The sequence below is a fragment of the Streptomyces sp. NBC_00154 genome, from assembly GCF_026342835.1.
In the GTDB taxonomy this organism is placed as follows: Bacteria; Actinomycetota; Actinomycetes; order Streptomycetales; family Streptomycetaceae; genus Streptomyces.
Map to the genome: position 1 here is coordinate 4,791,087 of NZ_JAPEMI010000001.1, position 57,435 is coordinate 4,848,521.

Below are 57,435 nucleotides of genomic sequence, written 5' to 3' on the forward strand. Positions count from 1 at the left end.
TGCGGTTCGGCGCGACCGAGGCGGTCGCACCGGACGGACTCGCCGACGCCAAGCAGCGGATCACCGCCGGTGAGGGCTTCGACTACGTCTTCGAGGTCGTCGGCAAGTCGGTCACGGCCCGCACTGCGTACGAGAACACCCGGCGCGGCGGCACGCTCTGCATCGTCGGCGCGGGCGCGATGGACGACAACTTCCAGGTCAACATGTTCGAGCTGTTCTTCGACGAGAAGCGGATCCTGCCCTCCATGTACGGCGGAGGGGACGTGCTCCGGTCGTACGAACGGGCCATCGCCCTCTGGCGGGCGGGCCGGATCGACCTCGAGTCGATGATCACCCACCGGGTGCAGCTCGCCGAGATCAATGACGCGCTCGACCAGATGAGGACCGGCGAGGCCCTCCGCACCTGCATCGAACTCTGACTGACTGTCAGCCGCCGTGCTCCGAGAGGACTCCGAGGTTCCGATGTCACAATCCCTGCCCCTGGACGGGCTGTCCGCCATCGTCACCGGCGCGGGCCGCGGCCTCGGGCGCGCCGAAGCGCTGGAACTGGCCCGGCTCGGCGCGGCCGTCGTCGTCAACGACTACGGGCAGCCGGGCCGCGACGGCTCCGGCGAAGCGTCCGCGGCACCCGCCGAGGAGGTCGCCGAGGAGATCCGCGCGGCCGGCGGCCGCGCGGTCGCCCACCTCGGCGACGTCTCCGACCACGATCAGGCCCGCGCTCTGGTCGAACGGGCCGTCAGTGCGTACGGCAAGCTCGACATCCTGGTCAACAACGCGGGGATCCTGCGCGACCGGATGGTCTTCTCGATGACCGAGGACGAGTGGGACTCCGTCATCCGGGTCCACCTCAAGGGCCACTTCAACACCACCCACTTCGCCGCGTCCCACTGGCGCGCCCGGTCCAAGGAGTCCGGCTCCCCCGTCTACGGCCGGATCGTCAACACCTCGTCCGAGGCGTTCCTCGCGGGCTCGGCGGGCCAGCCGAACTACGCGGCGGCCAAGGGCGGCATCGTCGGCCTCACCACCTCCACCGCCCTGGCCCTCGCCAAATACGGCGTCACGGCCAACGCGATCTGTCCACGGGCCCGCACCCGCATGACGGAGGATGTCTTCGCGGGCTTCGAGGAGCCGACGGACGGCCGGCTCGACGCGCTGGCCCCCGAGCACGTCTCCCCTCTGGTCGGCTATCTGGCCTCGCCGGCCGCTGCCAAGGTCAACGGGCAACTGCTCGTGGTGCACGGCGGGATGGTCGCGATCGTGGAACGCCCCAGGGTGGCGGCGAAGTTCGACTCGTCCAAGGAGGCCTTCTCGTTCGACGAGCTGGACGAGCTGATCTCCCCGTACTACGAGGACCGCCCGGCGAACGAGACGTTCGCGGCGGCGGAGGTGCTGGGCCTCAAGCGGGACTGATGCTCCGGGGCACCGCACAAGGAAGGGCCTCCGCAGCACGTGATGGTACTGCGGAGGCCCTTCCTTCCCTCGTTGATTTCGATGCGGTCAGGCCGCCCTGCGGCCCCCCTCGGAGGGGCGCCGGTGGCGACCGTGCGGCTGCGCGTCCGTGCTGTCCATCGACACACCCCCTCGGTGCTTTCCGGAGCCGCCGGCTTCGGCCCGTTCGGCGTCCGCCCCCGGCGGGCGCGTCTGGGTCGTGTCGGTTCGGGCTTCAGACATGTGGGAAGTCACCCCGTTGTGATCGCTTACGTGTGTGTCACCGGGACCAGCGCGCCACCACCACCCGACGCGGTCACCGTCGGCAACCGCGCCGATTGGCTGCGTAGCCCCCAGGCCCGGAATCTTAACCAGGAGCCGTACGCCCCACGAGAGGCGCCTGCCCCAGTGGAACCGGCTTGCACACTGCAGGAGGCGTGCCGGCCGCGGATGGTTGCATACCGCTTTCCGTGGCCGTCGCCCATGCCTGCCCGACGCCGCGTTCCTCGTCCGCCGGCGCCTCCACCAGGGCCACCCCGCACGGCACGTCCCTGTTCGCGTACGGAAGCTTGAGCACACCGTCCCTGGTCCACACCCCGGAGCCGGCCAGCCACCCTTCGGGGGCGGGGAGTTGATGCAGCCGGTGCCCTGTCGGCCGCCACACCCCGACCCAGCTGCCGGCCGCCCCGTCGATGCGCAGCGCCACCGCACAGCTCTCCGGCATCAGCGTCTGCCCCGGCTGCACGGCGAACGGCGTCACCGCCACATCCGCCGGACGCAGGCACTCCGGGAAACGCACCGGCAGACAGCTGCCGAGCACCCCCCACCCGAGCCGGTCGTGGCCCGGCGCGTCGGAGCGGATCAGCAGCAGCCCGCTGTCCGTGTCGGCGAGCAGCAGCCGGTCGTTGCTCTCCGGCGCGATCTGCAGCAGCGGCGTCACCTCGCCGCCCCGTCCCAGGTCCACGGCGACCGCCTTCACCGGACCGCCGCCCACGGGCTCCCGGTCCAGAGCCAGCAGCCGCCCCGCCCGGTCCAGCCAGACACCGCCGGAGCACCGCCCCGGCACATCCGCGACATGAACCGGTCCGAACGCCCCGCCCGCCACCAGCCAGACGGCGGTGGAATGTTCCCCGACCGAAAGGGCGTACGCACTCGCACCGTCCGGCGAGGGGGGCAGCAGAGTCAGGTGCACGCCGTCCGCGCGCCCGAGGGCGCCGAGCGGCAGTTCGCCGGTGCCTGGTCCGGTCGGATAGAGCAGCGAGAAGGTGTGACGGTCCGCCACCTGGCGCCGGATCAGTACGCGGCCGTCGGCGAGCGGCAGCACATCGGAGTCGGGATCCTCCGGCTGGTCGAGCGGAAGCGGCACGGCGTACGGCTCATGCCCGTCGAGCGTCCAGCGCTCGGGGAACCAGGCTGCGGCGTCGGCCGCTCCGGAAAGCGTGAGCCGTGCGGCGTACGAACCGTCGGCGGTAATGGTGAACGCGGCCGCACGTGGGGCGGCCCCGACGTCACCACCCGGCTGACCGGACTCATCAGGCACGGGCGGCTCAACGACCCTGTGGGACTCCGCCGGTTCGTACGGCACCCAGGCTCCCTCCGGCCCCCGTGCTGCCTCCGGCCTCTCGGGTTCCTCCGGCTCCTCCCGGCCCCCGGGTCCTTCCGCTTCTCCCGCTTTTCCCGACACGGGGCTCACCGTCGCGGCGGCCCCGGTGGTCTCACCCTCGATGGCACAGGCAGTCATGGACTCGTCACCTCCGGCAACCGACGCTAGTTTTCGCACTTCCTACCGAACAACACGAGACACGCCACTTCACACATATGGGTGGTGATGCCCGGATTCACCTGAGGGGGAGGGGGCGGTTGTGCTCCCCGCAAAGCCCGTAGCTAAGGTTAGGCATCCCTAAGCGTTTCCTGTGAGTCTGATTCCTCAACTGGAGCAAGTGAGTACGTGATGTCCATACGACGCCGCAGCACCGCCGCCGTCGGCCTGGCAGTGGCCGCCGCCCTCTCCCTCTCCGCCTGCGGCAGCGGGGCATCGGACGACTCGGCCAAGTCCGGGGCCGGCACCGACAAGAAGGCAGCCGTCGCGACCGGCGGCAAGGACTTCGCCGACGCGGCCAAGAAGACGGCCGCGTACGGGACGGACGCCAAGGCGGGCCAGTTCCCCCGGACCCTCACGCACGCCATGGGCACGACCGAGCTCAAGTCCGCGCCGAAGCGCGTCGTAGTACTGGACGTCGGCGAGTTCGACAACGTCGTCTCGCTGGGTGTGAAGCCGGTCGGCTACGCCCCTTCCGAGGGGGACGCGGCCATCCCCTCGTACCTGAAGAAGGACGCGGGCAACCCGAAGAACGTCGGCACGATCAACAACCTCAACCTCGAGGCGATCGCGGGTCTGAAGCCGGACCTGATCCTCGGCAGCCAGTTGCGCGCCGCCGACAAGTACGACCAGCTCTCCAAGATCGCGCCGACCGTGTTCTCCATCCGTCCGGGCTTCACCTGGAAGGAGAACTATCTCCTCAACGCCGCGGCGCTGGACAAGACCGCCAAGGCGAAGAGTGAGCTCGACGCGTACGAGAAGAAGGCCACGAAGCTCGGCGAGGACATCGGCCCCGACAAGCCGACCATCTCCATGGTCCGCTACCTGCCGGACCGCATCCGCCTCTACGCGAAGGCGTCGTTCATCGGCACGATCCTTGAGGACGCAGGTCTGCCGCGGCCCAAGAACCAGCAGATCAACGACCTCGCCGCCGAGATCAGCCCGGAGAAGATCGACGAGGCGGACGCCGACTGGATCTTCACCGGCGTCTACGGCGACCCGAAGGCGACCAAGCGCGACACCGCCCGGTCCAACCCGCTCTGGAAGAACCTCAAGGCGGTCAAGGAGGGCCGGGCGAAGGACGTCCCGGACGAGACCTGGTACCTCGGCCTCGGTGTCACGGCGGCGAACCTGGTCCTCGACGACCTGCGCGCGGACCTCGTCAAGTAGCGGACCGGATCAGCAGGAGCCCGGGTCGGGCAACGGCCCGGGCCGAACTGCGTGTGAGGATCCGTGACCGGCTGTCGCCGGTTGGTCGTGGAGTTCTCACAGGTCACCCCAGTCATGGGCGGCGGGGCACGGACGGAAGGTAGCCTTTCCTCCGTGCCCCGTCTGTCTGAAGTCCTCGCCGCGCTCGACGCCCTCTGGCCTCCCGAGCGGGCCGAAGGTTGGGACGCGGTCGGCACGGTCTGCGGAGACGTCGACGACCCGGCCGCCGAGGTCGACCGTGTGCTCTTCGCCGTCGACCCCGTCCAGGAGGTCGTCGACGAGGCGATCAAGCTCGGCGCCCAGCTGATCGTCACCCATCACCCGCTCTATCTGCGGGGTACGACGACGGTCGCCGCCACCACCTTCAAGGGCCGGGTCGTGCACACCCTCATCAAGCACGACATCGCCCTGCACGTCGCGCACACCAACGCCGACACCGCCGACCCCGGCGTCTCCGACGCCCTCGCCGGCGCCCTGGACCTGCGCGTCACCGGACCCCTCGTACCGGACCCGACCGACCCCAAGGGCCATCGCGGCCTCGGCCGGATCTGCGAGCTGGACCACCCCGAGACCCTCCGCGACCTCGCCGCCCGTGCCGCCGCCCGGCTGCCCGCCACCGCGCAGGGCATCCGCATGGCCGGTGACCCGGACGCCGTCGTCCGTACCGTCGCGGTGAGCGGCGGCTCCGGCGACAGCCTCTTCGACGCGGTGCGCGCCGCAGGCGTCGACGCCTTCCTCACCGCGGATCTGCGCCATCACCCGGCCTCCGAGGCCGTTCAGCAGTCCGCGATCGGCCTGATCGACGCCGCGCACTGGGCCACCGAATGGCCCTGGTGCGAGCAGGCCGCCGCGCAGCTCGACGCGATTTCCGACCGCCACGGATGGGGCCTGCGGGTCCATGTCTCGAAGCAGGTCACCGACCCCTGGACCACCCACCACTCTTCTGGAGCCCCCAACTGAACGCCGCGCCCGCCGACCAGATCCGACTTCTCGACGTCCAGGCCCTCGACGTACGGCTGTCGCAGCTTGCGCACAAGCGCAAGTCGCTCCCCGAGCACGCCGAGATCGAGTCGCTCACGGCCGACCTCGCACAACTGCGTGACCTGCTGGTCGCGTCGCAGACCGAGGAGAGCGACACCGCCCGCGAGCAGACCAAGGCGGAGCAGGACGTGGACCTGGTGCGCCAGCGCGCCGTCCGCGACCAGCAGCGGCTGGACTCCGGCGCGGTCACCTCGCCGAAGGACCTGGAGAGCCTCCAGCGCGAGATCACCTCGCTGGCCAAGCGCCAGGGTGACCTCGAGGACGTCGTCCTCGAAGTCATGGAGCGCCGCGAGTCCGCGCAGGAGCGCGTCACCGAGTTCACCGCACGGGTCTCGGCCGTCCAGGCCAAGGTCGACGACGCGACGGCCCGCCGGGACGCCGCGACGCAGGCTCTCGACGACGAGACCGCGACCGTCACGAAGGAACGCGAGCTCGTCGCCGGCTCCGTACCGGCGGACCTGCTCAAGCTGTACGACCGGCTCCGCGCCCAGTCGGGCGGGGTCGGCGCCGCCCGCCTCTACCAGCGCCGCTGCGAGGGCTGCCGGCTGGAGCTGAACATCACCGAGGTCAACGACGTGAAGGCGGCGTCCCCGGACACGGTGCTGCGCTGCGAGAACTGCCACCGCATTCTGGTCCGTACGGCGGAGTCGGGCCTGTAATGACGCAGCCCCGCCAGTTCGTCATCGAGGCCGACGGAGGGTCCCGGGGCAACCCGGGGCCCGCCGGTTACGGCGCGGTCGTGATCGACCCGGTGACGGGGGAGACGCTCGCCGAAGCCGCCGAGTACATCGGTGTCGCGACGAACAACGTGGCCGAGTACAAGGGCCTCATCGCGGGCCTGAAGGCCGCGAAGGCACTGGTGCCGGACGCGTCGGCGGAGGGTGCGCTGCAGGTGCGGGTCCGGATGGACTCCAAGCTGGTCGTGGAACAGATGTCGGGCCGCTGGAAGATCAAGCATCCCGACATGAAGCCGCTCGCGGCAGCGGCGGCGCGGATCCTTCCGGCGTCCGCGGTCACGTACGAGTGGATCCCGCGCGAGAAGAACAAGCATGCGGACCGGCTCGCCAACGAGGCGATGGACGCCGGTAAGAGGGGCAAGCAGTGGGAGCCGTCGGCATCGACGGCAGCCCTCGACCTGCCCCCGGTCTCCGGTCCGCCCGGGGACGCGGCGGCGGGCGCCGCGAAGGCACGGGCGGCGATGTCCACCAGCCGTGAAACCGCGGCCACCCCGCAGGTCGGCTGGGGCGCCGCCGACCTCGGGGCGCCGGCCACATTCGTCCTGCTCCGGCACGGCGAGACGGCCCTCACGCCCGAGAAGCGGTTCTCGGGCAGCGGCGGCAGCGACCCCGAACTCTCGGCGGCCGGCCGCCACCAGGCCGAACGGGTGGCGGAGTCCCTTGCCGCCCGTGGCACGATCCAGGAGATCATCAGCTCCCCGCTGCGTCGCTGCCGCGAAACAGCGGCGACGGTGGGTGCCCGCCTGGGCCTGCCCGTCCAGATCGAGGACGGCCTGCGCGAGACGGACTTCGGGGCCTGGGAGGGCCTGACGTTCGCCGAGGTCCGTGAACGGTACGGCCCCGATCTGGACGCCTGGCTCGCCTCCACGCGAACGCCCCCCACCGGCGGCGGTGAGAGCTTCGCCGAGGTGGCCCGGCGGGTCTCGGCCACCCGGGACCGCCTGACCACCCGCCACGCGGGCCGCACGGTGCTCCTGGTCACTCACGTGACCCCGATCAAGACCCTGGCCCGACTGGCCCTGGGTGCACCACCGGAGTCCCTGTTCCGCATGGAACTCTCGGCGGCGTCACTGTCGGCAGTGGCGTACTACGCGGACGGCAACGCGTCACTGAGACTGCTGAACGACACGTCGCACCTGCGGTAGGGAGCGAAGGCTCCTGTGGGGGCGTGGGGCGCTGCGGGGGCAGTGGAGCGACTCCCCGGCGACGCGAAGCTGCCGCTTCCCCGGGGTGCGGGGGTGCCCCCGCATCCCGGTCAGCACCCGGCGGGGACCGGGGAGGGGGAAATCAGCCGCGCAGCGCCGCAGCCTCGCCCGCCAACCTCTCCACTCGCGCCCAGTCCTTCGCCGCCACCGCATCTCCCGGCACCATCCAACTGCCGCCCACGCAGCCGACGTTCGGCAGCGCCAGGTACGACGGCGCCGACGCGAGCGAGATGCCGCCCGTCGGGCAGAACCGGGCCTGGGGGAGTGGTGCGGACAGCGCCTTGAGGTACGCCGTGCCGCCCGCCGCCTCCGCCGGGAAGAACTTCATCTCGCTGACCCCGCGCTCCAGCAGCGCCACGACCTCGGACGTCGTCGAGACCCCCGGCAGGAACGGCACCTCCGACGCCTTCATCGCGTCCAGCAACGGATCCGTCCAGCCCGGGCTGACCAGGAACCGCGCCCCGGCCGCCACCGTGTCGGAGACGTTCCGCGCGGAGATCACCGTGCCCGCCCCCACCACCGCACCCGGCACCTCCGCCGCTATCGCCTCGATCGCATCCAGTGCCGCGGCCGTCCGCAGCGTCACCTCGATGGCCGGGAGCCCGCCCGCGACGAGGGCCCGGGCGAGCGGTACCGCGTCAGCGGCGTCCTCCAGGACGACAACGGGGACGACGGGGGCAAGGTCCAGCACAGAGGAGGAGGTCATGGCCTCATCTTGCCGCGCGCACCGCACCGTACGCAACGAGCGTTGCGCATGTTGCAATGCCTTGTGTCAGTGGATCTCCGTCACGACCACATCGAGCGCCCACGGCCGTCCCGCCCGCCCCGGAGCCTCCGCCTCCACCTCGTACCCCAGCCCCCGCAACGCGTCCACCAGCTCCGCGGGCCCGTTCGGCCGGGCCCCCGACTGCAGCAGGTCGCGGACCATCCGCCCCTTCGTCGCCTTGTTGAAGTGGCTGACCACCGACCGCTTCTCCACCCCGTCCACCATCTGGGAGTGCAGCACCCGCACACTCGCCGTGCGCTCCGCCACCGCACCCTTCGGCCTCCACGCCGCCGCGTACGCGGACGACCGCAGATCCAGCACCAGCCCGTCCCCGGCCGCCTCCGGCATGACCTCGGCCATCGGCGCACGCCAGTACGCGCCCAGCGCACCGAGACCCGGCAGCTTCACCCCCATCGAGCAGCGGTACGACGGAATCCGGTCTCCCACCCGCACCGCGCCCCACAACCCGGAGAAGACCAGCAGGGATTTCCCGGCCCGCCGCCGGGCCGCCGTGTCCAGGGACGCCAGGTCCAGCGCGTCGTACAGCACCCCGGTGTAGATCTCCCCGGCGGGACGCGTCCCCGCCGTCCGCAGCTCGACGTTCTTCGCGATCTCGCCGCGCAGCCCCTCGCTCAGACCGAGCGCCTCCCGGGCCTTCTCCTCGTCCGCCACGCACAGCTCGACCAGCTCGTCGAGGACCGCGGCCCGGGCCTCGGCAAGCCCCGGCAGCGACAGCGACTCCGGCTTCAGGGGTGCTCCGCGCCCCGAGGCGGCCTTTCCTTCGGAGGGCGGCAACAGCACGAGCACGGCGGTTCTCCTTCGTACGAACAGGGAAGCGGCCCCCACAACTGCCCAAGGCCCCGCCTGCCAGCGTACGGGGACGCCCGGACCGCCCAGCCCGGCACCCGTTCCGCAAGGTCACCCGTCTCCGGTCCGCGGGGCCGCCCGCACCCGGGATGCCGGTCGCCCCGCCCCGCCATACGCTCGGTCCATGCCCCGCCGCCATCTCCACATGACCGGCGCAGCCGACACCCCGCTGCGGGCGGCCCTGTGCGATCTGCGCACCTCGCTCGGACTGCCCGCCGACTTCCCGCCCGAGGTCCTCGCGGAGGCGGCACAGGTGGCGAAGTCCCTCGTCCTGACCGGACACCAGGACGCCACGGACCTTCCTTTTTTCACCATCGACCCGCCCACGTCCACCGACCTCGACCAGGCGATGCACCTCGAACGCCGCCCGCACGGCTTCCGCGTGCACTACGCCATCGCCGACGTCGCCGCTTTCGTCCGCCCCGGCGGCGCACTCGACACCGAGGCCCACCGCCGGGTGACGACCCTCTACTTCCCCGACGGCAAGGTGCCGCTGCACCCCACCGTGCTCTCCGAAGGCGCAGCCAGCCTCCTCCCCGGGCAGACCCGACCCGCTCTGCTCTGGCGGATCGACCTCGACACGGATGGCCGCGCGGTCGCCGGCGACGTACGCCGGGCCCTGGTCCGCAGCCGGGCCAAGCTGGACTACGCGGGCGTTCAGCGGCAGATCGACGCGGGTACCGCCGAGGAACCCATCGCCCTGCTGAGGGACATCGGCCGGCTCCGTGAGGAGCAGGAGGTCGCCCGCGGCGGGATCTCGCTCGACGTGCCCGAGCAGGAGATCGTCCAGCGTGACGGCGCATACGGCCTGGAGTACCGCGCCCCGCTGCCCGCCGACGGCTGGAACGCCCAGATCTCCCTCCTCACCGGCATGGCCGCGGCCCATCTGATGACCGAGGCGGGCACCGGCATCCTGCGTACGCTCCCGGTCGCCCCCGACGGCGCCGTCGCCCGTCTGCGCCGCTCGGCCGAGGCCCTGCACATCGACTGGCCGCACCACGTCCCGTACGCCCAGGTCGTCCGGTCGCTCGACCCGAAGAGGACGAGCGACGCCGCGTTCCTCCAGGAGTGCACCACCCTGCTGCGCGGCGCCGGCTACACGGTCTTCGACCACGGTGAACTTCCCACCCCCGCCGTCCACGCCGCCGTCGCCGACCTCTACACGCACTGCACCGCGCCGCTGCGCCGCCTCGTCGACCGGTACGCGGCCGAACTGTGTCTCGCGGCGGTCGCGGACCGGGAACCGCCCGAGTGGGTGATGGCCGCACTCCCCGGTCTCCCGAAGGAAATGGCCGAAGGGACCCGACGCGCCAACACGGTGGAGCGCGAGTGCGTCGACCTGGTCGAGGCGGCACTCCTCAGCGACCGGGTGGGCCAGGTCTTCGACGCGTACGTGGTCGACGTACAGGACCAGGAACCCACCATCGGCACGGTCCACATCGAGCACCCGGCCGTCGTCGCCCGCATCGACGGCGGCACGACCAAGCTTCCGCTGGGCGAACGGCTCCGGGTCCGCCTCACCCAGGCGGACCCGGGTGCGGCGAAGGTACTGTTCGCCCCCGCGTGAGCGCGACGACGACGGCGGTGCGCGGGTCGCCGACCGCGGCGCACAGTCGCCGCAGGACGACGGCCTCCAGAGCGGACGCGGCCGGAACCAGGGTTTCGGCCGTTCCCCGGAACGGCGCCCGGCAGCGTGGAAAACGCTGACGCGGCGGCAAGGCGAACACGCCCGGACCGGTTGCCGCGCCGGACCTCCCCATCTCGTAGGATCACGCCTTCGGCTACGGGTCCGACGGGCCCACGGACTTCCGGTGCGCCCCGGCGGACTCCGTACGAAGGAAGGCTTTCCAGCGTGACTGAACATGTCACCGCCCCCACGACGGACCGCGTCGCGGGCCGTGTGACGGACCGGGCCCGGCAGATCATCGCCGCCGCCCGCACCCTCCTGGAGACGGAGGGCCCGGAAGCCCTCACCATGCGCCGGCTCGCCGACAGCATCGGGATCACGGCACCGTCCCTCTACAAGCATTTTCCGGACAAGTCCTCCGTGCTGACGGCCCTGGCCGGCGAGGTGCTGCGGGAGACGGCCGAGACGCTGGAAGCGGCGGAGTCCGTGGCCCCCGGGTCGTTCCCGGCCCTCGCCACCGCGTACCGCGCCTACGCCCTGGCCCACCCCCATCTGTACCGCCTCACCACCGAGCACCCCGTGGACCGGACATCCCTCCCGCCGGGCCTGGAGCAACGCGCCGCGGCCCCGCTCTTCCGGGCCGTCGCCGGGGACCAGGAGCGGGCCCGGGCCGCCTGGGCCTTTGCGCACGGGATGGTGGTCCTGGAACTCAACGGCCGCTTCCCCTCGGGCGCCGACCTGTCGGCAGCCTGGTCGGCCGGCATCGCCGCCTTCGGCACAGCCCGTCTCTGATCTGCCCGCCGGTCGGGCCTCGTCCGACCGGCCCCGCCCCGCCGGGTAGCATGGTCGATACGGCAGACGAGCCGGCCGGACGGCCGCGTGAGGATTTTCGGATCCTCCCGAGGAACGTCCGGGCTCCACAGGGCAGGGTGGTGGCTAACGGCCACCCGGGGTGACCCGCGGGACAGTGCCACAGAAAGCAGACCGCCGGGGACTTCGGTACTCGGTAAGGGTGAAACGGTGGTGTAAGAGACCACCAGCGCCTGAGGTGACTCAGGCGGCTAGGTAAACCCCACCCGGAGCAAGGTCAAGAGGGGCCGTCGCAAGATGGTCCTGCGCGAACGTTCGAGGGCTGCCCGCCCGAGTTCGCGGGTAGACCGCATGAGGCCGACAGCAATGCCGGTCCTAGATGGATGGCCGTCTCCCCGGCCGCCGCGAGGCGACCGGGTGACAGAACCCGGCGTACAGGCCGACTCGTCTGCCGTCTCTGACTGCCGCAAGTCAGGACGTGTTTCTTCCGGGCATTGAGGGGGCGTCAGGCCAGGCCGAGCCGCGCGGCCTTCGGGCCGGCCTCCAAGCGGCCCTCTGTGATGAGTCGTTCCATGAGCGGGGACATCCGGCGTCGGACGTCGCGCAGCGACACTCCCGTCGGCGCTGTCGAGACCCAGGACGGTGTCAGCCCCACGGCCAGGTACGGACGGCGCGCGTCCTGCCCCCGCGCTGCTTGCCTTCGACCGTCGCCGGCCACTGACGATCCCTCACGCACAGGTGAAGGGCGCCGATCGTTGCCGACCCTGTCCTGACGGAGGGTCAGGCCAGTTCTTTCGAGGGTCGTTGCTTCCTCGTCGAGCGGGCGCGAGCAGTCCCTGGCAAGGGTCTCCGGATGGGATGACCGGTGCCGAGCCCGAGCAACTGATGTGTCGTTGTCGTGCCCCTGGCGCCGGGCGCCATTCCGCACGCGCGGCGATCGCGCCGCCGGCGGCCGGATTCGCGACCGGCAGGTCCTCCTGACGGCGGACCAGGTCCTTCTCTCTCGTCGGCGCATCATCACCTCGATGCGCCTTCCTCACACCTTCGGCGTCGACTTCACGGGTGACGGTGGGGATCACCTCGGCGGTGTCGAGGCGTCGATCGGGACGCTTTACCTGTACAAGGGTCATGGCGGCGGCGCCATCGACGGCGGTTCCCCCCGTGGGGAGATCGGTTCCGGTGGCTGGAACGGGATCTCGGACTGCGCCGGCGGTGTGACTTCACCGGTGACGGTACGGGTGACTGGCAGCTGTCGAGTCCCAGCCGGGCGCCACCGGAAAACCCCTACCTCTACAAGGTCGACGGCACAGGCGGCTTCAACGTCCGCATCGAAATCGGCACCGGCGGCTGGTGGCGCCCCACCAGGCGGGTCCGGGTTCACTGCGGCCCTGCCCTGCCTCTGTGCGCTGCCGCGCCCCGACCGCGCCGGCCGTGCCACATCGGCCCAACTCCGGGAAGAGAGAATGAAGATCCGACATCTGCGCCGTTCAGCCTCTGCCTTCATTGCCGCCATCGGACTGACCGCCACGTTCCAGCCCTCCGCCCCCGCGTCGGCGGCGGAATCGCTCGCCCACGTCGAGTACGGGGGACTCTCCATCGACGTTCCGGCCGGGTGGAGGCTGGTGGATCTGGAGAAGGACCCGAAGACCTGCGTACGACTCGATCAGCACACCGTGTACCTGGGGCATCCGGGAGCCCAGCAGTCCTGCCCCACCCACCTGATCGCGGCAAAGACCGAAGCGATTGTGCTGGAGCCGTTCACCGGAGCTACGCCCCGAGAGGATGTGCCCACCGTGAACGTCCCGGCGGGCTCCCCCGCTCCCAGGGCCCTCCCGGCCGGCGACTCCCGTGAAGTGCGGCTGGCCTTCGAAGGCGCCGGCGTCTATGCAACCGTCAGTTACGGCTCGTCGTCGGCCGCGATCGAGAAGATCCTGGGCTCCGCCACCACCGGCAGCACGGCCGAGCCGCAGACCGTTCCGACGCCCCGGGCGCCGGCTCTCCCGGCCGCCGCCTCCGCGATCCCGAGTACCGGCTACACCGGCAAAGCCTTCGACGCCTGCTCGGCACCCTCCTCCGGCGCCATGGCGAACTGGGCGTCCTCGCCCTACAGAGGGGTGGGCATCTACATGGGCGGGCCGAGCCGGGCCTGCTCCCAGCCGAACCTCACCGCTTCATGGGTGGCCGAGCAGAGCAACCGTGGCTGGCATCTGCTCCCCATCTACGCGGGCCTCCAAGCGGGGAGCATCTCCTCCTCGAGCGCGACCAGCCAGGGCCGGTCGGCCGCCGATGCGGCTGTCGATCTGGCACAAGCGCTCGGATTCGTCCCCGGCACGGTGCTCTACATCGACATGGAGGCGTACTCCTCGGGCTACCGCACCAACGTCCTCAACTACCTCTCCGGCTGGTCCGCCCGTCTGCACGAACTGCGCTACCGGTCAGGCGTGTACAGCTCCTCCTCCAGTGGCATCAAGGACCTCGCCTCCGTCTACTCGTCCTCGACGCTGGTACGTCCGGACGTGGTCTGGGTCGGCAACTGGAACGGTGTGGCCAACACCGCCGACGTGAACATCCCCGCCGGGTACTGGTCCGACCATCAGCGTGTTCACCAGTACTCGGGCAATGTCACCGAGTCGTACAGCGGGACGACGATCAACATCGACCGGAACTACGTCGACGTCGGCGCGGCTGCGACCACGGGCGACCCGGGTATGACAAATCTGACGGCCGGTGACTTCAACGGGGACGGCAAGAAGGACCTGGTGGCCGTTCAGGTGACGACGGGCAACCTGTGGCTATACCCCGGTACGGGCACGGGAACCCTGACTGCGCCGCTGCTGCTCGGCAAGGGTGGCTGGAACGGCATGGCGAAGCTGGCCGTCGGTGACTTCAACTCGGACGGCAGGGACGATCTCGTCGGCACCGCGGTCGCGAGCGGAAAGCTTTACCTCTACCCCGGTACGGGCAGCGGGCTGGCCAGTCGTAAGGAGATCGGTTCCGGCGGCTGGAACGGGATCAGCAACATCTTCGTCGGTGACTTCACCGGTGACGGCAGGGATGACCTCGGCGGTGTCGAGAAGTCGACCGGGAAGCTCTACCTCTACCGGGGGCACGGCAACGGCACCATCGACGCCGGTCCCTCCCGGACGGAGATCGGCTCCTACGGCTGGAACGGCATGGACAAGATCGTCAGTCCCGGTGACATGAACAGGGACGGCAGGGACGACATCGTCGCCACCGAGAAGTCCACCGGGAAGCTCTACCTCTACAAGGGCCACGGCAACGGCACCATCGACGCCGGTCCCTCCCGCACGGAGATCGGCTCCCGTGGCTGGAACGGCATCTCGGACTACGCCGGCGCCGACTTCACCGGTGACGGTACGGGTGACCTGATGGCCGTCAAGTCCGAACCGGGTGCCACCGGAAAGCTCTACTTCTACAAGGGCACCGGCAAGGGCGGCCTCAACGCCCGCGTCGAGATCAGCTCCGGCGGCTGGTGAGGAACTAGCTTCTCGACGACAGCAACCAGGGGGGGCGAGCCCCCGGGCAGCGCCGGACCCGGCTTTCGGTCCGGCGCTGCCGCTGCGCTGTGTTCCGGAGGTCTGCGCGGGCGGCGATTCATCCGTGGCGTCAGCCCGCCATCGGCAGGATCCTTCGCGACGGCGCCGCGCGCAGTTCGTCCACGGCCACCGCCTCCCCGCTGTCCGCGTCGACATAACTGACACGGACGATCGGGTCTTCACCGGTGTCGCGGCCGGCCGTGGCGTCGAGTGCGAACACCACCGCGACCGGGCGCGCGTTCTCCCGGTCCCCGTACACACCCGAGTACTGGAGAATGCGCCAGCCGTCGTCCTCCCAGTGGTCCAGCAGGGCGGACCGGACCACGGGTGCGGCGGCCTGCCAGGCAAGGGAGTTCTCCAGGAGTTCGACGCTCGCCGCGACCGGCACCTGGTCGGTGGCGGTGCCGAGGAGCGGGTGCCCGAAGACACGCAGCCTCGTCCGGCGCAGTGGCAGCAGCCACCACCGGTCGAGGTCCGCCGAGAGGGCGACCAGAACCGCCACCGCCCCGGCCAGGAGGACAAGGGCACCGGCAGGCCGCTCGGAGACCGCCGGCCACCAGGTGTCCCGTGCCACCGCCACCGTGGCCCCGCCGATGAGCACGACCGCCGCCCGCGCGAACGCCCGCCAGGTGATGGGGGTGTCCTCACTTGCCGAGCAGCCGCAGGAGGACTCCGGTGCCACGGCCCGGCCGTAGCCGAGGTAGCCGAGGAAGCCCGCCCCGAGGACCGCGGCTGCGGCCCCCGGCACCGGGTTCGCCGGGACCACCAGCAGACCTGCGGCGATCAGGAGTTCACCTGCGCCGGTCGCGCGCAGCACCGTGGTGGCCCGCTCACTGCTGCGCAGCATGCGGGCCAGCGCCGTCTTCGGCGCCTGTCGTGCGGTGCCCCGGCTGAACACCTTGACCGCTCCGGTCCAGCCGAGCAGGCCCGCGAGGACCAGCGGGGCGAGGCCCGTTGTCAGTGACAGCATCTCTTCCTCTCTCTGTGTCCTTGGGCCTGTATCAGTGCCCGACGGAGATGCGGACGACGTCCACGGAGTTGTCGGAGGGCCGCCAGGCACCGAGCACCTGGGCGCTCTGCCCGATGCGCAGCCGGGACAGGTCGGACGTCAGTGCGCGGCCCGCGTAGGAGGCGCTGGCGTCCGGGGCGACGTGGCCGACCAGCTCGTGCTGCCCGTGGGCGAGGTGCAGCCGGTTCTTCGCGATGCCGCGGATCTGCGTGTCCAGATTCACGATGTTCACCCACACCGCGTCGGCGGCCACGGTGCCGTCGGGCATCCTGACGCCGCGTGCGTAGAGGCCGTCGCCGACCTCGATCACTTCGGCTGTGGTGGCGCGCACCTTCCAGACGCTGGTGACGTTGGTCATCTGCACCCGGGAGTGGCCCCCATTGGATCCGGCCACCTCCAGGATGCTGCCGGTGATGCCCGTGATGCGGCCCTCCACGAAGGTGGACTTGGCTATCGCGGGGTCGAGCGAGGGTTCCGCGGCGAAGGCGGCCTCGGCGTCGAGGCCGCCGAGCGCGGTCGCGCCGATGATGGTCGCGCCGCCGAGGGCGGCATTGGTGAGGAAGCGCCGGCGACGCATCGCGTCGGCCCGGTCGTGTCGTACGGTCATCTCGGTCCTCCTCACTCGTAGATGTAGACCGGCAGCTTGCCCGAGCTCAGGTTGCCGATCGCCGAGAAGGCGGCCGGCGTCAGGTCGAGGACGCGGTTGGTGCGACAGGTGCCGTTGCAGCAAGTCGCCTCTCCGCACCAGTCCTTGGTGCGCGGGCCGCAGTCGGTGATCGTGATGCACACCGTCGCACCCGAGCACTGGTGCTTGACGTTCATCACCGCACCACAGCCGCGTCTGGGGATGTTCTCGCCGCAGAGGTCGGGCCGGGTGATGTTCCAGCACGCCTGTGAGGCGTTGGGCCACGCGCCGTGGTGTGCGCTGGACTGGCAGTTGCCGCAGGCGCCGCCGCCGGCACTGGAGCATGGCCCCCAGGCGTTGCCGCAGCAGAACCAGCTGGTTTCACCGGCCCACAGGCTGGTTGATCCGCAAGCCATCGTGTTGCCCCTCCTAGGAAGTGACAAGTGCATGACAAGAACTGGACCGGCCGTCGACAGGCACATGTGAAGCGGGGATGCCCGTGGTGCGACCGGGGATGGTTGTGCGAGCGAAGCAACCCAATGATGCGCGTAGACAAGCGGGTTGCATAGATGGCCTCGTTCCGCATCGACGAGGGCCTCGTCGGCCGGGTGGCGAGCCGGTGGTCAGCCTTCCGGTCCTGCTCGATGACCCAGGTGCCCGGCGAACCACTCTCTGGCCAGCTCCGCCACCTTCCCGAGAGCACCGGGCTCCTCGAACAGGTGAGTGGCGCCGGGGACCACGGCGAGCCGGTTCTCACAGCGCAGCAGTGCCTGGGCCTGGCGGTTGAGGTCCAGCACCACCTCGTCATCGCCTCCGACGATGAGCAGCGTGGGCGCGGTCACCGCCGGCAGGCGGGGCCCGGCCAGATCGGGCCTGCCGCCGCGCGAGACGACCGCAACGGCCGGGGAGTCCGGCTCCGCCGCCGCCCACAGCGCGGCGGCCGCACCGGTGCTGGCCCCGAAGTAGCCGACCGCGAGGCCCTGGGTCTCGGGCCGCTCGAGCAGCCAGCGGGTGGCGTCGGTCAGGCGGCCGGCCAGCAGGGCCGTGTTGAAGGTGTTGGCCCGGTCCAGTTCCTCCTCCGCCGTGAGGAGGTCGAACAGCAGGGTGGCCAGCCCGGCCTTGTTCAGTGAGGTCGAGACGGAGCGGTTGCGCGGGCTGTGCCGGCTGCTGCCGCTGCCGTGGGCGAACACCACGATGCCCGTGGCCCCTTCGGGGACCGTCAGTTCCCCGCCGAGCCGGACCGGTCCGGCGTGCACGACGACATCCGCGGCCGCCATCCCCGCTCCTCCCGCAGCTCCCACGGTTGCTGCGTTTTCGTGCCGCTGCTCGACTCCCTCGAGAGGGTGAGCTCCTCCGCCCGAGGTTGTCCGCAGGCCAGGACGTCCATCTGTCGTCACTGCTCCCGACTCACGACCGGACTCCTGGCGAGATTGCACCTACACTCCACGCTACTCGCGTTCCGCCGAGGTGCGAGCGCCGGACGACTTCACCGCCGGAGCCCACCGCGGCCGCCGTCCCGGCCTCCGGAGAAGCTGCGTCCCCGCTCTCCCGCTGCGTACCGGATCATCCCTTGACGACGCCCAGCGGCACCAGGCGGGCGACCAGCCGGGCGAGTCCGGCGCCCTCGGTGACCGCGGCGACCGCGTCGACGTCCTTGTACGCCTCCGGCGCCTCCTCGGCGAGACCACGCCACGAGGAGGGGCGTACCGCGATGCCCCGGGCCTCCAGCTCGCCGCGAAGCTGCTCCCCGCGGACCATGCGCAGCGCGTGATGACGGCTCCAGACCCGGCCGGCGCCGTGACAGGCGGAGTGGAAGGCTTCGTTGCCGGGCAGGCCGACCATCACGTACGAGGCGGTGCCCATCGTCCCGGGGACCAGTACCGGCTGGCCCGCCCGGACGAGGTCCTCGGGCAGGCTCGGGTCGCCGGGCGGCAGCGCCCGCGTCGCGCCTTTGCGGTGGACGCACAGTGGACGTGCCTCGCCGTCCACTTCATGGGTCTCGAGTTTCGCCGTGTTGTGCGAGATGTCGTAGACGAGATCCAGACCGACTCCCGCGGCCGTCGCGAAGGCGTGACGGGTGGCTTCGGACAGCAGCTGGCGGTTGGCCCGGCCGTAGTTGGCGGCTGCCGCCATCGCCCCCAGGTAGGCGTGGCCCCGCGGCGACTCGACCGGCGTGCAGGCCAGCTGCCGGTCCGGGACCTGGATGTGGTGCCGGTGCAGTTCCTGGTCCATCACGCGGACGTGGTCGGTGCACACCTGGTGCCCCAGGCCGCGCGAGCCGCAGTGGATCATGACGCACACCTGGCCCACCCGCAGCCCGAAGGCCACCGCGGTGGCGGTGTCGAAGATCTGGTCGACCGCCTGGACCTCCAGGAAGTGGTTTCCCGAGCCGAGGCTTCCCACCTGGTGGAGGCCGCGTTCGACGGCGCGCCTGCTCACCTGCCCCGGGGCCGCGCCGTCCAGGACGCCGTAGTCCTCGCAGCGCGCGAGGTCGCGCGGCACACCGTGCCCGTGCTCGACCGCGTACCGAGCGCCGCCGACCAGCAGCTCGTCGATCTCCCCGGCGCCCGACAGCTTCCACAGCCCGCCGCGCCCCATGCCGCGCGGGATGGTGCCGTCGAGGATGTCCATCAGCCGCCGCAGCCGGTCGTGGCCGAGCGCCTCATGGTCGATGTCTGCGGCCAGCAGTCGTACGCCGCAGGAGATGTCGAACCCGACGCCGCCGGGCGAGATCACCCCGCCGCGGGAGATGTCGGTGGCGGCCACCCCGCCGATCGGGAAGCCGTAGCCCCAGTGGACGTCGGGCATGGCGAAGGAGGCGCGGACGATGCCGGGCAGCGTCGCCACGTTCGCCACCTGCTCCAGCGCCTTGTCCCCGGCCGCCTGTGGCAGCAGCGCCCGCGAGGCGAACACCATCCCGGGTACGCGCATCGGTTCCCGCTGCTCGATACGGAAGCGGTACGGGCCCTTCTCCACCAGTGCGATGTCCACGTCCCTCACCTCCAGTCGACCGTCAGCCGACCGGTCCGATCGGCGACGGCGGTGCCGAACTCGGCGCAGGCGGTGGTGAGCCGCTCGCGGATCCACTCCCGGTCCTCGCCGCGCGCCAGGCGGGTGTGGCAGTAGTCCAGGGCCAGTGGCATCGCCTCCACCCGGGCGGGAACCAGGTGCGCGGCATCCGGGCCGTCCAGGGTCACCAGGAAGAGAAGCCCCAGGTCGTTGCGGAGGACCGGGTCGACGGCGTAGTCGTCGACGAAGTCACCCAGGTCGTACAGGATCCGGTCGGCGATCCCGTGGAACACATGGGCGGAGTGCCCGGCGACCAGCGTCGCTCCCGCCGCCAGCAGCTCCGGGGCCGCGGCCGAGACATGACGCGGCGGCCGCGAGGTCATGTTGGGGCCCCAGTGCGGAGTGACCAGCACGACATCCGCCGCCGCGGCGGCCCGGCCCACCGACTCCGTCAGCCAGTCGGGCACCCCCGCGTGGAGATCGGCCCAGGCCACACCGGGACTGTCCGCCCCGGCCGCGTACTCCTGCGGGTGGTCCGTGGCGCCCACCACCGCAAGCCGCACATCGCCCGCCTCCAGCACCGCGAACTCCCGGGCCGCGCGTACGGTCGCGCCGGCGCCGACCGCGTGCACGCCCGCCCCGGCCAGCAGGGTGCGGGTGTCGGCCATGGCGTCGAACCCGTAGTCGAGAGCGTGGTTGTTGGCGAGCGTCACACAGTTCACGCCCAGTTCGGCCAGCACCTTCGCGGCGGCGGAGGGAGCGCGGAAGAAGAAGGCCTTTTGCGGGTCGGGCCAGCGGTGCCCGCGGTCGGAGACACAGCACTCCAGGTTGAGCACGAACAGGTCCGCCTCCGCGATCGCCTCCCTGACCCCTGCGGAGACCAGAGTCCCCGGCGTCGGCGAGCGGCGCAGCTCCTCGGCGACGCTGCGCCCGAGCATGGTGTCGCCGGCCAGTGCCACCGTGAGCGCCATGATCCCGTCCCTTCCCCGTCCTGCACTCAGACGTCGATGGTCACCCGGCAGGTCCAGCCGCCGGGGCCGCCACGCATGTGCAGGTCGTGCAGCGAAACGGCCTTCGGTACCGCACCGACCGGCACGGCGGTGCCCGCGTCGGTCATCCGGAAGCGGACCGACAGGCCCAAGCCGGCCCCCGCCGGCCGGATGGACCCCACCTCCACATCGAGCGGGATCTCACCGTCTACATCCATCCGGTAGACGACCTCCTCCAGGACGGACACCAGCAGATCCTCGTCGGACTCCGCCGTGACCGCGTATGCGCGGTCACCGACAACCGCGGCCCCGGACGTGTCGGCGAAGCCCTCCACCATGGCGCGCACCGCCTCTCCGATGCACCCCTCGGCCGTCGGCGACCACGCCTCCACCTGCATGTCCGCGGTGTGTGGCACAGCCCCGTGTCCACTCGCGCCGGGCTGCTTCCCCACGGGTTCCCGACCGTCCACGGTCGGCGCCTCTCCGTCGTCTCCGGATGCACAGCCTGGTGCCGGGTTTCCCGACCCGCAGGCGATGCCTCCTCCAGAGTCGTCCCGCACACCGCTCCGGGGCAACCTGCACGGGGCGGCGCACACATTCACCCGCCGATGCCCGCCTCGTTGACCGCAGGCAAGCAAGGGGTGACATACGGTAGTTGTCCTGTCGTCCTCGTGAACCTGTCGTCCTCGTGAAGGAGTGCAAGCATGCCGGTCTCGCTCGGTCTCGGTCTTCCGCAGATGAAGCAGTACGACATCGGCCGCGACGTGGCCACGGTGGCACGCGCGGCGGAGGACGCCGGGTACGAGAGCCTGTGGGTCTTCGAGCGCGTGCTCTTTCCCGAGCCGGCCACCCAGGGGCTGTACGGCGTACCGGGGCTGCCGTGGCCCGATGGGTACCGCAGCGTCACCGACCCGCTGGTCACCCTCACACTGGCCGCCGCGGCCACCGGCCGGGCCCGGCTCGGCACCAGCGTCCTGATCGCCCCGCTCCACGTACCGTTCCAGCTGGCCCGTTCGCTCGCCTCGCTCGACGTCGCGAGCGGCGGCCGGGTGATCGCGGGCCTCGGAACCGGCTGGTCACTCGACGAATACGCAGCCGCCTCGGTCGCTCCCTTCGAGAAGCGTGGCGCGGTCCTGGACGAACTGCTCGACGTCTGCGCGGCCGTCTGGGGCCCGGACCCGGTCTCGTACCGGGGCGAGCTGACCACCATCGCACCGGCCGAGGTCGGCCCCAAGCCCGTTCGCCCCATCCCGGTCTATCTGCCGGCCAACAGCCCGCGCGCCACCCGCCGGCTGGTGGACCGGGCGGACGGCTGGATGCCCGTCGCCATGGGCGCCACGACACTGGCCGAACAGTGGCGGAAGGTGCAGGACCTGGCTGCCGAGCGCGGCAGGGACCGGCCGATCGGCGTGTGCGCCCGTGCCAACGCGATGTACAGCACCAAGCCGTTCGAGGGCGCGGACCGGCAGCCCTTCAGGGGCAGCGTGGCTCAGATCGTCGAGGACCTGGCGGCACATGCCGAAACGGGCGTACCCGAGATCCTGCTGGACCTCCAGGCAACGACGCGTGACGCCGCCGAACTCGTCGACGTGGCGGCCGAGGTGTATCAGGCGGCCCGAGCAGCGGGCGTCTGACGGTCGTACCGGGGGAGTGCCGGTCCACCGTCCGGCGGGACGGATCGCGGCGGCCGACAGCACGCCACTGCATCCCCTCATCGGGTATTGGTCACCTCCGCCCGGTCCGTCCATGTCCGCCGCGGACCGTGGGGGCACCCGCGGACCGATGGTCCCGCGCCGGGTGATCCCGGCGCATGTCCGGGGCGCCGCCTCAATCCCCGGGGAGCAGTCGGGCCTCGGCGCTCGGCAGCTTGCTCCACCAGTGGTCGTAACGGCGATAGACCTCCGGTTCGCGGTCGGCGAGGAAGGCCGTCAGTGACCGCGCCTCGGCGGCGAGTTGCTCCCAGACGTCGTCCGGCAGGTGGTGGAAGGCGGTCGCCTCGATCCCTCCCTCGGCCGGACGCCATATGCCGGCGACGTACCCGTCGACCAGCAGGGTCGGCAGCACGTCGCCGTTCCTGCGGGTGACGAGCGTGCGGTAGTCCGGTGGGATGACACGGCTGCGGTCGGAGTAGGCCAGCAGGATGCTGTCCCACATGGCCATCAGCCGGGGCGGTGCCGGTGTGTCCTCGTCCGGACGCGACCCGCCCGGGGTGTCGAACAGCTCCACGCCGTTCGGCCCTTCCAGCCGCTCGATGTCACCGTCACCGGCGAGCGCCTGCAGTGCCGTCCTGGCTCTGGCTCGCTGGACCAGCGCGAACTGGGCCAGGTCCGCCACCGATGCCGGCCCGAACCCCTCGAGATAGCGCAGGACCAGCGTCTGCAGGGACGCGGCGGACACCTCCGGGTCTGCCCGGGCAGGCCGGGTCGGGGGCGCGACGTACGACGGACGGGGGCCGAACGACCATGGTGGCGTGGTGGGTGCGTGCAGCAGTGGCGTGTACTGCCGCAGCCCCCACCACGCTCCGGGCTGCGGCTGCGCGCCCAGCCGCTGCGTGAGCCAAGCCATGCAGTCCGCAGCCGTGCGAGGCCGGTCGGCGAACGCCAGCAGCTCCGGAACCAGTGCGTCGGCGTCCTCGGCGGTCAGCCCGGACACCGTGAAGCGGTCACCCAGCCTGGCGGCACGCAGCGACGGCTGCACGGCCTCATGAAAGGCCCGGAAATCGTCGATGTGGACCGCGTGCAACGTGATCCGCATGAGAGTCGCCTTGACGACCTCATGGCCGGCGAAGGCAGTGTCGAGGTCGGCCGCGTCGAAGCCGGTGAGCCGGTTCCACAGCGCGAGGTAGGGCGACGCCGCCTGCTGCGCCTGCAGTGCGACCACGCGCCGTACCGCATCCCCGACGCCGAGCGTCTCCCGCTCCAACAGCAATTGCCGGGCAAGCGTGGAGCGGTTGAGCCCTCGCGCCGTGATTCTCATGCCGTGACCGTCTCATTCCCCATGTCGTGGACCCGGCACCGAGGATGCCCGCGAAGTACCCGGCTGTGCACCCCGACCTGTACGCCGGCGCCCGATCGAGAGCTGCCCGCCGTCGGGATTCTTCCACGCGAACTTCCGTGCATGGGGCACCGTTGCGGGCCCGTGCGCAGTGGTCTTCGGCGGGCGATTTTCGGCCAGCGGGTTGCCACGGTCCCGGGCCGGGTGGCGACCTCCGGAGGGAGATGTTCCGGCAGTGGCGTACCGGGGCAGGGTGCATGGGGCCGGGCGGGTGGTCACCGGAGAGGAGGATCGTCCGGTCGGAATGCGGTGCAGGCGGCGGTCGCCGGGCGCGCGGTGGGTCCGCAAGTGATTCCGGATCGCGACCCCGGCCCGGACCTGCTGTTGTGTGCCGCGAAGCGACCGGCGGTGTGCGTTCAAGTTAACGAGTACGTAAGGCAGTTGTGATTCAACACTTGACAGGTGCCTATCACCACGCCACTTTGGGAGCGCTCCCACCATCAAGACTTGCACGCTTCCTTACCCTCCGCACCCCCCATCTTCGAGACGTGAACCGGAGGCATGGGCGCTGCCGCGCACCCACGTCCCCGGCTGTTCTCGGCCGAGGAAAGCGAATGTCATGAGTCTGGTAAAGCGCTCCACGCACGGCTGCCCCGGCGGGCTGCCGGTCCTGTTGTTCACCGCATGTGCAGTCGCCGCATCCCTGGCGGGAGCGCCGGCCGCGGCGGCCGAGCAGAGCACCCTCCACGACCTGGCCGCCGCCCACGGGAAATACTTCGGCTCCGCCACCGACAACCCCGAACTGCCCGACGCCGCCTACGCCGCCACCCTGGGTTCCGAATTCGGTCAGATCACTCCCGGCAACTCCATGAAGTGGGACACCACGGAGCCGCAGCAGGGGCAGTTCGGCTTCGCCAAGGGCGATGTGATCACCGACTTCGCGCGGGATCACGGGCAGACCGTGCGTGGCCACACGCTCGTCTGGCACAGCCAGCTGCCCGGCTGGGTCGCCGCCCTGCCGTCGGCGCAGGTGGAAGCAGCCATGACGAACCACATCGCCGAGGTCGCCGGCCACTACCGCGGTGAGGTCGCCGCCTGGGACGTCGTGAACGAGCCGTTCAACGACGACGGGACCTTCCGCACGAGCCCCTTCTACAACGCCATGGGCAGCGACTACATCGCCACCGCCCTGCGCGCCGCCCACGCCGCGGACCCGGACGCCAAGCTCTACATCAACGACTACAACACCGAGGGCCTGGGCGCGAAGAGCAATGCCATGTACGACCTGGTGAGCGAACTGGTCGCCGAGGGCGTGCCGATCGACGGAGTCGGGTTCCAGGGGCATCTCGCCGTCCAGTACGGATTCCCGGGCGGCATGCAGCAGAACCTGCAGCGCTTCGCCGACCTCGGGCTCGATGTCGCCGTCACCGAACTCGACGTACGTATGCAGCTGCCCGCCGACGCGGCCAAGCTCGCCACGCAGGCCGCCTATTACCGGAACGTCGTCGAGGCCTGCCTCGCGGTGGTGCGGTGCGTCGGCATCACGGTCTGGGACTACACGGACAAGTACTCCTGGGTCCCCGACGCGTTCCCCGGGCAGGGTGCGGCCAGCCTCTACGACGAGAACCTCCGGCCGAAGGCCTCGTACGCTGCCGTGCGCACCGCACTGGGCGGCGACGACGAAGGCGGCGGCGGTGAACCCGGCGCGCTCAAGGCCCAGTACCGCAACAGTGACCCGGCCGCCGGAGACAACCAGATCAAGCCCGCCCTCCAACTGGTGAACACCGGCGGCGCTGCCGTCGATCTGTCCACGGTGAAGGTGCGCTACTGGTTCACCGGCGACAACGGGGCATCCTCGTACGGCACGTGGTGCGACTGGTCCCCACTCGGCTGCTCCACCATCACCCACCGGGTGGCCGCCGTGAGTTCCCCGAAGGCCGGCGCCGACCACTACCTGGAGGTCGGCTTCGGCAGCGGCAGCCTGGCGGCGGGAGCCTCCACCGGTGAGATCCAGCTGCGGCTGAGCAAGACCGACTGGTCGAACTTCGACGAGACCGACGACTACAGCCGCACCACCGGGACCTCCTACGCGGACGCCCCGAAGGTCGCGGTCTACATCGGCGGCGAACTCGCCTGGGGCATCGAGCCCTGACAGTCCGCACCACCTGCACGGCCCTCCCTCCCCTCCTTCCCCCTACGACACTCGCCAACGGAGGATTTGTGTCGATATCACGTAGAACATTCAGTGCTGCCTTGAGCGGCAGCCTGATCGCGATGGGCCTGACCCAGGGCACCGCCGTGGCCGAGCCCGCCACTCCGACGGGCGAAGGCGCCCGTGCCGCGGCGGCCGACGACCCGTACACCCAGGCGTTCCTCACCCAGTACGGCAAGATCAAGGCGGCCGGCAACGGCTACTTCAGCCCGGACGGTCTTCCGTACCACTCGGCCGAGACGCTGATGGTCGAAGCGCCGGACCACGGCCACGAGACGACCTCCGAGGCCGTCAGTTTCTGGATGTGGCTGGAGGCTGCGTACGGCCGGGTGACAGGGGACTGGACCCCCTTCAACGAAGCCTGGGCGATCGCGGAGCGCACCATCATCCCGCAGCACGCCGATCAGCCCACCGCCGACGCGTACAACCCGAGCTCCCCGGCGACCTACGCGCCCGAATGGCCGCTGCCCGACAACTATCCGTCCGCCCTGAACAGTTCGGTCCCGGTCGGCTCGGACCCCATCGCCACGGAACTGGCCGCGTCCTACGGCACGATGGACGTCTACGGCATGCACTGGCTGATGGACCTGGACAACACCTACGGCTACGGCAACAAGCCGGGCACCGGCGGCGAGTCGGGACCGGGACCCGGACCGTCGTTCATCAACACCTATCAGCGCGGGGCGCAGGAGTCGGTGTGGGAGACCATCCCGCAGCCGACCACCGATCTCTTCAACTACGGCGGTCCGAACGGCTTTCTCGATCTGTTCGTCGACGACGCGAGCTATGCCGAGCAGTGGAAGTACACCAATGCCCCGGACGCCGACGCCCGTGCGGTACAGGCCGCCTACTGGGCGTACCGTTGGGCCGCCGCCCAGGGCAAGGAGGGCGAGATCGCCGCGTCGGTGGCCAAGGCCGCCAAGATGGGTGACTACCTCCGCTATGCCATGTTCGACAAGTACTTCAAGCGGATCGGCAGTTGCACGGATCCCAACTCCTGCCCGGCCGCGTCCGGCCGTGACTCCCAGCACTATCTCCTGTCGTGGTACTACGCCTGGGGCGGCGCGGCCGCGGGGAGCGGCGGCGGGTGGGCCTGGCGCATCGGCGACGGCGCCTCCCACCAGGGCTACCAGAACCCGCTCGCCGCATGGGCTCTGTCCAATGTCCCGGCGCTGACCCCCAAGTCGGCGACGGCGCGCACCGACTGGGCGAAGAGTCTGACCAGGCAGCTGGAGTTCCTGCAGTGGCTGCAGTCCGCCGAAGGCGCCTTCGCCGGGGGCTGCACCAACAGCTGGGACGGGAAGTACGGAACCCCGTCGGCCGGCACACCGACGTTCTACGGCATGGCGTACGACTGGCAGCCGGTCTACCACGACCCGCCGAGCAACAACTGGTTCGGCTTCCAGGTGTGGGGCATGGAGCGCGTCGCCGCGTACTACTACGTCACCGGCAACGCGACCGCCAAGGCCGTCCTGTCCAAATGGGTCGCCTGGGCCTCCGGGAAGACCACCGTCGGCGCGGACGGCAGCTACCGCTTCCCCTCCACCCTCAACTGGACGGGCAAGCCGGACACCTGGAACCCGACGTCCCCCGGGAACAACGCGGGGCTGCACGTCTCGGTCGTGGACTACTCCAACGACGTCGGGGTGGGCGCCGCCTACGTCAAGACACTGACCTACTACGCCGCCAAATCGGGCGACGCGGCCGCCGGGGCCCTGGCCAAGGCCCTGCTCGACGCGATGGCACTGAACGCCGACGACAAGGGCATCGCGGTACCGGAGACCAGGGCCGACTACAACCGGTTCGACGACGAGGTGTTCGTACCCGACGGGTGGTCCGGCGAGATGCCGGGCGGCGACACGGTCGAGCCGGGCGTCACCTTCATCGGCATGCGGTCCTGGTACCGGGACGACCCGGACTGGCCCAAGGTTCAGGCCTACCTGGACGGCGGTCCGGCACCCACCTTCACGTACCACCGGTTCTGGGCCCAGGCCGCGCTCGCGCTCGCCTTCTCGATCTACGCCGAACTGCTGGTGGAGGGGGACGGCGGCGGTGACACCGAACCACCGACGGCACCGGCCGGGCTGACGGTCACCGCGACGACGAACAACAGCGTGTCGCTGTCGTGGTCCGCGTCCACCGACAACGTCGCCGTCACCGGCTACGACGTGTACCGCAACGGGGTACTCGCCGGCAGCGCGACGACGCGAACGTTCACGGACCAGGGCCTCGCCGCCGCGACCGCGTACAGCTACGCGGTGGCGGCGCGGGACGCGGGCGGCAACACCTCGGCGCTCTCCACGACCGTTTCCGCCACCACGAAATCGGGCGGTGGCGGAACGGGCTCGCTGAAGGTCCAGTACAAGAACACCGACTCGTCGGCCACCGACAACCAGATCCGGCTCGGACTGCAGATCGTCAACACGGGCAGCGCCCCGGTCGATCTGTCCACGGTCAAGGTCCGGTACTGGTTCAGCTCCGAGGCCGGTGCGAGCACCTTCTCCACGTACTGCGACTACGCCGCACTCGGATCGTCGAACATCAACCACACGGTGGTGACGGTCAGCAGCCCGAAGACCGGGGCCGACCACTACCTGGAGGTCGGCTTCACCGGCGGCGCGGGCAGCCTGGCCGCCGGCGCCTCGACCGGCGAGGTCCAGTTGCGACTGAACAAGTCCGACTGGTCGAACTTCAACGAGGCCGACGACTACAGCCGCGCCACCAGCACCTCCTACGCCGACGCCCCCCGCCTCGCCGCCTATGTGGGCTCGGCTCTCGCCTGGGGAGTGGAGCCGTGAGCGGACTCCTCACGAACACGGCGGCCCGCCACCGCAGTCGCTGGTTCCCGCCCCTCGCCGCCACCGCCGCGGCGCTGCTGCTCGCCGCCGCATCCATGCTCACCGGCGCCGCTCCGGCCGCGGCCGTGCCGGTGACCGACTGCACCGCCTGGGGGACCACCGAGCTCCAGGGCGGCGAGTACATCTACCAGCAGAACGAGTGGAACTCCACGGCCCGGCAGTGTGTGAGCGTCGACCCGGAGACCGGGGCCTGGAGCGTCACGGAGTCGTCCTTCGCGCTCCCGACCAACGGCGCCCCCGCCACGTACCCCTCCAGCTACAAGGGCTGCCACTGGGGTGCGTGCACGACGGACAGCGGACTGCCGCTGCGCGTCGACGAACTCGCCAGCACCCGCACCTCCTGGTCCACGACCCAGGTCGACTCGGGTGCGTACAACGTCTCGATGGACCTCTGGTTCAACTCGACTCCTGTCACCGACGACCAGCCGGACGGGACCGAGGTGATGATCTGGATGAACCACCGCGGCGGAGCCCAGCCGATCGGTTCCCGCACCGGCACGGTGCAGCTCGACGGCAAGGCGTGGGACGTCTGGACGGGGCCCGGCGCCTCCGGCTGGAAGGTCATCTCGTACGTACTGCAGCAGGGCGCCACCGAGTTCGCCGATCTCGATGTGAAGAGCCTGATCGACGACGCCGTCACACGCGGCCAGATCAATCCCGCGCACTATCTGATCGACGCCGAGGCCGGGTTCGAGATCTGGCAGGGCGGCCAGGGACTCGGCACCAAGAGCTTCTCCTTCACGGCGAGCGCGGACAGCGGCGGCGAGGGCGACACAGTCACCCCGGCGGTGCCGGCGAACCTCCGGGTCACCGGGACGACCAGCAGTACGGCCGCCCTGTCCTGGACACCGTCGACGGATGACACCGGCGTCACGGCGTACGACGTCTACCGGGACGGCGTGAAGGCCGGGACCACGGCCACCACGTCGTTCACCGACACCGGGCTCACCGCCTCGACGGCGTACAGCTACGCGGTCAGGGCCCGGGACGCCGCCGGGAACACTTCGGCGGCCTCCGCCGCGGTCACGGCGACGACCGCTCAGGGCGGCGGCACCGGGAGCGGCACGCTGAAGGCGCAGTACAAGAACAACGACTCGTCCCCGGGCGACAACCAGATCAGGCCCGGCCTGCGGCTGGTGAACACCGGCACGCAACCCGTGGACCTGTCGGATGCCACCGTCCGCTACTGGTTCAGCGGCGAGTCCGGCGCCACCACGTACAGCACCAACTGTGACTGGGCCGCGATCGGCTGCGGCAGTGTCACGCATCGCGTGGTGTCCTCCGCCGGCGCCGGACAGGGGGCCGACCACTACCTGGAGGTCGGCTTCACCGGCGGCGCGGGCAGCCTGGCCGCGGGTGCCTCGACCGGTGAGATCCAGCTGCGACTCAACAAGACCGACTGGTCGAACTTCAACGAGGCCGACGACTACAGCAGGGCGACCGACACCGCCTATGCAGATGCCTCGAAGGTGGCCGTGTACGTCGACGGAACGCTCGTCTGGGGCGCCGCCCCCTGAGTTCCCACCGGTCACGCACAGCACAACTACGCACTCCCGATGGCGGGATGCCCACCCCGCTCCTCCCGCCATCGGGGCACTGCCCCGACCACGTACCCGCCCAGGAACGTCCTCCCAAGCCCCCGGACGAGAAAGGGGCACCGAGCCGCAAGCACCGCGGGGCCCAGAACAACCCCTGAACCCGCCCTCGGGGAGTGCCCGGAGGCGTACGTACGAAAGGAATACGGAGCCGCAATGAGATCACGAAGTTCCACGCTGCACGGGATACGCAGGAAGTTCGCCGCGCTCTCCGCGCTGGCGATCGGAGCGGCCCTGGCCGTGGCCGTTCCCACCCCGGCCTCCGCCGCGGCCCGCGTCGACAACCCGTACGCCGGTGCCAAGGCGTACGTGAACCCGCAGTGGTCCGCCAAGGCCGCCGCGGAGCCGGGCGGCAGCGTCATCGCCGACGAACCCTCGTTCGTCTGGATGGACCGCATCGCGGCCATCGAGGGCGCCGGCGACGCGATGAGCCTGCGCGAGCACCTCGACGAGGCGCTCGACCAGGGCGCGAACCTCTTCCAGGTCGTCATCTACGACCTTCCGGGACGCGACTGCGCCGCACTGGCCTCCAACGGTGAACTCGGTCCCACCGAACTCGACCGGTACAAGACCGAGTACATCAACCCCATTGCCGACGTCCTCGACGACCCCGCGTACGCGAACCTGCGCATCGTCACGATCATCGAGCCGGACTCGCTGCCCAACCTCGTCACCAACGCGGGCGGCACCGCCGGATCCACCACCCAGTGCGCGACCATGAAGGCGAACGGCAACTACGAGAAGGGCGTCGGCTACGCGCTCCACACCCTGGGTGCCATTCCCAATGTCTACAACTACGTCGACGCCGGTCACCACGGCTGGCTGGGCTGGGACACCAACTTCGTCCCGGCGGCCCAGGAGTTCAAGAAGGCCGCGACAACCGAGGGCGCCACGGTCGCGGACGTCCAGGGCTTCATCGTCAACACGGCCAACTACTCGGCCCTGAAGGAGCCGTACTTCAAGGTCACCGACTCGGTGAACGGTACGACGGTGCGTCAGTCCAAGTGGGTGGACTGGAACTTCTACGTCGACGAGCTCTCCTTCGCACAGGCCCTGCGCACGGAACTGGTCAACCAGGGCTTCGCCTCGAACATCGGCATGCTCATCGACACGGCCCGCAACGGTTGGGGCGGCTCCGCCCGGCCCACCGCCGCCGGTCCGCTGACGAACGTCGACGACTATGTCAACGGCGGCCGGATCGACCGCCGTATCCACCCGGGGAACTGGTGCAACCAGTCGGGCGCCGGCATCGGTGAGCGGCCCACGAGTGCCCCGGAAGCCGGGATCGACGCATACGTCTGGGCCAAGCCTCCGGGCGAGTCGGACGGCAACAGCCAGCCCGTCGAGAACGACGAGGGCAAGGGCTTCGACCAGATGTGCGACCCGACGTACGGGGGCAACGGGCGCAACGGCAACAGCCCGACCGGTGCACTTGCCAACTCGCCGCTGGCGGGCCACTGGTTCTCCGCCCAGTTCCAGGAGTTGGTGCGCAACGCGTACCCGCCCCTCGGCGGCGGCGGCGGTGACGACGACACCCAGGCGCCTTCCGCGCCGACCGGCCTGACGGTCACGGGGAAGACGAGCGGCAGCGTCTCGCTGTCCTGGTCGGCCTCGACCGACAACACCGGCGTGACCGCCTACGACGTCTACCGCGCAGGGGTGCAGGTGGGCTCCTCGGCCACGACCTCGTTCACCGACACGGGGCTCACCGCCTCGACGGCGTACAGCTACACGGTCAAGGCCCGGGACGCGGCCGGGAACGTCTCGGCGGCCTCCGCCGCCGTCTCGGCGACCACGTCCGCGGGCGGCGGAACCGGCACCGGCACCCTCAAGGTCCAGTACAAGAACAACGACTCCTCGGCCACCGACAACCAGATCCGGATGGGCCTGCAACTGGTCAACACCGGGAGCACCGCGGTGAACCTGTCCACGGTGAAGGTGCGCTACTGGTTCACCCCCGAGGCCGGCGCGAGCACCTTCGGCACCGCTTGCGACTACGCGGTGCTGGGCTGCGGCAGTGTGACCACCGGCGTGACGGCCTCCGGCAGTTCGGCCGCCGGGGCCAGCCACTACCTGGAGGTCGGCTTCGGCAGCGGCACCCTGGCTGCGGGAGCCTCCACCGGGGAGATCCAGCTGCGCCTGAACAAGAGCGACTGGTCGAACTTCAACGAGGTTGACGACTACAGCCGTTCCACCAACACGGCCTACGCCGACGCGTCGAAGATCGGCGTCTACGTGGGCTCCACCCTCACCTGGGGCACCGCCCCCTGATCCTGCCCGTCACCCCTTGCGCCACCTGTTCCGTCGCTCCCGTTGCCGCTTCCGTATCGCGGCGGCGGGAGCGACGGGCATCTGGCCGCATCACGCTTCATCTGCGCAGCATGTCGGGGGCGCGGTGGGGGCGGAGGTCCCTGAGGACCGACTCGACCTCACGGAGAAAGGACTGGTAGGAGGTCAGGCGTTGCCATTCGGAGTCAGGGATGCCGGGCACCGTAGCGGCGCTTGCGGTCCAGCTTGCGACCAGTTCGGCGTACAGCGGTGTCTCGCTCGCCGCCTCGGTGTACGTCTGACCCGCCACGAACGCGCCGGCAAGTTGCCCCCGTGATGTGCGTGCTCCGTGCGGCGCATCCAGCTGGGGCCGCGGACGCGGCCGGGCATGGGATGCGCGGGAGGGCTGCGAGGGGTGCGGAATGGATGTCGCGGTGCCTCTGCCGGTAGCGGTAGCGGTGGCGGATGTGGGTGCGTTCATGACGGTGGTAACGATCAGCACCCATATGAGTAACTAGAGTGCGACACAGAATGATTAGATGGCGTTTCACCTTTCTTGATGCCTTTAGATCGAATATCGCTTCAAATCCGTAACAGAGACGTTGCTCCAGGCATGGAACCGAGGGAGATGTGGGAGCGCCATGCCGTACTGGCGCGGGCCTATTTCGGGAATGACGAGGATGTACGCCGTGCGCAGGGGGACCTTGACGAACGAAATGCGGACCGCATGCGGACGCTGGCCGCGTTCGCGGTGACGCTGGGAAGCGACGGGACCGTCGCCGAACTCCTCGGGCTCCATGAACGCGAAGTACGCCTGGCCCGCCGCACCGTGGGAAAGGAGGACGCCCGGGCCATCGCCAAGGCGCTCCTGGATCATCACGCTGCCGATGCGTACAAGCCTCCTGCCGAAGACGCGGACGGATGCCCTCCGTACCCGGAACCGGAGGAGAGGCAGGTGTCCCACGAGACTCCGGCCGCTCCGAGCCTCCCTCATACGCCGGTCACTGACGAACCGGTCCACGTGACGGCGTCGTCGACGGCCGTCGACGCGGTCCTGGTCGGAGCGTGGAGCACCGGGACCGACCTCGCCGTGCTGGCGAGCGAGCTCGGTCTCGATCTCCCCCGCCTCGTCGCACGCACCCGGTATCTGGAGGCACAGGGCCGCCTCACGCATACCTCGCCGCCGCTGGACCGTTCCGGCCGTCATCGGCGCGTCGACGGCACCGAGGCGCCCGCGATGCCCCAGCCCCGACAGTGGTACTACCCCGGCCAGCCCCGCCCGCCGCACCAGGAGGCGGTATGGGACCAGCAGTCTTCATCCACCACTTTCGGCTCCGCGCCGATGCACGACTGGGACGGCATCCTCGACCAGTGGCAGGTTTCATCCGCGCCCACGGCCTCCTGGCAGGGATTCGGATGAGAGCGCCCGGCGGTCGCGAGTCCGCTACCGGCGTGGGGAGTCCAGCGACTCGTAGTCGGTCCGGCGCACGTGCCGGCACGTGCCGGAAGGCTCCGCCCCACGGGGTGGGGGTCGGCCTGCGGCGCCCCTCAGATGACCGGCGGCCGCCCCAGCATCGTCATGCGCCACACCGTGCGCCACCGCATCGGCTGCCGTCGGCCGCACGGGGTGCGGACCCCCTCGGCGAAGCCGCCGGCCCAGGCGCGCAGACCCGTGGCGGAACGGGTGCGGGCCACGGTGAGGAGGGTCCAGGTGCCCAGGTAGGCCGGGACCAGTGGGAGAGGCAGGTTACGGCGGGCCAGCCAGACCCGGTTGCGGGCTGTCATCCGGTAGTAGACCGAGTGCCTGGCCGGGGATGTCTTGGGGTGCTGGAGCAGCAGGTCGGGTTCGTACAGGATCTTCCAGCCCGCATCGAGCGCCCGCCAGGACAGGTCCGTCTCCTCGTGCGTGAAGAAGAACTCCGCGGGCCACGGGCCGGTTTCGGCAAGCATCTTCATGGAGAGGGCGTGGCCGCCGCCGAGGAACGCCGTGACCGGGCCGCGGCGCATCGGGTCGGTGGCGCGCAGCCGGGGGACATGGCGGCGCTGCGTCTCGCCGTGTTCGTCGGCGATGCGGAAGCCGACGATGCCGAGCTTCGGGTCGGCGGCGTACATCTCCTGGACCTTGCGCAGTACACCGTTGTCGACGAGGAGTCCGTCGTCGTCCAGCTCGACGACGACGTCCACGTCACCGAGTTCCGCGAGTCGGCGGATGGCGACGTTACGGCCGCCGGGGCAGCCGAGATTCTCGTCGAGCTCGATCGTGGTCACACCGCCGGCCAGGTCGGACAGGCCGGGGACGGCGGTGAAGTCCGGCAGCGAGGTGCCGTTGCCCACGATGACGAGACGGGTGGGCAGGACGTCCTGTATGGCGATCGAGGCCAACAGGGCTTCGACCTGCTGCGGGCGGTCGCCCATGGTCACGATGGATACGCCGATGCGCGGTTCGGACAAGGTCAGCACTCCTGGGCTCGCTGCGGTGCCCGTGATCGTAGTCGCTTGCTGTTCAGGTTCCGGATGCCGCCCTGTCACGGCAGGTTGACCGGTGTCCGGTACGTGACGTCGGGCTGTCGGGAGCCGGGCGCGGCGTCGGGCACTCGTGGGTGGCGATACGGCGGCGCTCGATCCGGCCGACGACGGCCGCGGCCGGCGGCCTCAGGCGTCCGCCGCGTACCGCCGGAAGTCCCGTATCAGCGCGGGCGGCGTGGGCCCCGTCCCCTTGCTGACGTGTGCATCCAGGATGTCGTGCAGGTCGGTCGCCATCGATCCACCTTCTCGATTCGTGCGGTCGGATCCAAGACTTCCGCCGCTGCCCCGAATCATCGGACCGTTGCCATCGATTACGCCCGATCGGCCCTGTCGAGGCCGGTGCCGGGGGACGTTCCACAGGCTCTGCTGCCGGTCGTCGTTGAAGACCGTCCGGTACGGTCCCGGACCGGACGGGCCAGTTCCGGATGGTCAGCCGGTGGCGGCGGCCTGGCTCGGTACGGTTTCGAGAGAGGTGAGCAGCCGTTCGCCGCGGTCTTCGGCCATGTCGAGGGTGGCCAGCACGGCGGGCGTCGAAATGCTCGGCAGGATGTAGTGCAGGAGTACGGAGATCCGGCGCCCCAAGTCCTCGCGGTTGCACAGGACCTGGGACATCACCTGAACGCCGGAGAAGGCGCCCGCCAGCAGTTCTGCGGTCTCGCCCGGCTGGACGTGCGGCAGGAGCTCGCCCTGGTTCTTCGCCGCGCCGAGCAGCTGTTCGAGCCGATCTATCCAGGCCCGGAACGGGGTGCCCCGGTCGAGGCCCTCGACCCCCTGGTCCATCGCCAGTCCGACGCTGGCCCGCACCAAGGGTTCATGACGGAGCTGGTGGGCGAGCAGCATGCCCTGGTCCACCAGATCCTGGAGCTTCGTCAGCTGGGGCGGCAGCGGAACGACGTCCAGCTGGAGATCCATCACGCCGAGCGCCAGCTCTTCCTTGGAGTTGAAATGGAAGTACAGCGCGCCCTTGGTCACCCCCGCCCGCGCGAGGATCTCGCTGATGGTGGCGCTGCTGTAGCCGCGCTCGTCGAAAACGGCGGCGGCCGCCACCAGGATCGACCGTCGAGTCTGGATCGCGCGCGCCTGCTGTGCCATCAGCTACGTGTCTCTCTAGTCGTGGCGTGGTCAGCACCACAGGGGTATGGCTGGAATCGAAAACCGGGCTGTCAGTATCTTACTGCGGGGGTGACAGGCATCTCACATGGATCCTCTGGGGGGGAACTTCATGGTTCAGCTCACCTCACGCGCGGTCTCGACGCCGCGCTCAGGTCGACAGGAAAAATTTCCACGGCAGTTGGTCCACCGTTCCGATCCCGAGGACGTCTTTCCCACCGGTTGGACCAGACAGACCGACACCCAGTTCTCGGTGTCGGCCCGCTGGCCGTGCGTGCACCGCTTCTTCGCCCCCGTGGCGGGCCGCTACCAGGACCCGCTGCTGATCGCGGAGACCATGCGGCAGACGACGATGCTGCTCGCTCACGCGGAGTTCGACGTGCCGGTCGGGGACCAGTTCGTGATGTGGGAGCTGGGCTACATCTCCTCGCCCGGACGCCTCGTCCTGGACGCGCACCCCGAGCACCCCGGCGGCCCCTGGGACATCACCGTCGACGTCTCCTGCTCCCGGATCAGGCGCCGGGGCCGGGGCATCGGCTCCATGGACCTGGAATTGCTCCTGCACCGCAGCGGCAGCCGGATCGCAACCGGCGGCGGCCGGATCAGCTGCACGTCGGCCAAGGTGTACGAGCGGCTGCGGGGGGACCGCCTCGCCGTGAACGGCGTACCCGTCCCCCTCCTTCCGGCCGTGGCGCCGCACGAGGCGGGGCGGACCTCGGAGCGTGACGTCGTGCTGGCACCGACTCCGCGCCAGGGTGCCTGGCAGCTGCGGCTCGACACCGGACACCCGACCCTCTTCGGCCGGCCCAACGACCATGTGCCGGGAATTCTGTTGTTGGAGGCGGCCCGACAGGCCGCCAATGCCGTCCGCCCCGGGTGTGCCTTCCTGCCTGTGTCGCTGGAGGCCGCCTTCCTGCGCTACGTCGAACTCGACCGTCCCTGCTGGATCGAGGCCCGGATCGTCCCGGCGGACACCCGGTCGACGACCAGGGTGGAGGTTCGGGCCACCCAGGACGGCGAAACGGTCTTCACCTGCACGCTCGACTCCCCGGACCGCACCGAAGAGGCGCAGGGCACACGGTCATGACGGCGCCACGCATCCTCATCACCGGAGCGACCGGATTCATCGGCAGCCATGTCGTGGCCGCCGCGCGCCAGGTCCCCGGGGCGCACCTGCGCCTGATGACGCACCGGACCGCGCCCGACAGCGGTCGCGATGTCGTGACCGGCATCGGTACCCGCGTCGAGACCGTGTACGGAGATCTCGCCGATCCCGCCTCCCTGCACGGCAGTTGCGACGGGATCGACGCCGTGATCCACTGCGCCTCGCAGATCGGCGGCGACACGGAGACGGCCACGACCGTCAACGACCACGGCACCCGCGCCCTGGTCGAAGAGGCCGCCCGCAGCGGCGTCGCCCGGATCGTCCACCTGAGCACTGCATCCGTCTACGGGCGCGGCCCGTTCACGGGGCTGCTGCCGGGCCGGGTGGAGCCTGCCCCCGCCTCGGCCACCAGCCTGACCCGCGCAGCCGCCGAGCAGCACGTCCTCGCGGCGGGCGGTGCCGTAGTGCGCCCGCACATCGTGCACGGGGCCGGGGACCGCTGGGCGGTGCCCGGACTCGTCGCCCTGCTGGGGCAGTTGAGGGTAGGACTGACCGGGTGCGAGGCGCGGCACTCGCTCATCGACGTCGAGACGCTGGGCAGAGCGCTGCTCGGCGCGGCGCTCTCCCCGAAGCGGCCGACGGGGGTCTATCACGTCAACCACCCCGAGCCGGTGGCCTGTTCGGAACTACTGTCGACGGTCATCGGTGAACTCGGGCTGCCCTGGACGGATGCGGGCATCGGTGTCGACGCCGCCCGTACCCGGCTGGCCGAAGTCCCGTACGCCCTGCATCATCTCGACATGCTCGCGGTGGACCACTGGTTCGCCGACGAACGCGTCTGGCAGGACGTCGGCTGCGAGCCGGGCGCGGGCTTTGCCGCCACCTTCGCCCGGCACGCCCCTTGGTACCGGCAGTTCCTGGGGCGATAGCCGCCCGTTGCGTCACTCCGCCGCCGGGATCCGCGTCCCCGTCCCGCTCACCCGCACCCGTGCGTCGCCCGCACGCAGTTCGACCGTGAGCGTGCCGGGGCGGCCCATGTCCTCGCCCTGATGGAGGGTGAGGACGGCGGCGTCCGGGACGAGGGCCCGCTCGCGCAGGTAGGCCCCGAAGGCGGCCGCTGCCGCGCCGGTCGCCGAGTCCTCGACCACACCCCCGACCGGGAACGGGTCGCGGACGTGGAAGACGGCCGGCGACTCGCGCCACGCCAGCTGAATGGTCGTCAGGTCGAGTCGGTGCATCAGCGCTTCGAGGCGCGCGAAGTCGTAGTCGAGGTCGGCGAGCCGCTCGCGGCTTGCTGCGGCCAGCACCAGGTGGCGGGCGCCCGCATAGGCGATACGGGGCGGCAGCGCCGGGTCCAGGTCGGCGGCCGGCCAGTCCAGGGCGGCCAGCGCCTCGGCCAGGTCGTCCGGAGCGACATCCGTGACGTGAGGCTCCACGCTCGTGAGGGTGGCGCGGAGCTCGGCGCCCTCCTGGGCGACGGTGACCGGGACCGTGCCCGCCTGCGTGGTGAAGACCAGGTCCCCGGGTCCGTTGCGCTCGGCGAGGGCGATGGCCGTCGCAACGGTTGCGTGGCCGCAGAACGGGACCTCCGCCTTCGGGCTGAAGTAGCGGATCGTATAACCGCGACCGGTCGATCCGCCCGACTCGCCCGGCCCGGTCAGGAACGCCGACTCGCTGTAGCCGAGCTCGGCCGCGACGGCGAGCATCGCCGCGTCGTCGAGACCGGATGCGTCGAGGACGACACCCGCCGGGTTGCCGCCCTCCGGGTCGGCGGAGAACGCGGTGTAGCGCAGGACCTCGGTGCCTGAAATCTGAGTCATGACGCAGGTCAACCGCACGGCGGTTCAAGGCATTCCCGGCCGGGACGGCCGGCACCCCGAGTCGCGGCCGCGGCGTCGGCCCCGTGGCAGTTCCCGATGCCGTTGCCCGTCTCCGTCCAGGAGCAGGAGCAGGAGCAGGAGCAGGAGCAGGAGCCGGGGGAGCGCAGACCCGCCCGTCCCGAGCCGAAAACGGTCGGATGCGGCCCAGGGTTCGGTTGAGGCGTCGGCTGTCAACCGCGGCCCACGTACGGCATCGTCGTCGCCAGGACCGTGGCGAACTGCACATTCGCCTCCAGCGGCAGCTCCGCCATGTGCAGCACCGTCCGGGCCACGTCGTCCGCCGCCATCACCGGTTCCACCGCCAGCTCGCCATTGGCCTGAAGGGTGCCCCTCTGCATCCGGTCGCTCATCTCGGTCGCCGCGTTGCCGATGTCGATCTGGCCGCAGGCGATCCGGTACGGGCGCCCGTCCAGCGACAGCGACTTCGTCAGCCCCGTCATGGCGTGTTTGGTCGCCGTGTACGCCACCGAGTGCGGGCGCGGCGCATGGGCCGAGATCGAGCCGTTGTTGATGATCCGGCCGCCCTGCGGGTCCTGCTCCTTCATCTGCCGGTACGCCGCCTGCGCGCACAGGAACGCCCCCGTCAGGTTCACCTCGACCACGGTGCGCCAGTCGTCGTACGACAGATCCTCGACCGGGACGGAGCGTGGGCCGAACGTGCCCGCGTTGTTGAACAGCAGGTCGACCCGGCCGATCCACTCCCGTACGGAGGAGAACAGCGCGGTCACGTCATCGGGGCGGGAGACGTCGGCGGGGACGGTGATCACCCTGGCCTTCTCCCCGGCCAGTTCGGCGGTCTCGGCGAGAGGTCCGGGGCGGCGGCCCGCGAGCGCCACCGACCAGCCGGCGCCGGTCAGGGCAAGAGCCACCGCACGGCCGATCCCGGAGCCCGCGCCCGTGACGACGGCCGTTTTCGCATCGGAGTTCAACAGTTTGTTGCTCATGACGCCGCAGCGTACGCCTCCCGGGGCAAAGGTCCCCGGCGGGCGGCCGGTTCGGGTTCGACGGAATGATTTCTTGATCATTCGTCGGCGATTCCAGTGCCGCCGGGGCCGCTTGACGATGATCATGTTCCTGCGACTGCGTACCTCTCCGTCTGCGTACCTGTCTGTCTGCGGTACCCCAGCGCAATTCGTCCCCCGAGGGGCGATCCCGCCGCACTTCTCATCAGCGCGACGCCTGCGCGACGCGAACACGACAGCCACTCGATGTGCGGGACCGGTGGACTTCCCCGCGTACACCGCCAGTCAGGGGAGGGACAGATGACGTACTCATCGCACCAGCAGGAGATGCGCGACGCCGCACGCCACGTCGGCCGCCGCCGCTTTCTCACCGTCACCGGTGCCGCCGCCGCGCTCGCCTTCTCGGTCAACCTGCCGACCGCGGGCGCCGCGAGCGCCGCCGATCTGGACGCCGGAAGGATCAGCGAGGACCCGTTCACCCTCGGAGTCGCCTCCGGTGACCCACTGCCCGACTCGGTCCTGCTGTGGACGAGACTCGCACCCCGCCCGTACGAGCCGGACAGCGGACTGCCGAACGCCCGCGTCCAGGTGCGCTGGGAGCTCGCCCGCGACGAGAACTTCACCCGGATCGTCCGGCGCGGAACCGCCACCGCCCACCCGGAGTTCGACCACAGCGTCCACGTCGAGATCAAGGGCCTCGACGCCGACCGCGTCCTCTACTACCGCTTCCGCGCAGGGAAGTGGATCAGCCAGGTCGGCCGGACCCGCACCGCCCCCGCCCGGTACGCCCGCAACAGCGCGCTGACCCTTGCCGCCGTCTCCTGCCAGGCCTACCACGACGGCTACTTCACCGCGTACAGCCACCTTGCGCAGGAGGACGTCGACGTCGTCTTCCACCTCGGCGACTACCTCTACGAGTACGCCGTGACCGCGACCGGCGGAGCCCGTAACTACACGGACCGCACACTCCCCGCCCACTTCAACCGGGAGACGGTCACCCTGGAGGACTACCGGCTGCGGTACGCCCTCTACAAGTCCGACCCGGACCTGCGCGCCGCGCACGCCGCACACCCCTTCGTCGTCACCTGGGACGACCACGAGACCGAGAACAACTACGCGGGCGACATCCCGGAGAACGACGTCCCGCCGGAGGAGTTCCTGCTGCGCCGCGCCGCCGCGTACCGCGCGTACTGGGAGAACCAGCCGCTGCGCACCCCGCAGCGGCCGACCGGGCCCGACATGAAGCTCTACCGGCGCCTGCAGTTCGGCCGGCTCGCCCAGTTCGACATCCTCGACACCCGTCAGTACCGCAGCGACCAGGCGTACGGGGACGGCTGGCAGAAGCCGGGACCGGAGTCCGAGGACCCGGCGCGCACCCTGACCGGCGCCACCCAGGAGCGCTGGCTGCTCGACGGCTGGCATGCCTCGCGGGCCACCTGGAACGTCGTACCGCAGCAGGTCACCTTCGCCCAGCGGCGCGACGTGCCGACCGACGCCTTCAAGCTGTCCATGGACGCGTGGGACGGCTACCCGGCCTCCCGGGACCGGATCCTGAAGGGCGCGGAGGCCGCCGGGATCGACAACCTGATGGTGCTGACCGGCGATGTGCACGTCGGCTACGGCTTCGACCTGAAGAAGGACTTCGACGACCCGTCGTCCCGCACGCTCGGCACGGAGATCGTCGCCACGTCCATCACCAGCGGCAAGGACGGCTCGGACAAGCCGGCCAGCTGGAACAACCAGATGCAGGCCAACCCGCACATGAAGTTCTTCAACGGACGGCGCGGGTACGCGGTCGTCACGCTGGGCCGGGAGCAGGCACGCGCCGACTTCCGCACGGTGTCGGCCGTCACCACGCCCGGTGCGCCCGTCGCGACAGCCGGATCGTTCGTCACGGAGGTGGGTAACCAGGGCCTCACGCCTGCGTGAAGTACTGCCTACGTCACGGTCGGCCGAGGCCGTCCGCGGGGTAGCGGACGCCGATGCGGTCCCGTACCGCATCGAGCGTCCGCATCACCGCCAGCGAACCGTCCAGCGGCACCAGCGGCGACTCCGTCTCGCCCGCCCGCAGCGCCCGTACCACCTCGGCCTGCTCGAACTGCATCCCGCTGAGCCCCTCGTCCGACGACCCCGCGGTGAACTCCTCCGGGTCGTGTCCCGGCCGGTGCAGCACGAACCGCTCCGGGTGGAAGAAACCGCGCGGGAATTCGATCCGCCCCCGGGTGCCCGTGATCGAGGCGGTCTGCGGGGTGTCCGCGACCAGCGAGCAGCTGAGCAGCGCAGTGGCGCCCGACTCCCAGCCCAGCAGCATGCCGGTGTTCAGATCGACGCCCTCCGGGGAGAGCAGCGCATCGGCCTGGATCCGGTCCGGCTCACCCAGCAGCAGCTGCGCGAACGACACCGGGTACACGCCCAGGTCCAGCAGCGCACCGCCACCCAGCGCCCGGTCCCGCAGCCGGTGGTCGGGACCGAACGGGCCCGCGAGCCCGAAGTCGGCCTGCACGGTACGGATGTCGCCGATGGCACCGTCGGCGATCAGCGCGGTCAGCCGCCTGACGACCGGGTTGCAGTACGTCCACATCGCCTCCATCAGGAAGAGGCCACGGTCCCGGGCGAGCGCCACGAGCTCTTCCGCCTCCCGGGAATTGAGCGTGAACGCCTTCTCGCACAGCACGTGCTTTCCGGCCTTCAGGCAGAGCGCGGTGGCCTCCCGGTGCGCGGAGTGCGGTGTGGCCACGTACACCACGTCGACCTCGTCGTCCGCGGCGAGCTCGGCCCAGCTGCCGTACGCCCTGGGTATCCCGAACCGCTCGGCGAAGGCCTTGGCCGACGTGTCCGTGCGCGAGGCCACGGCCACCACCTCCGTGCCGGGCACCCCCTGCAGGTCAGCGGTGAAGGTCGCGGCGATGCCACCCGTAGCCAGCACGCCCCAACGCACGGTCCTGCTCATGCCTGCTCCCAAAAAAGGTCTCGACCACTCCGGCTGAGCTGAGAGCATAGAGGGCGGATTCAACTATTTGGAGATGAGAATGCCGGAGAGCGGCGTGAGCCGAGCCCAGCACACCCACATACCGACCGACAGGACCGGCATCCGGACCGCGTCCGGTCCGACCGTCATCGCCGCGGCCCGGCGCACCGGCCTCCTCGTCCTCGGCGGTCTCACCGCGCTTCCGCCGCTTTCCATGGACATGTACCTCCCGGCGCTCCCCGCGGTCACCGACGCCCTGCACGCCCCCGCCGCCACCGTCCAGCTCACCCTCACCGCCTGCCTCGGCGGCATGGCGCTCGGCCAGGTCGTCGTCGGACCGATGAGCGACCGCTGGGGCCGGCGCCGGCCGCTCCTGCTCGGCATGGTCGTCTACGTACTCGCCACCGCCCTCTGCGTCTTCGCGCCCACCACGGAACTCCTCATCGGCTTCCGCCTCCTGCAGGGACTGGCCGGTGCGGCCGGTATCGTCATCGCCCGGGCCGTGGTCCGTGACATGTACGACGGCGTGGAGATGGCGCGGTTCTTCTCCACCCTGATGCTGATCTCCGGCGTCGCACCGGTCATCGCGCCACTGATCGGCGGACAGGTGCTGCGGTTCACCGACTGGCGGGGCATCTTCGCCGTCCTCACGGTTGTCGGCGTGCTGCTCACCCTGGTCGTCTGGAAGTGGCTGCACGAGACGCTGCCGCCGGAGGAACGGCACACCGGCGGCGTCGGCGACGCGCTGCGCACCATGCGCGGACTCCTCGGCGACCGCACGTTCACCGGCTACATGGTCGCGGGCAGCCTCGCCTTCGCAGCCCTCTTCGCGTACGTGAGCGCCTCGCCGTTCGTCGTGCAGGAGATCTACGGTGCCTCGCCGCAGACCTTCAGCCTGCTCTTCGGCATCAACTCGATCGGCCTGATCACCGTCGGCCAGATCAACGGCAAGGTACTGGTGGGCCGGATCAGCCTGGACAAGGCGCTCGGCTTCGGGCTCGCGGTCATCGTGCTGGCCGCGACCGCGCTGCTGCTGATGACGTCCGGGGTCTTCGGCGACGTCGGTCTGGTGCCGGTCGCCGCCGGACTCTTCGTACTGATGTCGGCGATGGGGCTGGCGATGCCGAACACCAACGCCCTGGCCCTGATGCGCACCAAGCACGCCGCGGGTTCCGCCTCGGCGCTGCTCGGTACGTCGTCGTTCCTGATCGGGGCCGTCGCCTCACCGCTCGTCGGTATCGCGGGGGACGCGACGGCCGTACCCATGGCGGTTGTCCAGCTGGTGTGCGCGGTCGGTGCCATGGCGTGCTTCCTGGGCCTGTGCCGGCCCTGGCAGCGCGGTGGCGCAAGGGTTTGAGCAAAGACCCTCGAGCCACTCGCCCAGGGGTGTCCGGGCCGTGATCCGCCCGGCACCCTCTAGCGGTCGGCGCGCGGGTAGCCGAGCAGATGCAGCCGGTCCAGTTCGTCCGTCCACCGGAACACGCCGACCCCCGCCGCGGCCTCCGTGGCCGGCAGCCGCACATTCGCGGGCAGCGCCTCCGGCACCCCGCTGGTGACCTCGACCTGGGCCGGACGGCCGCGGCCGGCCAGCACGTCCGCCGCGTTGCGTCCGGGCGTCGCGCCGTACGCGGTGCCCTCGTCCGTCACGGAGACCAGGGTCAGCGGCTTCGATCCGTCCGTCGCCTCGAGACAGAACCCCTTCTTCGTCTCCAGGTCGAAGGCGAGGTTCCCGGCCACCAGGTACGTCCGCGAGGGCGACATGACGGCCTGCGGATACTGGCCCGGCTTGATCGCCACCTTGTGGCACTCCACCGTGGCCACCGGCTTCCCCGTCTCCGCGTCGTGCACCGCCCACAGGTCATGGGTCGTCGCCCGCTTCTGGCCCTTCGCGAGCTGCCACTTCGCCAGAACCCAGCCGGGGGCCACCGACGTCGGGATCCCGCTGGAACGGTCGGTGCCCTTCGGGGCGACATTCCGGCTGAACCAGCCGCCCTGCACCCAGAACTCCCGTGCGCCGCTGACCAGCAGGCCCTTCGTGGTCAGTCCGAACACCTCGGTGAGCTGCCTGCAGGACGGGCAGCCCTTCGGGTACTTCAGCGCCGTGGGGGCGATCTTCGTGATCCGGCCGCTCGCCGGGTCGACCAGCACGCTGTTGGTGCGGCCGTCGCTGATCAGGATGCCGGGTCCGCTGGTGTCGACGGTCGGTGCGGAGTTCCACGGCACCTCGATGCGCTGCCGGGAGCCGTCCGTCGCGTTGTAGACATCGAGGGAGACGATCGTGTCGGCCGGGGTCAGGGCGTTCACGCCGACCTTCCCGTACGCCCACGTGACGAAATACTCCACGTCGTCCTTGGTGACCAGGAGCAGCTTCGGGAAGTGCTTCGAGGCCGGCGGCCGCCAGTTCTCGCCCTTCCAGCCGGCCTTCCCGGTCTCCGAGTCGATGGTCTCCAGCCGGTACTGGTTGTCGGAGACCCGCAGCAGATAGGCGAGGCGACCTGTCGTCCGGGAGATCGCGTAGTCGGGCGAGGTGTTGATGAGCTCCCAGCCGCGTCGGGTCGTGTACGCGGGGGGAACGGTGAGCTGCGTCGCCGGGCCCGTACCCGTCCGGACCGGCTTCTTCGGCCCGCCGTCGCCCTTGTCCCCCTCGCCCTCGTTCCCTTTCCCCCCGGCACCGCAGGTGGCCAGCAGAAGCAGCAGGGCAAGCACCAGCACCCCGGCGACCAGAGTCAGGCGCACGATCTTCTGTCGCATGGTCCCCTCGATGAGCATTTCCGACCCCACGTGAGCATTCCTGACCTCGCGCCGATCAGCGTAGCAACTGGCCCAGACTCCCAGGCAGTTGAGCTCGGCGGCCGTGGTGCGGGGGCCGACTGCGGGCGACGGTGCGCCGGACGGGACAGGCACCGGCCGGAGAACGGCCGGTGGTATCCGCCTACAATTTTTTCGGTGAACGTCACCCTCTCCACCGCGGAAGCCCTGCGCGCGGCGCTGGCCGGACTCCTCGACGGGCTGCCGCCCAAGCAGGCCGCGCAGGCTGTCGACCGGCTCATCGCCAATTACCGGGGGACCACCCCGACCGATGCCCCGGTGCTCCGCGACCGCTCCGATGTCGCCGCGTACGCCGCGTACCGGATGCCCGCGACCTTCGAAGCGGTACGGTCCGCCCTCGCCGCCCTGCGCGAGGCCGCCCCGGAGTGGGCACCCGCCACCCACACCGACATCGGCGGCGGCACCGGAGCGGCGAGCTGGGCCGTGGCCGGGGCCTGGGAGGGGCACCGGACGACCGTCCTCGACTGGGCCGAGCCCGCCCTCGTCCTCGGCCGGGAGCTGGCCGATGCCTCCGGTGTCGAGGCCCTGCGCACCGCCGACTGGCGGCGAGCCCGGATCGGTGCGGGTCTGGAGCTCGACGCCACGGACCTGGTGACCGTCAGCTACGTACTGGGGGAGCTGACGGCGGCCGCCCGCACCGCCCTCGTCGACACGGCCGCGGCCGCCGCGCAGGCCGTCGTGATCGTCGAGCCCGGTACCCCCGACGGGTACGCCCGCATCATCGAGGCCCGCGACCGGCTGATCGCCGCCGGGCTGACGGTCGCCGCGCCGTGCCCGCACAGCGAGGCGTGCCCCATCGAGCCGGGCACCGACTGGTGCCACTTCTCGGCCCGGGTCAGCCGCTCCTCGCTGCACCGGCAGGTGAAGGGCGGATCGTTGCCGTACGAGGACGAGAAGTTCAGCTATGTCGTGGCGACCCGCTTCGCCACCGAGCCGGTACTCGCCCGGGTGACCCGCAAGCCGCAGATCCGCAAGGGGCAGGTGCTGCTGGACCTCTGCACCCGGGACGAGGCACTGAAGCGCTCCACGGTCACCAAGCGGCACGGCGAGCTGTACCGGGCCGCCCGGGACATCGCGTGGGGCGACGCATGGCCGCCCCCCGGTGACGACGCCTAGAGCCTCGCTTCCGGATCAGGCCGGAAGAAAGACCCTAGGCGCGCAGCTCCTGGGTGCAGCACTTCACGCTGCCGCCGCCCTTGAGCAGCTCGCTCAGGTCCATCGGGACCGGTTCGAAGCCGCGTGCCCGCAGCGGGTCGAAGAGGCCCGCGGCGCCCTGGGGCACCAGCACATGGAGGCCGTCGCTGACCGCGTTCAGCCCGAGCGCCGCGGCGTCCGCCTCCTCGGCTGTCAACGCGTCGGGGAAGAGCCGCCTCAGTACGGAGCGGCTGCCCGGCGAGAAGGCGCCCGGGTAGTACATGATCTCGTCGCCCGCCTCGTCGAGCACACACAGCGCCGTGTCCAGGTGGTAGTAGCGCGGGTCCACCAGGTCGAGCCCGATCACCGGCCGTCCGAAGAACTCCTGTGCCTCGTCGTGCGAGAGCGGACTGGACCGGAAGCCGCGCCCGGCCAGGAGGTACGACGAGGTGACCGCGAAATCGCCCTCGCCCTCGTTGACATGGGCCGGCTCATGGATTTCGGTGAAGCCGTGGTCCCGGAACCAGTCCCGGTGCGCCTCGGCCTCGGGGTACCGCTCCTGGTACGCGAACCGGGCGCCCAGCACCCGGCCGTCCACGACGGTGGCGCCATTGGCGGCGAAGACCATGTCGGGCAGGTCGGGACGCGGGGTGAGCAGCTCGACGGTGTGGCCGAGCGCCCGGTAGCGGTCGCGCAGGTCCTCCCACTGGGCCTGGGCCAGCTGCAGATCGACCGGCTTGCTCGGGTCCATCCAAGGGTTGATGGAGTACGTGACCTCGAAATGGGTCGGGGCGCACATCAGGTAGCGGCGCGGGGTCGCTTCACGAAGCGATGAGGGTGTGGCTTCACGAGGCAATGGGGGCTCCTCACGGACAGCAGGGGTGGCCTGCGGACAGTCGGGGCTCGCACGGGTCTGTGCGTGAGCCCATGGTGCGCCGTGCGGGGCGACCGCGCAGTAAACCGATCGGGTGGTTGTACGGGCGGCTCGGTAACGATTACGCAGAGGCGCCGATGTGCTACGTCCCGTCCCGCTCCGCCGACGGATGCCTCCCGAGCCACACCTGCCATTTCAGGCCAATTATTGGCATAGTGCCCAGCTCAGTGCGCCGGTCCACGCACCCCGCTTGAGAACTCTGGCCACCCGAGGCGCAGGATGGTGGGACCATAGGCAGGGGCAACGCTGAGGTAAGGGGATTGATGGGCGCCGATTTCGGCCGTTCTCGCGGCACAGAGAGCAAGTTTTCCCAATGGTTTCGCCGACGACCCAAACCGCAGGACAGCGACGTCGACGACACCGCACGGGAGGCGCTGCTCCTCGCTGTCGCCGAAGCCGGAATGCCCATCGCGCCCGCCGCCCACCCGGTCGGCTACCGATGTTCGTGCGAACGCATCGGCTGTCCCACCCCCGCCCGGCATCCCATCTCGTTCGCCTGGCAGACGCAGTCCACCACCGACAGTGCCCAGATCGAGCGCTGGGCCCGCAGTCAGCCGCAGGCCAACTTCATCACCGCGACCGGCATGATCCACGACGTCCTCGACGTGCCGTTGACCGCGGGCAAGCAGGCTCTGGAGCGGCTCCTCGCCGCGGACATCGACGTCGGCCCGGTGGCCGTCTCCGGCGACGACCGGATGCTCTTCTTCACCGCCACCCGCGGCACTCCCGAGGACGAGGACGAGTGGTGGCCCTGCGAGCTGGACTGCCATCCCGAGACCATGGACGAGCATCCGGGGATGCGCTGGCACTGCCGCGGAAGCTACGTACTCCTGCCGCCCGCCATGCTCCCCGGTGAGCTGGACGTGCACTGGGTCCGCGGTCCGGAGAACCCGCTGCCGGACCCGCTGACGCTGCTGGAGACGCTCACCGACGCCTGCGCGCAGTACGCCGACACGGCGGACCAGAGCGATCTCGACCACGACTCGGTGGCCTGGCCGCTCAGCCGCTGAGATCCCCCGCAGCGGAAGTACGGGGAGCCGGGGACATGGGGCCTCACGAGCCCTGTTCCACGAGCAGCGCGAACCCTGTAGCACGGGCAGCGCGACCCTGTACCACAGGCAGCGGGGGAAGGCTCCCGGCAGAACGGGACGCCGCTCACGGCAGCGCGCGACCGCGCCTACGAGCCCTTCGCCGCCGTGAGTCCCGGCAGCCGGTTCAGCACGATCACCTTGGCGCCCTTCCCGGCGCCCTTCTTGGGGACGTACACCAGCTGGCTGGAGACCCGCTCCTTGGTGAGGGTGGTCTTCACCTCGCCGGTCAGCAGCGCCTGCACATCCGCGTTGACCGGCGGACGCAGTCCCTTCGCCGCGGTCTGCTGCTCGAAGTGCTTGCTGCTGAAGAAGACCAGCGCCCCGCCGTCCTCCGTCTCCAGGCCGAGCGGACCGAACATACCGCTGTCCAGCGGCTGGTCGATGAACTGGAAGGAGAAGCCCGCCCGTCGGCTGTTTCTGCGTTCGTTCCGCCAGGCCGAGGTGGCGACCCCGGGGGCGAACACGTCCGGCGTGCCCTTCTGCAGGTACTGCGTGTACTGCGTGCTCAAGTCCTTCGGCGCCACGGTCAGTTCGGTGCTGTCCGCGGTGACCGGCCGGGCCCGCCCGTCGCCGTCCTTCGCGAACGCGGGCAGCTCGGACGGCGTCACGACCGCGAGATACGACGCCCTCCAGACCGCGTCGGGACCGGTCCGGACGAAGACGATCAGCCAGCTGGTGTCCTGCTTCCCGCTGTCCTGGTCGCGGTTGGAGTCGGTGTTCGCGAGGAACCAGCGCGGCCAGCCGGCCTTCTTCGGGATGAGATACGTGGCGTCGGTCAGCTCCAGCGGCCGGTGGTTCGCGTTGCCGTTGGGGTTGTTCTTCTGCCGCGCCCGCAGACCGGCCTGGTTGATCGCACCGAGGGAACCGGTGACCCGGTCCGCGTCCAACGCAGGGTCGTAGGCCTTGTCCGCCGCGTTGTACGCGGTAGTGAAGTCCGTAAGGGCCTTCGCGGCCTCAGACTTCGTCGCCGCCGGTACGACTTCCAGCTCGCCGTGCACCGTCACGCACCCGCTCGCCGTCATGCTCAGCACCGTCGCTGTCACGAGCCCCGTCGCCAGCCGAATCGGCCTCAGACTTCTCATCCGTTGCTTTCTGCGCCTTCTGATCCGTCGCCCCCACTGACCGTCCGAACCCTACCGGGGCGAGGAACAGCGCGAGAGTGGGGATCAGATAGAGCGCCCACACCGTGACCTGAAGAACGGTCGGATCGGGCTGGAAGTTGAAGGTGCCCTTCAGCAGCGTTCCGTACCAGCTGTCCGGCGGGATGGTGGCGCTGATGTCGAACGCCCGGTTCTGCAGACCGCCGAGGAACTCGGCCTCCTGCAGATCGTGGACGCCGTACGCGAGCACGCCCGCCGCGACGACGACCAGCATGCCGCCGGTCCAGGTGAAGAACTTCGCCAGGTTGATCCGCAGTGCACCGCGGTAGAACAGCCAGCCCAGCACCACGGCCGTGGCGATCCCGAGCAGCGCACCGATCATCGGATGCCAGCCGTCGTCCGCGGCATGCACCGCACGCCAGACGAACAGAGAGGTCTCGAGCCCCTCCCGGCCGACGGCGAGGAGCGCCGTGGCGACCAGCGCGCCGGTGCCCATCGCGAGCGCCGCGTCGAGCTTGCCGTGCAGCTCCGCCTTCAGATGCCGCGCGGTGCGCCGCATCCAGAACACCATCCACGTGACCAGGCCGACCGAGACGATCGACAGCGAACCGCCGAGCGCCTCCTGCGCCTTGAACGTCATCTCCTGCGAGCCGAATTCGAGACCCGCGCCGAACGCCAGGCTGACGACGACCGCGATGCCGACCCCGACCCAGATCGGCAGCAGCTTGCTCCGGTTGCCGGTCTTCACCAGATAGGCGATGAGGATGCAGACGACCAGGCTGGCCTCAAGGCCCTCGCGCAGGCCGATCAGGAAGTTGCTGAACACGTTTCGGTTCTCCTTTTTCCGCTTCGAGTCCCGTTACGAGAACAGCGCCCGGCCCCACCAGTCGTCCTTGGAGCGGACGCCCGGCGGGACGGCGAAGTGCGCCGAACCCACGTGCTGGATGTACTCGTTGAGTGCGTCGTGTGCCGCGAGGCGGCGCTGCAGCGGAATGAACGCCTTCCGGACATCGCGCTGGTAGGCGAGGAAGAACAGCCCGGCGTCCAGCCGGCCCAGGCCGTCCGTGCCGTCCGTGAAGGAGTAGCCGCGGCGCAGGATCTTCGCACCGTCGTTGCTGTCCGGGTGGGCGAGCCGCACATGGGCGGTCGGCAGCATCGCCTTCAGGAACGGCTCGTCGCGCTCCTTCGCCTTGCCGACAGGGGCGCCCTCGCCCTTGTCCCGGCCGAAGATGTCCTCCTGCTCCTGGAGTCCGGTCCGGTCCCAGGTCTCGATGTGCATGCGGATGCGCCGGGCCACCAGGTACGAACCCCCGGTCATCCAGCCGGCCTGGTCCTTCTCGCCGACCCACACATGCTTGTCGAGGGCCGCGGTGTCGGTGCCGGAGATGTTCCGGGTGCCGTCCTTGAAGCCCATCATGTTGCGCGGGGTCTGGGCGTCGGGCGTCGTCGACGACGTCTTGCCGAAGCCCAACTGCGACCAGCGGATCGCGGTGCGGCCCATGCCGATCCTGGCGAGGTTGCGGATGGCGTGGACCGCGACCTGCGGGTCGTCCGCGCACGCCTGGACGCACAGGTCGCCGCCGCTGCGGGCCGCGTCGAGATTGTCGCCGGGGAACTTCGGCAGATCGACGAGCGCCTCCGGGCGTCGGTCCTCAAGGCCGAACCTCCCCTTGGCGAACAGGGAGGGACCGAAGCCGATGGTCAGAGTGAGCCGGGACGGCTTGAGCCCCAGCGCCTCGCCGGTGTCGTCCGGCGGTGCTTCGGCGAGACCGCCGTACGCCCCGTCGCCGACCGCATGACCGGCCGTCATCCGCTCGGCCGCCCGCGTCCACTCCTTGAGCAGCGCGATCAGCTCGGTCCGGTCCTTCGTCGTCACGTCGAAGGCGGCGAAGTGCAGCCTGTCCTGGACGGCGGTGGCGATACCGGCCTGGTGCACACCGTGGAACGGCACCGCGGCGCCGCTGTCCGCGGCCGGCACGGCGTCGTTCTCCGTACGCACCGCGGCGACCGCGCCACCGACCGCGACCGCGCCGAGCGCCAGCCCGGCACCGCCCCAGCCGAGCAGTGCACGGCGCGACGGGGCGCGGCCGCCGGTGGCGTCCGCCTCGGCGACGCCTGCGTCGGCGACGTCCGTCCCGGCGGTGTTCTGACTTTCCTCGGACATGATCGGTGCCTCCCCGCCCGTCACTTCGTCACTACTTCGTCACTGCGGCGGCGAGCCGCGACAGCGGCTCGGCCAGCGAGTTGACGGCGTCCGACAGCTCCTTGCGGTCCGCCTTGCCGACCTTGTCGTACGAGGTGAACTCGTAGGAGTTCTTGTCCTCGCGGTACTTGTCCAGCAGCGTGTTCAGCGCCGCGAACTGCTTGTCCAGGGTGGCGGTCAGCGCCGCGTCGTTCTTCGAGGCGATCGGCTTCAGGAGCTCGTACGACTTCTGCGCGCCCTCGACATTGGCCTTGAAGTCGATCAGGTCGGTGTGGCTGTAGCGCTCCTCCTCACCGGTGACCTTGCCGGTGGCGACCTCGTCGAGGAGCTCCTTGGCGCCGTTGGCCATCGAGGTCGGCGTGATCTCCGCCTTGCCGACCCGCTTCTGCCAGTCGACGAGGTCCTTGTAGAGCACGGGGGCGAGGGCCTTCTCCTCGGCGCCGAGCTTCTTGTCCTGCCACAGCGCCTTCTCCAGGCGGTGCCAGCCGGTCCACTTCTGGCCGTCCTCCAGGCCGTCCTCGCGGACGTCGACCTTGGGGTCGATGTCACCGAAGGACTCGGCGACCGGCTCGGTGCGCTCCCAGCCGATGCGGGAGTCGGCGTAGGCCTTCTTCGCGGCCTCGATGTCACCGGCGGCGACGGCGTCCGTGAAGACCTTGACCTTCGGCAGCGTCTCGTCGGCCTGCTCCTGCACATAGGTGCGGTAGCCGGCGACGGCCTCGTCCATCTCGGGGCTGCGCTTGACCGCGGTGCCGCCGGTGACCTCGATCTGCTGCCGGAAGCCGGCGCCCTTCATGCCGGGCTTGCAGACGACGTCGTACGAACCGGCCTTGACCTCGGCGGTGATGGTGGCCTTGGTGCCGGGGCCGATGTTCTCGCGCTCGGCGACGATGCGGTCGTCCGGGAAGAGGACGTAGACCTCGGTGACCTTGGATCCCTTGTTCTCCACGGCGAGTGCGATGTGACCGGCCGGGAGCTTCTTCTTCGACACCGCGCAGGAGTCGTCCTTCGCGGTGACCTTCACCCCGCCGTCACCCTTGCCGTCGCTCTTCTCGGCGCAGCCCGTGACGGCGGTCAGAGCTGCCGCGGTGGCGACAGCGGTGACGACGGAGAGACGAACGGCTCGCATACGGGCTCCACAAAGGCTGAAGAGGATGAACAAGGCCGGGAAGAGGCGGGTGAGGCGGACCTAACTTAACCGAGGCTTACCTCACCGGTACCCGCCCGTGCAGTGATTCAGCTCTCACCTGGGGTGCCGGAGAACGGGGCGATCACAGTCAGCCCATGGGTGTCCCATGAAAGGGTCAAGAGATGGTCAATCCGTACTTGGTGGTGCGAAGGAGGGGCGCCTCGGTGCCGGAGTGGTCGCCGCGGCCCCGCCGCCGTACCGTCCGGTCCGCTCCTGCGGCACCACCGGGCCGCACGATGCTTGAATGCGCACGTGAGTGACTACGACGTACCCGCAGGCATCGACGTACTGCACGTGTTCTGCGGTCCGGACGGACGGCACGGCAACGCCCTCGGGGTGGTACGCGACGGGCGTACGTACCCCGATGAGGCGTCCCGGCAGGCGCTCGCCGGGCAGCTCGGTTTCAGCGAGACCGTGTTCGTCGACGATCCCGAGCGCGGGTACGTCGACATCTACACGCCGGGACTCCGGCTGCCGTTCGCCGGGCATCCGCTCGTGGGCTCCGCCTGGCTGCTGGACCTGGAGATCCTGGAGCTGCCGGTCGGCGAGATCTACGCCCGCCAGGACGGCGAGTTCAGCTGGATCGCGGCCCGCCCCGAGTGGGTGCCACCGCGCACGCTGGAGCAGTACGCATCCGTCGCCGAGGTCGAGGCGCTGACCGGACCGCCCCCGGGGGAGGGCTGGCTGTACGTATGGGCATGGGAGGACGAGGCGGCGGGACGGGTCAGGGCGCGGGCCTTCCCGCGGCGGGACGACGGAATCGTCGAGGACGAGGCGACAGGTGCGGCGGCGCTGCTGCTCAGCGCGCAACTGGGCCGCGCCCTCAACATCAGACAAGGGCGCGGCTCCCAGATCCTCACCGCACCCGCACCGGACGGCACGGTGGAAATCGGGGGCCGCGTCCTGCTGGCGCAATCAAGCCTGTCACCGGCGCTGTGACGTCGGACGGGCGAATTCAAGCGTGTCGTCGGCGTTGTGGCATCGCAGGGACGCATTCAAGCCCGTCCGGCGATTGAGGACGAAGCGGCGCGGGTGACCGGGCCCACCGTCAGAACCCGGTCAGCCCTCCCGCACCGCCGGGGCCCTACGCACAGCGGGGGAACACCTCGCCCAGCTCCCGGAACACCGCCGTGTTCAGCGCGAACGCGCGCCTGCACTCGTCGACGATCCGCATCTTCTCCAGTTCGTCCGCGTCCACCGCGTCCAGCAGCTCGCGGTAACCCCGCTTGAACGAGGCGGGGTTGGCTATCTCCTCGAAGACGTAGAACCGGACCCCGTCCCCCTTGCGCGCGAAGCCCCAGGTCCGCTCCGCCCTGTCGCGGATGATCTGGCCGCCGGAGAGATCCCCGAGATAGCGGGTGTAGTGGTGCGCGACGTATCCGGCGGACCAGGTGCGCGCGCACTCGGTGACCCGGTCGGCGTACGCGGCCGTCGCGGGCAGCGGCTTCAGGCCCCTGCGCCAGTCCGCACCGCGAAGATGCGCCAGATCGCGCTCCAGCTCCGCGGTGCGCATCAGCTCCGGCTGTATGAACGGACCGGCGACCGGGTCGGTACGCAGTGCCTCCGCGCCCTCCTCCAGCGCCCGGTAGACGAACCACAGCTGCTCGGTGTAGCGCGTGTACGCAACGACTCCGAGCTGCCCGCCGAGCAGGTCGCTCATGAAGGTCGAGGTCTCCGCCTCGGTGTGCTGTTCGTGCGACGCCGTACGGATCAGTGTCGAGAAGGGTGTGGTGGCGGCTGTTGCGTCCAAGGCGGGCCTCCGGGGACCGAGGAGGGAGGGAAGTCCGGAAGGAGACGGAAAAGCCGACAGCAACTGCGCTCGGCAGCCACTGTCGACATCTCCGATCCTCCAACTTAGGCTTACCTAAGTCAACAGCTTCCCGACGGTCCGTCGGTAAAAACGATACGCCCGGTTCCGCCCGTTCGCCGGGGTTGCGGATCGCGTACGAACGGTTAGGGAAGGGTCAGGATCTCGGCGCCCGTCTCCGTCACCACCAGCGTGTGCTCGAACTGGGCGGTGCGCTTGCGGTCCTTCGTCACCACGGTCCAGCCGTCGTCCCACATGTCGTACTGGTGCGTCCCGAGCGTCAGCATCGGCTCGATGGTGAATGTCATGCCGGGCTGCATCACGGTGGTCGCGTGCGGGCTGTCGTAGTGCGGAATGATCAGGCCGGAGTGGAACGAGGAATTGATCCCGTGCCCGGTGAAGTCCCGGACCACGCCGTACCCGAAGCGCTTGGCGTACGACTCGATGACCCGCCCGATCACATTGATCTGGCGCCCGGGGCGGACCGCCTTGATGGCCCGGTTCAGCGACTCCTCGGTGCGTTCCACGAGCAGCCGGGACTCCTCGTCCACATCGCCGCAGAGGTAGGTGGCGTTGTTGTCGCCGTGCACACCGTTGAGGTACGCGGTGACGTCGAGGTTCACGATGTCGCCGTCGCGCAGCACCGTGGAGTCCGGGATGCCGTGGCAGATGACCTCGTTGAGTGACGAGCAGAGCGACTTGGGGAAGCTGCGGTAGCCGAGCGTCGACGGATAGGCGCCGTGATCGCACATGAACTCGTGGGCGACGCGGTCGAGTTCGTCCGTCGTCACGCCCGGGGCGATGTGCTTCGCTGCCTCGGCCATCGCCTGTGCGGCGATCCGGCCGGCGATGCGCATGCGCTCGACGGTGTCGGCGTCCTGGATTTCCGGGCCGGTGTACGGGGCAGGAGCCGGCTTGCCCACGTACTCAGGGCGCCGGATATTTCCCGGTACGGAACGGATGGGAGTGATCTCCCCTGGTACGAGCAGCGACTGGCCAGACATGTCAGCGAGTCTAACCAGCGAGCTTGGGGCAGCATGGCTCCGAGGAAAGGAGCCGATGATGGCCCTGTTCAAGAAGCGCACGGTCGGCAAGCCGGGCGAGTGGTACTACTGCCTGGTGCACCAGAAGGTCGAGGAAGGCCCCGAGTGCCCCGCGAAGGACCGGTTCGGCCCCTACACCTCCCGTGAGGAGGCACAGCACGCGATGGACACGGCGCGCGAGCGGAATCTGGAGTGGGAGAACGACCCCAAGTGGCACGACAAGGCCACGCCTCCGGAGGCCGACGCGTAGGGTTCCGGCCCGTCCGGCAGCTGCCCCGGGGCTCCGGCCCCGGACCCTGCTCCTCACACGCCGGAGGGGCTGGACTGCCGGCGCCGTACCGCGTCCGCGTCCGTCTCGGAGTCGTACGTGAGGAGCTTCGGCAGCGCCGCAGCCAGCAGCGCGACCGAGGCCACGCACGCCACCCCGCCCGTCCAGATCGCGGACCGCGTGCCCGTCCAGCCCGCCATCGCGCCCGCCCGCACCTGTCCCAGCTGCGGCCCCACGCTGTACGAGAGCACCTCGATGCCCGCCAGCCGGCCGCGCAGCTCCTCCGGGATGGTCTGGTTCCAGATCGTGGAGCGGCCCAGACCGCTGAGCATGTCGCCCGCGCCCGCCACCGCGAGGCAGACCAGCACCAGCCACACATTGCTGAACCAGCCGGCCGCCGCGATCGCCAGCCCCCAGGCCGCCGCCCCGAAGACCACGAACAGCCCGTGCCGCCGCACCCGTGACGTCCAGCCGCTGGTCAGGCCGAGTACCAGCGAGCCGACCGACCCCGCCGCGTACATCAGCCCCAGTGACCAGTCGGCGTCGAGCTCGTCCGCCAGGAACGGGAAGATCGTGTTCGGGAAGGCGAAGAACATCGCCGCCAGGTCGATCGCGTACGTCCCCAGCAGCACCGGCCGGCTCCAGGCGTACCTCGCCCCTT

47 protein-coding genes, 1 other RNA gene and 3 pseudogenes (2 of these 51 running past the window's edge) are annotated in these 57,435 nt (G+C 70.3%); 25 read left to right on the forward strand and 26 right to left on the reverse strand.

Annotation, left to right across the window (positions count from 1 at the left end):
• A protein-coding gene (locus tag OHA03_RS21485; RefSeq protein ID WP_267005424.1) for a Zn-dependent alcohol dehydrogenase crosses the window boundary here: on the forward strand, window positions 1-419 show its final stretch. The gene continues 658 nt to the left of window position 1, outside the view; the window shows 419 of its 1,077 coding nt (coding positions 659-1,077); its start codon lies off the left edge, out of view; it ends in the stop codon at window positions 417-419.
• A gap of 43 nt (window positions 420-462) precedes the next feature.
• Window positions 463-1,410: a 3-oxoacyl-ACP reductase gene (locus OHA03_RS21490; protein ID WP_267005425.1), complete on the forward strand. Its 948-nt coding sequence runs from the start codon at window positions 463-465 to the stop codon at window positions 1,408-1,410.
• Between the two features lie 385 nt (window positions 1,411-1,795).
• Here OHA03_RS21490 and OHA03_RS21495 read toward each other — a convergent pair whose 3' ends face one another.
• Window positions 1,796-3,169 carry a hypothetical protein gene (locus tag OHA03_RS21495; RefSeq protein WP_267005426.1) on the reverse strand — a complete coding sequence of 458 codons (1,374 nt, stop codon included), beginning with the start codon at window positions 3,167-3,169 and terminating at the stop codon, window positions 1,796-1,798.
• 210 nt (window positions 3,170-3,379) lie between these two features.
• Here OHA03_RS21495 and OHA03_RS21500 point away from each other — a divergent pair, with 210 nt between their 5' ends.
• From OHA03_RS21500 to OHA03_RS21515, 4 genes are all read left to right on the forward strand, one after another.
• Window positions 3,380-4,417 carry an ABC transporter substrate-binding protein gene (locus OHA03_RS21500; protein ID WP_267005427.1) on the forward strand — a complete coding sequence of 346 codons (1,038 nt, stop codon included), beginning with the start codon at window positions 3,380-3,382 and terminating at the stop codon, window positions 4,415-4,417.
• A gap of 153 nt (window positions 4,418-4,570) precedes the next feature.
• Entirely contained in the window at window positions 4,571-5,416 is an 846-nt protein-coding gene (locus OHA03_RS21505; RefSeq protein ID WP_267005428.1) for a Nif3-like dinuclear metal center hexameric protein, read from the forward strand.
• Window positions 5,413-6,156, forward strand: coding sequence for a zinc ribbon domain-containing protein (locus OHA03_RS21510; protein ID WP_267008116.1), 744 nt, complete (start codon window positions 5,413-5,415; stop codon window positions 6,154-6,156). Before OHA03_RS21505 ends, OHA03_RS21510 begins: the two co-directional genes overlap by 4 nt.
• Window positions 6,156-7,379, forward strand: coding sequence for a bifunctional RNase H/acid phosphatase (locus OHA03_RS21515; RefSeq protein WP_267005429.1), 1,224 nt, complete (start codon window positions 6,156-6,158; stop codon window positions 7,377-7,379). Before OHA03_RS21510 ends, OHA03_RS21515 begins: the two co-directional genes overlap by 1 nt.
• Window positions 7,380-7,521: 142 nt before the next feature.
• On the opposite strand, the gene eda is transcribed toward OHA03_RS21515, so the two are convergent.
• Window positions 7,522-8,145, reverse strand: coding sequence for a bifunctional 4-hydroxy-2-oxoglutarate aldolase/2-dehydro-3-deoxy-phosphogluconate aldolase (eda, locus tag OHA03_RS21520; RefSeq protein WP_267005430.1), 624 nt, complete (start codon window positions 8,143-8,145; stop codon window positions 7,522-7,524).
• A 66-nt stretch (window positions 8,146-8,211) separates the two neighbouring features.
• Window positions 8,212-9,012 (reverse strand): peroxide stress protein YaaA, encoded by an 801-nt coding sequence (yaaA, locus tag OHA03_RS21525; protein WP_267005431.1) that lies wholly within the window; start codon window positions 9,010-9,012, stop codon window positions 8,212-8,214.
• Window positions 9,013-9,196: 184 nt separating this feature from the next.
• On the opposite strand from yaaA, the gene OHA03_RS21530 reads away from it, so the two are divergent.
• The 4 genes from OHA03_RS21530 to OHA03_RS21545 all read left to right on the forward strand — a co-directional run bounded on the left by OHA03_RS21530 (window position 9,197) and on the right by OHA03_RS21545 (window position 15,006).
• Window positions 9,197-10,639, forward strand: coding sequence for an RNB domain-containing ribonuclease (locus OHA03_RS21530; protein WP_267005432.1), 1,443 nt, complete (start codon window positions 9,197-9,199; stop codon window positions 10,637-10,639).
• 333 nt (window positions 10,640-10,972) lie between these two features.
• The gene (locus OHA03_RS21535; RefSeq protein ID WP_267008117.1) at window positions 10,973-11,491 is read left to right on the forward strand and encodes a TetR/AcrR family transcriptional regulator; all 519 of its coding nucleotides are present in this window, start codon (window positions 10,973-10,975) and stop codon (window positions 11,489-11,491) included.
• Between the two features lie 67 nt (window positions 11,492-11,558).
• Window positions 11,559-11,960, forward strand: an RNA gene (rnpB, locus tag OHA03_RS21540) — RNase P RNA component class A.
• A gap of 1,012 nt (window positions 11,961-12,972) precedes the next feature.
• Complete coding sequence (locus tag OHA03_RS21545) at window positions 12,973-15,006, forward strand: glycoside hydrolase domain-containing protein (RefSeq protein WP_267005433.1); 2,034 nt, start codon at window positions 12,973-12,975, stop codon at window positions 15,004-15,006.
• A gap of 130 nt (window positions 15,007-15,136) precedes the next feature.
• On the opposite strand, the gene OHA03_RS21550 is transcribed toward OHA03_RS21545, so the two are convergent.
• The 7 genes and pseudogenes from OHA03_RS21550 to OHA03_RS21580 form a co-directional block, all read right to left on the reverse strand.
• The gene (locus OHA03_RS21550; RefSeq protein WP_267005434.1) at window positions 15,137-16,036 is read right to left on the reverse strand and encodes a MauE/DoxX family redox-associated membrane protein; all 900 of its coding nucleotides are present in this window, start codon (window positions 16,034-16,036) and stop codon (window positions 15,137-15,139) included.
• Window positions 16,037-16,067: 31 nt separating this feature from the next.
• Entirely contained in the window at window positions 16,068-16,682 is a 615-nt protein-coding gene (locus OHA03_RS21555; RefSeq protein ID WP_267005435.1) for a cell wall protein, read from the reverse strand.
• An 11-nt stretch (window positions 16,683-16,693) separates the two neighbouring features.
• Window positions 16,694-17,116 (reverse strand): RlpA-like double-psi beta-barrel domain-containing protein, encoded by a 423-nt coding sequence (locus tag OHA03_RS21560; RefSeq protein WP_030926101.1) that lies wholly within the window; start codon window positions 17,114-17,116, stop codon window positions 16,694-16,696.
• A gap of 207 nt (window positions 17,117-17,323) precedes the next feature.
• A pseudogene (locus OHA03_RS21565) lies at window positions 17,324-17,965 on the reverse strand (dienelactone hydrolase family protein); the annotation flags it as partial.
• A 298-nt stretch (window positions 17,966-18,263) separates the two neighbouring features.
• On the reverse strand, window positions 18,264-19,691 hold the full coding sequence (locus OHA03_RS21570) for an RtcB family protein (RefSeq protein ID WP_323181243.1): 1,428 nt from the start codon (window positions 19,689-19,691) through the stop codon (window positions 18,264-18,266).
• Between the two features lie 5 nt (window positions 19,692-19,696).
• Window positions 19,697-20,680, reverse strand: coding sequence for a CapA family protein (locus tag OHA03_RS21575; protein ID WP_267005436.1), 984 nt, complete (start codon window positions 20,678-20,680; stop codon window positions 19,697-19,699).
• A 26-nt stretch (window positions 20,681-20,706) separates the two neighbouring features.
• The gene (locus OHA03_RS21580) at window positions 20,707-21,114 is read right to left on the reverse strand and encodes an archease (RefSeq protein WP_267005437.1); all 408 of its coding nucleotides are present in this window, start codon (window positions 21,112-21,114) and stop codon (window positions 20,707-20,709) included.
• 288 nt (window positions 21,115-21,402) lie between these two features.
• Here OHA03_RS21580 and OHA03_RS21585 point away from each other — a divergent pair, with 288 nt between their 5' ends.
• Window positions 21,403-22,332: an LLM class F420-dependent oxidoreductase gene (locus OHA03_RS21585; protein WP_267005438.1), complete on the forward strand. Its 930-nt coding sequence runs from the start codon at window positions 21,403-21,405 to the stop codon at window positions 22,330-22,332.
• 193 nt (window positions 22,333-22,525) lie between these two features.
• Here OHA03_RS21585 and OHA03_RS21590 read toward each other — a convergent pair whose 3' ends face one another.
• The gene (locus OHA03_RS21590) at window positions 22,526-23,674 is read right to left on the reverse strand and encodes a winged helix DNA-binding domain-containing protein (protein WP_267005439.1); all 1,149 of its coding nucleotides are present in this window, start codon (window positions 23,672-23,674) and stop codon (window positions 22,526-22,528) included.
• Window positions 23,675-24,311: 637 nt separating this feature from the next.
• Here OHA03_RS21590 and OHA03_RS21595 point away from each other — a divergent pair.
• From OHA03_RS21595 to OHA03_RS21615, 5 genes and pseudogenes are all read left to right on the forward strand, one after another.
• Window positions 24,312-25,844, forward strand: a complete 1,533-nt coding sequence (locus tag OHA03_RS21595) for an endo-1,4-beta-xylanase (RefSeq protein WP_267005440.1) — start codon at window positions 24,312-24,314, stop codon at window positions 25,842-25,844.
• A 113-nt stretch (window positions 25,845-25,957) separates the two neighbouring features.
• Window positions 25,958-28,702, forward strand: a complete 2,745-nt coding sequence (locus OHA03_RS21600; protein ID WP_267008119.1) for a glycoside hydrolase family 48 protein — start codon at window positions 25,958-25,960, stop codon at window positions 28,700-28,702.
• Window positions 28,703-28,797: 95 nt separating this feature from the next.
• Window positions 28,798-29,490: pseudogene (locus OHA03_RS21605) on the forward strand (hypothetical protein); the annotation flags it as partial.
• Between the two features lie 30 nt (window positions 29,491-29,520).
• Window positions 29,521-30,279 (forward strand): annotated as a pseudogene (locus OHA03_RS21610) (cellulose binding domain-containing protein); the annotation flags it as partial.
• A 234-nt stretch (window positions 30,280-30,513) separates the two neighbouring features.
• Window positions 30,514-32,628 (forward strand): glycoside hydrolase family 6 protein, encoded by a 2,115-nt coding sequence (locus tag OHA03_RS21615; RefSeq protein WP_267005441.1) that lies wholly within the window; start codon window positions 30,514-30,516, stop codon window positions 32,626-32,628.
• 97 nt (window positions 32,629-32,725) lie between these two features.
• Here the strand turns inward: OHA03_RS21615 and OHA03_RS21620 are convergent, their stop codons facing one another.
• Window positions 32,726-32,935 (reverse strand): hypothetical protein, encoded by a 210-nt coding sequence (locus tag OHA03_RS21620; RefSeq protein ID WP_267005442.1) that lies wholly within the window; start codon window positions 32,933-32,935, stop codon window positions 32,726-32,728.
• A gap of 303 nt (window positions 32,936-33,238) precedes the next feature.
• Between OHA03_RS21620 and OHA03_RS21625 the strand changes: the two genes are divergently transcribed.
• Window positions 33,239-34,045, forward strand: a complete 807-nt coding sequence (locus OHA03_RS21625) for a hypothetical protein (protein WP_267005443.1) — start codon at window positions 33,239-33,241, stop codon at window positions 34,043-34,045.
• A gap of 128 nt (window positions 34,046-34,173) precedes the next feature.
• Here OHA03_RS21625 and OHA03_RS21630 read toward each other — a convergent pair whose 3' ends face one another.
• Together OHA03_RS21630 and OHA03_RS21635 are read right to left on the reverse strand one after the other, a co-directional pair.
• On the reverse strand, window positions 34,174-35,076 hold the full coding sequence (locus tag OHA03_RS21630; RefSeq protein ID WP_267005444.1) for a glycosyltransferase family 2 protein: 903 nt from the start codon (window positions 35,074-35,076) through the stop codon (window positions 34,174-34,176).
• A gap of 504 nt (window positions 35,077-35,580) precedes the next feature.
• A complete protein-coding gene (locus OHA03_RS21635) occupies window positions 35,581-36,243 on the reverse strand; it encodes a ScbR family autoregulator-binding transcription factor (protein ID WP_267005445.1) in 663 nt (220 codons plus the stop codon).
• Between the two features lie 199 nt (window positions 36,244-36,442).
• Between OHA03_RS21635 and OHA03_RS21640 the strand changes: the two genes are divergently transcribed.
• Window positions 36,443-37,348 carry a ScbA/BarX family gamma-butyrolactone biosynthesis protein gene (locus OHA03_RS21640; protein WP_267005446.1) on the forward strand — a complete coding sequence of 302 codons (906 nt, stop codon included), beginning with the start codon at window positions 36,443-36,445 and terminating at the stop codon, window positions 37,346-37,348.
• Window positions 37,345-38,295 (forward strand): NAD(P)-dependent oxidoreductase, encoded by a 951-nt coding sequence (locus tag OHA03_RS21645; RefSeq protein WP_267005447.1) that lies wholly within the window; start codon window positions 37,345-37,347, stop codon window positions 38,293-38,295. The genes OHA03_RS21640 and OHA03_RS21645 overlap by 4 nt, the downstream gene beginning before the upstream one ends.
• A gap of 12 nt (window positions 38,296-38,307) precedes the next feature.
• Here the strand turns inward: OHA03_RS21645 and OHA03_RS21650 are convergent, their stop codons facing one another.
• Together OHA03_RS21650 and OHA03_RS21655 are read right to left on the reverse strand one after the other, a co-directional pair.
• Complete coding sequence (locus tag OHA03_RS21650) at window positions 38,308-39,186, reverse strand: PhzF family phenazine biosynthesis protein (protein WP_267005448.1); 879 nt, start codon at window positions 39,184-39,186, stop codon at window positions 38,308-38,310.
• A 230-nt stretch (window positions 39,187-39,416) separates the two neighbouring features.
• A complete protein-coding gene (locus tag OHA03_RS21655) occupies window positions 39,417-40,190 on the reverse strand; it encodes an SDR family oxidoreductase (protein ID WP_267005449.1) in 774 nt (257 codons plus the stop codon).
• A 318-nt stretch (window positions 40,191-40,508) separates the two neighbouring features.
• Between OHA03_RS21655 and OHA03_RS21660 the strand changes: the two genes are divergently transcribed.
• Entirely contained in the window at window positions 40,509-42,137 is a 1,629-nt protein-coding gene (locus tag OHA03_RS21660; protein WP_267005450.1) for an alkaline phosphatase, read from the forward strand.
• A gap of 13 nt (window positions 42,138-42,150) precedes the next feature.
• Here OHA03_RS21660 and OHA03_RS21665 read toward each other — a convergent pair whose 3' ends face one another.
• Complete coding sequence (locus OHA03_RS21665) at window positions 42,151-43,158, reverse strand: Gfo/Idh/MocA family protein (RefSeq protein ID WP_267005451.1); 1,008 nt, start codon at window positions 43,156-43,158, stop codon at window positions 42,151-42,153.
• A gap of 79 nt (window positions 43,159-43,237) precedes the next feature.
• On the opposite strand from OHA03_RS21665, the gene OHA03_RS21670 reads away from it, so the two are divergent.
• Window positions 43,238-44,533: a multidrug effflux MFS transporter gene (locus OHA03_RS21670; protein WP_267008120.1), complete on the forward strand. Its 1,296-nt coding sequence runs from the start codon at window positions 43,238-43,240 to the stop codon at window positions 44,531-44,533.
• 59 nt (window positions 44,534-44,592) lie between these two features.
• Here OHA03_RS21670 and OHA03_RS21675 read toward each other — a convergent pair whose 3' ends face one another.
• Window positions 44,593-45,927, reverse strand: coding sequence for a hypothetical protein (locus OHA03_RS21675; RefSeq protein ID WP_267005452.1), 1,335 nt, complete (start codon window positions 45,925-45,927; stop codon window positions 44,593-44,595).
• 195 nt (window positions 45,928-46,122) lie between these two features.
• On the opposite strand from OHA03_RS21675, the gene OHA03_RS21680 reads away from it, so the two are divergent.
• A complete protein-coding gene (locus tag OHA03_RS21680; RefSeq protein ID WP_267005453.1) occupies window positions 46,123-47,121 on the forward strand; it encodes a small ribosomal subunit Rsm22 family protein in 999 nt (332 codons plus the stop codon).
• Between the two features lie 34 nt (window positions 47,122-47,155).
• Here the strand turns inward: OHA03_RS21680 and ddaH are convergent, their stop codons facing one another.
• Window positions 47,156-47,995, reverse strand: coding sequence for a dimethylargininase (ddaH, locus tag OHA03_RS21685; RefSeq protein ID WP_354006155.1), 840 nt, complete (start codon window positions 47,993-47,995; stop codon window positions 47,156-47,158).
• Window positions 47,996-48,336: 341 nt separating this feature from the next.
• Between ddaH and OHA03_RS21690 the strand changes: the two genes are divergently transcribed.
• Window positions 48,337-49,083, forward strand: coding sequence for a bifunctional DNA primase/polymerase (locus OHA03_RS21690; protein ID WP_267005454.1), 747 nt, complete (start codon window positions 48,337-48,339; stop codon window positions 49,081-49,083).
• Window positions 49,084-49,250: 167 nt separating this feature from the next.
• Here OHA03_RS21690 and OHA03_RS21695 read toward each other — a convergent pair whose 3' ends face one another.
• The 4 genes from OHA03_RS21695 to efeO are packed head-to-tail and all read right to left on the reverse strand — an operon-like array spanning window position 49,251 to window position 53,596.
• Entirely contained in the window at window positions 49,251-50,186 is a 936-nt protein-coding gene (locus OHA03_RS21695; RefSeq protein WP_267005455.1) for a hypothetical protein, read from the reverse strand.
• Entirely contained in the window at window positions 50,119-51,090 is a 972-nt protein-coding gene (efeU, locus tag OHA03_RS21700) for an iron uptake transporter permease EfeU (protein WP_267005456.1), read from the reverse strand. The genes OHA03_RS21695 and efeU overlap by 68 nt, the downstream gene beginning before the upstream one ends.
• A 33-nt stretch (window positions 51,091-51,123) precedes the next feature.
• Window positions 51,124-52,428 (reverse strand): iron uptake transporter deferrochelatase/peroxidase subunit, encoded by a 1,305-nt coding sequence (gene efeB, locus OHA03_RS21705; RefSeq protein ID WP_267005457.1) that lies wholly within the window; start codon window positions 52,426-52,428, stop codon window positions 51,124-51,126.
• A gap of 31 nt (window positions 52,429-52,459) precedes the next feature.
• The gene (efeO, locus tag OHA03_RS21710; RefSeq protein WP_267005458.1) at window positions 52,460-53,596 is read right to left on the reverse strand and encodes an iron uptake system protein EfeO; all 1,137 of its coding nucleotides are present in this window, start codon (window positions 53,594-53,596) and stop codon (window positions 52,460-52,462) included.
• A gap of 312 nt (window positions 53,597-53,908) precedes the next feature.
• Here efeO and OHA03_RS21715 point away from each other — a divergent pair, with 312 nt between their 5' ends.
• Window positions 53,909-54,595 carry a PhzF family phenazine biosynthesis protein gene (locus tag OHA03_RS21715; protein ID WP_267005459.1) on the forward strand — a complete coding sequence of 229 codons (687 nt, stop codon included), beginning with the start codon at window positions 53,909-53,911 and terminating at the stop codon, window positions 54,593-54,595.
• A gap of 145 nt (window positions 54,596-54,740) precedes the next feature.
• Here OHA03_RS21715 and OHA03_RS21720 read toward each other — a convergent pair whose 3' ends face one another.
• Window positions 54,741-55,406: a heme oxygenase (biliverdin-producing) gene (locus OHA03_RS21720; RefSeq protein WP_267005460.1), complete on the reverse strand. Its 666-nt coding sequence runs from the start codon at window positions 55,404-55,406 to the stop codon at window positions 54,741-54,743.
• A 203-nt stretch (window positions 55,407-55,609) separates the two neighbouring features.
• On the reverse strand, window positions 55,610-56,467 hold the full coding sequence (gene map / locus OHA03_RS21725; RefSeq protein ID WP_267005461.1) for a type I methionyl aminopeptidase: 858 nt from the start codon (window positions 56,465-56,467) through the stop codon (window positions 55,610-55,612).
• 58 nt (window positions 56,468-56,525) lie between these two features.
• Here map and OHA03_RS21730 point away from each other — a divergent pair, with 58 nt between their 5' ends.
• Window positions 56,526-56,756, forward strand: a complete 231-nt coding sequence (locus OHA03_RS21730; RefSeq protein ID WP_267005462.1) for a hypothetical protein — start codon at window positions 56,526-56,528, stop codon at window positions 56,754-56,756.
• 53 nt (window positions 56,757-56,809) lie between these two features.
• On the opposite strand, the gene OHA03_RS21735 is transcribed toward OHA03_RS21730, so the two are convergent.
• Window positions 56,810-57,435 carry the final stretch of an MFS transporter gene (locus OHA03_RS21735; protein WP_267005463.1) on the reverse strand. Its footprint extends 667 nt past the window's final position, so only the last 626 of its 1,293 coding nucleotides appear in the window; its start codon lies off the right edge, out of view; its stop codon occupies window positions 56,810-56,812.

What these genes read in the sequence shown, in the direction of transcription:
- OHA03_RS21490 (WP_267005425.1), top strand. Translation starts at nt 463, where the DNA reads ATGTCACAATCCCTGCCCCTGGACGGGCTGTCCGCCATCGTCACCGGC.
- OHA03_RS21495 (WP_267005426.1), bottom strand. Translation starts at nt 3,169, where the DNA reads ATGACTGCCTGTGCCATCGAGGGTGAGACCACCGGGGCCGCCGCGACG.
- OHA03_RS21500 (WP_267005427.1), top strand. Translation starts at nt 3,380, where the DNA reads ATGTCCATACGACGCCGCAGCACCGCCGCCGTCGGCCTGGCAGTGGCC.
- OHA03_RS21515 (WP_267005429.1), top strand. Translation starts at nt 6,156, where the DNA reads ATGACGCAGCCCCGCCAGTTCGTCATCGAGGCCGACGGAGGGTCCCGG.
- eda (WP_267005430.1), bottom strand. Translation starts at nt 8,145, where the DNA reads ATGACCTCCTCCTCTGTGCTGGACCTTGCCCCCGTCGTCCCCGTTGTC.
- OHA03_RS21530 (WP_267005432.1), top strand. Translation starts at nt 9,197, where the DNA reads ATGCCCCGCCGCCATCTCCACATGACCGGCGCAGCCGACACCCCGCTG.
- OHA03_RS21545 (WP_267005433.1), top strand. Translation starts at nt 12,973, where the DNA reads ATGAAGATCCGACATCTGCGCCGTTCAGCCTCTGCCTTCATTGCCGCC.
- OHA03_RS21550 (WP_267005434.1), bottom strand. Translation starts at nt 16,036, where the DNA reads ATGCTGTCACTGACAACGGGCCTCGCCCCGCTGGTCCTCGCGGGCCTG.
- OHA03_RS21555 (WP_267005435.1), bottom strand. Translation starts at nt 16,682, where the DNA reads ATGACCGTACGACACGACCGGGCCGACGCGATGCGTCGCCGGCGCTTC.
- OHA03_RS21560 (WP_030926101.1), bottom strand. Translation starts at nt 17,116, where the DNA reads ATGGCTTGCGGATCAACCAGCCTGTGGGCCGGTGAAACCAGCTGGTTC.
- OHA03_RS21575 (WP_267005436.1), bottom strand. Translation starts at nt 20,680, where the DNA reads ATGGCGCTCACGGTGGCACTGGCCGGCGACACCATGCTCGGGCGCAGC.
- OHA03_RS21585 (WP_267005438.1), top strand. Translation starts at nt 21,403, where the DNA reads ATGCCGGTCTCGCTCGGTCTCGGTCTTCCGCAGATGAAGCAGTACGAC.
- OHA03_RS21590 (WP_267005439.1), bottom strand. Translation starts at nt 23,674, where the DNA reads ATGAGAATCACGGCGCGAGGGCTCAACCGCTCCACGCTTGCCCGGCAA.
- OHA03_RS21595 (WP_267005440.1), top strand. Translation starts at nt 24,312, where the DNA reads ATGAGTCTGGTAAAGCGCTCCACGCACGGCTGCCCCGGCGGGCTGCCG.
- OHA03_RS21615 (WP_267005441.1), top strand. Translation starts at nt 30,514, where the DNA reads ATGAGATCACGAAGTTCCACGCTGCACGGGATACGCAGGAAGTTCGCC.
- OHA03_RS21625 (WP_267005443.1), top strand. Translation starts at nt 33,239, where the DNA reads ATGGAACCGAGGGAGATGTGGGAGCGCCATGCCGTACTGGCGCGGGCC.
- OHA03_RS21635 (WP_267005445.1), bottom strand. Translation starts at nt 36,243, where the DNA reads ATGGCACAGCAGGCGCGCGCGATCCAGACTCGACGGTCGATCCTGGTG.
- OHA03_RS21645 (WP_267005447.1), top strand. Translation starts at nt 37,345, where the DNA reads ATGACGGCGCCACGCATCCTCATCACCGGAGCGACCGGATTCATCGGC.
- OHA03_RS21650 (WP_267005448.1), bottom strand. Translation starts at nt 39,186, where the DNA reads ATGACTCAGATTTCAGGCACCGAGGTCCTGCGCTACACCGCGTTCTCC.
- OHA03_RS21655 (WP_267005449.1), bottom strand. Translation starts at nt 40,190, where the DNA reads ATGAGCAACAAACTGTTGAACTCCGATGCGAAAACGGCCGTCGTCACG.
- OHA03_RS21660 (WP_267005450.1), top strand. Translation starts at nt 40,509, where the DNA reads ATGACGTACTCATCGCACCAGCAGGAGATGCGCGACGCCGCACGCCAC.
- OHA03_RS21665 (WP_267005451.1), bottom strand. Translation starts at nt 43,158, where the DNA reads ATGAGCAGGACCGTGCGTTGGGGCGTGCTGGCTACGGGTGGCATCGCC.
- OHA03_RS21670 (WP_267008120.1), top strand. Translation starts at nt 43,238, where the DNA reads ATGCCGGAGAGCGGCGTGAGCCGAGCCCAGCACACCCACATACCGACC.
- OHA03_RS21675 (WP_267005452.1), bottom strand. Translation starts at nt 45,927, where the DNA reads ATGCGACAGAAGATCGTGCGCCTGACTCTGGTCGCCGGGGTGCTGGTG.
- OHA03_RS21690 (WP_267005454.1), top strand. Translation starts at nt 48,337, where the DNA reads ATGGGCGCCGATTTCGGCCGTTCTCGCGGCACAGAGAGCAAGTTTTCC.
- OHA03_RS21695 (WP_267005455.1), bottom strand. Translation starts at nt 50,186, where the DNA reads ATGACGGCGAGCGGGTGCGTGACGGTGCACGGCGAGCTGGAAGTCGTA.
- efeB (WP_267005457.1), bottom strand. Translation starts at nt 52,428, where the DNA reads ATGTCCGAGGAAAGTCAGAACACCGCCGGGACGGACGTCGCCGACGCA.
- efeO (WP_267005458.1), bottom strand. Translation starts at nt 53,596, where the DNA reads ATGCGAGCCGTTCGTCTCTCCGTCGTCACCGCTGTCGCCACCGCGGCA.
- map (WP_267005461.1), bottom strand. Translation starts at nt 56,467, where the DNA reads ATGTCTGGCCAGTCGCTGCTCGTACCAGGGGAGATCACTCCCATCCGT.
- OHA03_RS21730 (WP_267005462.1), top strand. Translation starts at nt 56,526, where the DNA reads ATGGCCCTGTTCAAGAAGCGCACGGTCGGCAAGCCGGGCGAGTGGTAC.